The sequence below is a fragment of the Methanobrevibacter sp. genome, from assembly GCF_030539875.1.
Lineage (GTDB): Archaea > Methanobacteriota > Methanobacteria > Methanobacteriales > Methanobacteriaceae > Methanocatella.
Map to the genome: position 1 here is coordinate 1 of NZ_JAUNXI010000011.1, position 57,671 is coordinate 57,671.

The 57,671-nt window shown below is 34.5% G+C and carries 57 protein-coding genes and 1 tRNA gene; 29 read left to right on the top strand and 29 right to left on the bottom strand.

Annotated elements, in window-relative coordinates:
* The first annotated feature begins 78 nt into the window (after positions 1-78).
* The 4 genes from Q4Q16_RS05455 to Q4Q16_RS05470 all read left to right on the top strand — a co-directional run bounded on the left by Q4Q16_RS05455 (position 79) and on the right by Q4Q16_RS05470 (position 5,353).
* On the top strand, positions 79-1,245 hold the full coding sequence (locus tag Q4Q16_RS05455) for an aldo/keto reductase (RefSeq protein WP_303346715.1): 1,167 nt from the start codon (positions 79-81) through the stop codon (positions 1,243-1,245).
* Positions 1,246-1,254: 9 nt separating this feature from the next.
* Positions 1,255-2,007 carry a HesA/MoeB/ThiF family protein gene (locus Q4Q16_RS05460; RefSeq protein WP_303346716.1) on the top strand — a complete coding sequence of 251 codons (753 nt, stop codon included), beginning with the start codon at positions 1,255-1,257 and terminating at the stop codon, positions 2,005-2,007.
* Between the two features lie 249 nt (positions 2,008-2,256).
* Complete coding sequence (gene glnA, locus Q4Q16_RS05465; RefSeq protein WP_303346717.1) at positions 2,257-3,615, top strand: type I glutamate--ammonia ligase; 1,359 nt, start codon at positions 2,257-2,259, stop codon at positions 3,613-3,615.
* Between the two features lie 55 nt (positions 3,616-3,670).
* On the top strand, positions 3,671-5,353 hold the full coding sequence (locus tag Q4Q16_RS05470) for a DUF128 domain-containing protein (RefSeq protein WP_303346718.1): 1,683 nt from the start codon (positions 3,671-3,673) through the stop codon (positions 5,351-5,353).
* On the opposite strand, the gene Q4Q16_RS05475 is transcribed toward Q4Q16_RS05470, so the two are convergent.
* The 9 genes from Q4Q16_RS05475 to Q4Q16_RS05515 form a co-directional block, all read right to left on the bottom strand.
* Positions 5,354-5,644 (bottom strand): DUF2097 domain-containing protein, encoded by a 291-nt coding sequence (locus tag Q4Q16_RS05475; protein WP_303346719.1) that lies wholly within the window; start codon positions 5,642-5,644, stop codon positions 5,354-5,356.
* A 121-nt stretch (positions 5,645-5,765) separates the two neighbouring features.
* A complete protein-coding gene (locus tag Q4Q16_RS05480; RefSeq protein WP_303346720.1) occupies positions 5,766-6,056 on the bottom strand; it encodes a DUF2097 domain-containing protein in 291 nt (96 codons plus the stop codon).
* Between the two features lie 43 nt (positions 6,057-6,099).
* The gene (locus Q4Q16_RS05485) at positions 6,100-6,975 is read right to left on the bottom strand and encodes a formylmethanofuran dehydrogenase subunit C (protein WP_303346721.1); all 876 of its coding nucleotides are present in this window, start codon (positions 6,973-6,975) and stop codon (positions 6,100-6,102) included.
* 2 nt (positions 6,976-6,977) lie between these two features.
* A complete protein-coding gene (locus Q4Q16_RS05490) occupies positions 6,978-8,696 on the bottom strand; it encodes a formylmethanofuran dehydrogenase subunit A (RefSeq protein WP_303346779.1) in 1,719 nt (572 codons plus the stop codon).
* A 7-nt stretch (positions 8,697-8,703) separates the two neighbouring features.
* Positions 8,704-10,080: a formylmethanofuran dehydrogenase subunit B gene (locus Q4Q16_RS05495; protein ID WP_303346722.1), complete on the bottom strand. Its 1,377-nt coding sequence runs from the start codon at positions 10,078-10,080 to the stop codon at positions 8,704-8,706.
* Entirely contained in the window at positions 10,070-10,639 is a 570-nt protein-coding gene (locus Q4Q16_RS05500) for a molybdopterin dinucleotide binding domain-containing protein (RefSeq protein WP_303346723.1), read from the bottom strand. The genes Q4Q16_RS05495 and Q4Q16_RS05500 overlap by 11 nt, the downstream gene beginning before the upstream one ends.
* A 13-nt stretch (positions 10,640-10,652) precedes the next feature.
* Positions 10,653-10,883 carry a 4Fe-4S binding protein gene (locus Q4Q16_RS05505; protein ID WP_303346724.1) on the bottom strand — a complete coding sequence of 77 codons (231 nt, stop codon included), beginning with the start codon at positions 10,881-10,883 and terminating at the stop codon, positions 10,653-10,655.
* An 8-nt stretch (positions 10,884-10,891) separates the two neighbouring features.
* The gene (fwdF, locus tag Q4Q16_RS05510; protein WP_303346725.1) at positions 10,892-11,989 is read right to left on the bottom strand and encodes a tungsten-dependent formylmethanofuran dehydrogenase subunit FwdF; all 1,098 of its coding nucleotides are present in this window, start codon (positions 11,987-11,989) and stop codon (positions 10,892-10,894) included.
* Positions 11,982-12,452: a 4Fe-4S binding protein gene (locus tag Q4Q16_RS05515; protein WP_303346726.1), complete on the bottom strand. Its 471-nt coding sequence runs from the start codon at positions 12,450-12,452 to the stop codon at positions 11,982-11,984. Before Q4Q16_RS05515 ends, fwdF begins: the two co-directional genes overlap by 8 nt.
* 407 nt (positions 12,453-12,859) lie before the next feature.
* On the opposite strand from Q4Q16_RS05515, the gene mobB reads away from it, so the two are divergent.
* A complete protein-coding gene (gene mobB / locus Q4Q16_RS05520) occupies positions 12,860-13,897 on the top strand; it encodes a molybdopterin-guanine dinucleotide biosynthesis protein B (protein ID WP_303346727.1) in 1,038 nt (345 codons plus the stop codon).
* Between the two features lie 4 nt (positions 13,898-13,901).
* A complete protein-coding gene (gene moaA, locus Q4Q16_RS05525; protein ID WP_303346728.1) occupies positions 13,902-14,834 on the top strand; it encodes a GTP 3',8-cyclase MoaA in 933 nt (310 codons plus the stop codon).
* Between the two features lie 88 nt (positions 14,835-14,922).
* Here the strand turns inward: moaA and Q4Q16_RS05530 are convergent, their stop codons facing one another.
* The 4 genes from Q4Q16_RS05530 to Q4Q16_RS05545 all read right to left on the bottom strand — a co-directional run bounded on the left by Q4Q16_RS05530 (position 14,923) and on the right by Q4Q16_RS05545 (position 20,198).
* Positions 14,923-16,128, bottom strand: a complete 1,206-nt coding sequence (locus Q4Q16_RS05530) for a Coenzyme F420 hydrogenase/dehydrogenase, beta subunit C-terminal domain (protein ID WP_303346729.1) — start codon at positions 16,126-16,128, stop codon at positions 14,923-14,925.
* A gap of 17 nt (positions 16,129-16,145) precedes the next feature.
* Entirely contained in the window at positions 16,146-18,311 is a 2,166-nt protein-coding gene (gene fdhF, locus Q4Q16_RS05535) for a formate dehydrogenase subunit alpha (protein WP_303346730.1), read from the bottom strand.
* Positions 18,312-18,395: 84 nt separating this feature from the next.
* On the bottom strand, positions 18,396-19,202 hold the full coding sequence (locus Q4Q16_RS05540) for a formate/nitrite transporter family protein (RefSeq protein ID WP_303346731.1): 807 nt from the start codon (positions 19,200-19,202) through the stop codon (positions 18,396-18,398).
* A 426-nt stretch (positions 19,203-19,628) separates the two neighbouring features.
* Positions 19,629-20,198, bottom strand: coding sequence for an FmdE family protein (locus Q4Q16_RS05545; protein WP_303346732.1), 570 nt, complete (start codon positions 20,196-20,198; stop codon positions 19,629-19,631).
* Positions 20,199-20,284: 86 nt separating this feature from the next.
* Between Q4Q16_RS05545 and fdhD the strand changes: the two genes are divergently transcribed.
* Positions 20,285-21,034, top strand: a complete 750-nt coding sequence (fdhD, locus tag Q4Q16_RS05550; RefSeq protein WP_303346733.1) for a formate dehydrogenase accessory sulfurtransferase FdhD — start codon at positions 20,285-20,287, stop codon at positions 21,032-21,034.
* Between the two features lies 1 nt (position 21,035).
* Here the strand turns inward: fdhD and hxlB are convergent, their stop codons facing one another.
* On the bottom strand, positions 21,036-21,626 hold the full coding sequence (hxlB, locus tag Q4Q16_RS05555) for a 6-phospho-3-hexuloisomerase (RefSeq protein ID WP_303346734.1): 591 nt from the start codon (positions 21,624-21,626) through the stop codon (positions 21,036-21,038).
* A 58-nt stretch (positions 21,627-21,684) separates the two neighbouring features.
* Here hxlB and Q4Q16_RS05560 point away from each other — a divergent pair, with 58 nt between their 5' ends.
* The 4 genes from Q4Q16_RS05560 (at position 21,685) to lysS (ending at position 27,093) form a co-directional block, all read left to right on the top strand.
* Entirely contained in the window at positions 21,685-22,551 is an 867-nt protein-coding gene (locus tag Q4Q16_RS05560; RefSeq protein WP_303346735.1) for a LysR family transcriptional regulator, read from the top strand.
* Between the two features lie 166 nt (positions 22,552-22,717).
* The gene (locus tag Q4Q16_RS05565; protein WP_303346736.1) at positions 22,718-23,632 is read left to right on the top strand and encodes a carbohydrate kinase family protein; all 915 of its coding nucleotides are present in this window, start codon (positions 22,718-22,720) and stop codon (positions 23,630-23,632) included.
* Between the two features lie 242 nt (positions 23,633-23,874).
* Positions 23,875-25,173 carry a phosphomethylpyrimidine synthase gene (gene thiC / locus Q4Q16_RS05570; RefSeq protein ID WP_303346737.1) on the top strand — a complete coding sequence of 433 codons (1,299 nt, stop codon included), beginning with the start codon at positions 23,875-23,877 and terminating at the stop codon, positions 25,171-25,173.
* A 336-nt stretch (positions 25,174-25,509) separates the two neighbouring features.
* A complete protein-coding gene (gene lysS / locus Q4Q16_RS05575; protein ID WP_303346738.1) occupies positions 25,510-27,093 on the top strand; it encodes a lysine--tRNA ligase in 1,584 nt (527 codons plus the stop codon).
* A gap of 30 nt (positions 27,094-27,123) precedes the next feature.
* Here lysS and Q4Q16_RS05580 read toward each other — a convergent pair whose 3' ends face one another.
* The 3 genes from Q4Q16_RS05580 to Q4Q16_RS05590 are packed head-to-tail and all read right to left on the bottom strand — an operon-like array spanning position 27,124 to position 29,062.
* Positions 27,124-27,501, bottom strand: a complete 378-nt coding sequence (locus tag Q4Q16_RS05580) for a hypothetical protein (RefSeq protein WP_303346739.1) — start codon at positions 27,499-27,501, stop codon at positions 27,124-27,126.
* On the bottom strand, positions 27,502-27,972 hold the full coding sequence (locus tag Q4Q16_RS05585; RefSeq protein WP_303346740.1) for a nucleoside deaminase: 471 nt from the start codon (positions 27,970-27,972) through the stop codon (positions 27,502-27,504).
* A 31-nt stretch (positions 27,973-28,003) separates the two neighbouring features.
* Positions 28,004-29,062 (bottom strand): hypothetical protein, encoded by a 1,059-nt coding sequence (locus Q4Q16_RS05590; RefSeq protein WP_303346741.1) that lies wholly within the window; start codon positions 29,060-29,062, stop codon positions 28,004-28,006.
* 190 nt (positions 29,063-29,252) lie between these two features.
* Between Q4Q16_RS05590 and polC the strand changes: the two genes are divergently transcribed.
* From polC to Q4Q16_RS05625, 7 genes are all read left to right on the top strand, one after another.
* The gene (gene polC, locus Q4Q16_RS05595) at positions 29,253-32,549 is read left to right on the top strand and encodes a DNA polymerase II large subunit (RefSeq protein ID WP_303346742.1); all 3,297 of its coding nucleotides are present in this window, start codon (positions 29,253-29,255) and stop codon (positions 32,547-32,549) included.
* Positions 32,550-32,795: 246 nt separating this feature from the next.
* Complete coding sequence (nrdD, locus tag Q4Q16_RS05600) at positions 32,796-35,114, top strand: anaerobic ribonucleoside-triphosphate reductase (protein WP_303346743.1); 2,319 nt, start codon at positions 32,796-32,798, stop codon at positions 35,112-35,114.
* Between the two features lie 741 nt (positions 35,115-35,855).
* Positions 35,856-36,146 (top strand): 50S ribosomal protein L21e, encoded by a 291-nt coding sequence (locus Q4Q16_RS05605; RefSeq protein WP_303346744.1) that lies wholly within the window; start codon positions 35,856-35,858, stop codon positions 36,144-36,146.
* Positions 36,143-36,496 carry an RNA polymerase Rpb4 family protein gene (locus Q4Q16_RS05610; RefSeq protein ID WP_303346745.1) on the top strand — a complete coding sequence of 118 codons (354 nt, stop codon included), beginning with the start codon at positions 36,143-36,145 and terminating at the stop codon, positions 36,494-36,496. Before Q4Q16_RS05605 ends, Q4Q16_RS05610 begins: the two co-directional genes overlap by 4 nt.
* A 226-nt stretch (positions 36,497-36,722) precedes the next feature.
* The gene (locus Q4Q16_RS05615) at positions 36,723-37,355 is read left to right on the top strand and encodes a DUF655 domain-containing protein (RefSeq protein ID WP_303346746.1); all 633 of its coding nucleotides are present in this window, start codon (positions 36,723-36,725) and stop codon (positions 37,353-37,355) included.
* An 8-nt stretch (positions 37,356-37,363) separates the two neighbouring features.
* On the top strand, positions 37,364-38,236 hold the full coding sequence (rsmA, locus tag Q4Q16_RS05620) for a 16S rRNA (adenine(1518)-N(6)/adenine(1519)-N(6))-dimethyltransferase RsmA (protein WP_303346747.1): 873 nt from the start codon (positions 37,364-37,366) through the stop codon (positions 38,234-38,236).
* 5 nt (positions 38,237-38,241) lie between these two features.
* Positions 38,242-38,826 carry a HemK2/MTQ2 family protein methyltransferase gene (locus Q4Q16_RS05625; RefSeq protein WP_303346748.1) on the top strand — a complete coding sequence of 195 codons (585 nt, stop codon included), beginning with the start codon at positions 38,242-38,244 and terminating at the stop codon, positions 38,824-38,826.
* A 9-nt stretch (positions 38,827-38,835) separates the two neighbouring features.
* Here the strand turns inward: Q4Q16_RS05625 and dapF are convergent, their stop codons facing one another.
* Together dapF and lysA are read right to left on the bottom strand one after the other, a co-directional pair.
* A complete protein-coding gene (dapF, locus tag Q4Q16_RS05630) occupies positions 38,836-39,693 on the bottom strand; it encodes a diaminopimelate epimerase (RefSeq protein ID WP_303346780.1) in 858 nt (285 codons plus the stop codon).
* Between the two features lie 12 nt (positions 39,694-39,705).
* A complete protein-coding gene (gene lysA, locus Q4Q16_RS05635; RefSeq protein ID WP_303346749.1) occupies positions 39,706-40,989 on the bottom strand; it encodes a diaminopimelate decarboxylase in 1,284 nt (427 codons plus the stop codon).
* A 133-nt stretch (positions 40,990-41,122) separates the two neighbouring features.
* On the opposite strand from lysA, the gene Q4Q16_RS05640 reads away from it, so the two are divergent.
* Positions 41,123-41,527, top strand: coding sequence for an NUDIX domain-containing protein (locus Q4Q16_RS05640; protein WP_303346750.1), 405 nt, complete (start codon positions 41,123-41,125; stop codon positions 41,525-41,527).
* On the opposite strand, the gene Q4Q16_RS05645 is transcribed toward Q4Q16_RS05640, so the two are convergent.
* Together Q4Q16_RS05645 and Q4Q16_RS05650 are read right to left on the bottom strand one after the other, a co-directional pair.
* On the bottom strand, positions 41,524-42,231 hold the full coding sequence (locus tag Q4Q16_RS05645) for a hypothetical protein (RefSeq protein WP_303346751.1): 708 nt from the start codon (positions 42,229-42,231) through the stop codon (positions 41,524-41,526). The two genes, Q4Q16_RS05640 and Q4Q16_RS05645, sit on opposite strands and share 4 nt — an antisense overlap.
* An 8-nt stretch (positions 42,232-42,239) precedes the next feature.
* Positions 42,240-43,400 (bottom strand): acetylornithine transaminase, encoded by a 1,161-nt coding sequence (locus Q4Q16_RS05650; protein WP_303346752.1) that lies wholly within the window; start codon positions 43,398-43,400, stop codon positions 42,240-42,242.
* 71 nt (positions 43,401-43,471) lie between these two features.
* Here Q4Q16_RS05650 and Q4Q16_RS05655 point away from each other — a divergent pair, with 71 nt between their 5' ends.
* Positions 43,472-43,903 carry a peptidylprolyl isomerase gene (locus Q4Q16_RS05655; RefSeq protein ID WP_303346753.1) on the top strand — a complete coding sequence of 144 codons (432 nt, stop codon included), beginning with the start codon at positions 43,472-43,474 and terminating at the stop codon, positions 43,901-43,903.
* Between the two features lie 311 nt (positions 43,904-44,214).
* On the opposite strand, the gene Q4Q16_RS05660 is transcribed toward Q4Q16_RS05655, so the two are convergent.
* From Q4Q16_RS05660 to Q4Q16_RS05685, 6 genes are all read right to left on the bottom strand, one after another.
* Positions 44,215-45,129, bottom strand: a complete 915-nt coding sequence (locus Q4Q16_RS05660) for a DNA glycosylase (RefSeq protein ID WP_303346754.1) — start codon at positions 45,127-45,129, stop codon at positions 44,215-44,217.
* On the bottom strand, positions 45,126-45,950 hold the full coding sequence (gene hisF, locus Q4Q16_RS05665; protein WP_303346755.1) for an imidazole glycerol phosphate synthase subunit HisF: 825 nt from the start codon (positions 45,948-45,950) through the stop codon (positions 45,126-45,128). Before hisF ends, Q4Q16_RS05660 begins: the two co-directional genes overlap by 4 nt.
* Before the next feature lie 48 nt (positions 45,951-45,998).
* Positions 45,999-46,160, bottom strand: a complete 162-nt coding sequence (locus Q4Q16_RS05670; protein ID WP_303346756.1) for a preprotein translocase subunit Sec61beta — start codon at positions 46,158-46,160, stop codon at positions 45,999-46,001.
* 66 nt (positions 46,161-46,226) lie between these two features.
* Positions 46,227-46,694: a cyclic pyranopterin monophosphate synthase MoaC gene (moaC, locus tag Q4Q16_RS05675; RefSeq protein ID WP_303346757.1), complete on the bottom strand. Its 468-nt coding sequence runs from the start codon at positions 46,692-46,694 to the stop codon at positions 46,227-46,229.
* Positions 46,695-46,699: 5 nt separating this feature from the next.
* Complete coding sequence (locus Q4Q16_RS05680; protein ID WP_303346781.1) at positions 46,700-47,917, bottom strand: tRNA pseudouridine(54/55) synthase Pus10; 1,218 nt, start codon at positions 47,915-47,917, stop codon at positions 46,700-46,702.
* A complete protein-coding gene (locus Q4Q16_RS05685; RefSeq protein ID WP_303346782.1) occupies positions 47,910-49,259 on the bottom strand; it encodes a signal recognition particle protein Srp54 in 1,350 nt (449 codons plus the stop codon). Before Q4Q16_RS05685 ends, Q4Q16_RS05680 begins: the two co-directional genes overlap by 8 nt.
* Before the next feature lie 90 nt (positions 49,260-49,349).
* Here Q4Q16_RS05685 and hpt point away from each other — a divergent pair, with 90 nt between their 5' ends.
* The 8 genes from hpt to Q4Q16_RS05725 all read left to right on the top strand — a co-directional run bounded on the left by hpt (position 49,350) and on the right by Q4Q16_RS05725 (position 53,771).
* On the top strand, positions 49,350-49,919 hold the full coding sequence (gene hpt, locus Q4Q16_RS05690; RefSeq protein ID WP_303346758.1) for a hypoxanthine/guanine phosphoribosyltransferase: 570 nt from the start codon (positions 49,350-49,352) through the stop codon (positions 49,917-49,919).
* 1 nt (position 49,920) lies between these two features.
* A complete protein-coding gene (gene dph2 / locus Q4Q16_RS05695; protein WP_303346759.1) occupies positions 49,921-50,925 on the top strand; it encodes a diphthamide biosynthesis enzyme Dph2 in 1,005 nt (334 codons plus the stop codon).
* A gap of 75 nt (positions 50,926-51,000) precedes the next feature.
* A complete protein-coding gene (locus Q4Q16_RS05700; protein ID WP_303346760.1) occupies positions 51,001-51,570 on the top strand; it encodes an exosome complex RNA-binding protein Csl4 in 570 nt (189 codons plus the stop codon).
* A 14-nt stretch (positions 51,571-51,584) separates the two neighbouring features.
* Positions 51,585-51,866 carry a DNA-directed RNA polymerase subunit L gene (locus Q4Q16_RS05705; protein ID WP_303346761.1) on the top strand — a complete coding sequence of 94 codons (282 nt, stop codon included), beginning with the start codon at positions 51,585-51,587 and terminating at the stop codon, positions 51,864-51,866.
* 29 nt (positions 51,867-51,895) lie between these two features.
* Complete coding sequence (locus tag Q4Q16_RS05710; RefSeq protein ID WP_303346762.1) at positions 51,896-52,318, top strand: NUDIX hydrolase; 423 nt, start codon at positions 51,896-51,898, stop codon at positions 52,316-52,318.
* 75 nt (positions 52,319-52,393) lie between these two features.
* Positions 52,394-52,708 (top strand): transcription factor S, encoded by a 315-nt coding sequence (locus Q4Q16_RS05715; RefSeq protein WP_303346763.1) that lies wholly within the window; start codon positions 52,394-52,396, stop codon positions 52,706-52,708.
* Between the two features lie 13 nt (positions 52,709-52,721).
* A complete protein-coding gene (locus tag Q4Q16_RS05720) occupies positions 52,722-53,681 on the top strand; it encodes a topoisomerase IV (RefSeq protein ID WP_303346764.1) in 960 nt (319 codons plus the stop codon).
* A 16-nt stretch (positions 53,682-53,697) separates the two neighbouring features.
* Positions 53,698-53,771 (top strand) — tRNA-Arg (locus tag Q4Q16_RS05725).
* 6 nt (positions 53,772-53,777) lie between these two features.
* Here Q4Q16_RS05725 and Q4Q16_RS05730 read toward each other — a convergent pair.
* The gene (locus tag Q4Q16_RS05730) at positions 53,778-55,601 is read right to left on the bottom strand and encodes a helicase C-terminal domain-containing protein (RefSeq protein WP_303346765.1); all 1,824 of its coding nucleotides are present in this window, start codon (positions 55,599-55,601) and stop codon (positions 53,778-53,780) included.
* A gap of 96 nt (positions 55,602-55,697) precedes the next feature.
* Between Q4Q16_RS05730 and cobI the strand changes: the two genes are divergently transcribed.
* Positions 55,698-56,402 carry a precorrin-2 C(20)-methyltransferase gene (gene cobI / locus Q4Q16_RS05735; protein WP_303346766.1) on the top strand — a complete coding sequence of 235 codons (705 nt, stop codon included), beginning with the start codon at positions 55,698-55,700 and terminating at the stop codon, positions 56,400-56,402.
* Here cobI and Q4Q16_RS05740 read toward each other — a convergent pair.
* Positions 56,399-57,169, bottom strand: a complete 771-nt coding sequence (locus Q4Q16_RS05740; RefSeq protein ID WP_303346767.1) for a V4R domain-containing protein — start codon at positions 57,167-57,169, stop codon at positions 56,399-56,401. The two genes, cobI and Q4Q16_RS05740, sit on opposite strands and share 4 nt — an antisense overlap.
* Positions 57,170-57,671: the final 502 nt, after the last annotated feature.

Genomic DNA, 57,671 nt, shown 5'->3' on the forward strand with positions numbered 1-57,671 from the left:
TGGTTGCTCCAATAAATTAAGTTTGATCCAAATCACTTAAGTTTTTGAAAGAGCCTTGTTAAATTATTGAGGTTTGAAATGTTATACAATACGCTTGGAAAAACTAATCTTAAAGTTTCAAGACTCGGTTTTGGAACTATGAGACTTCCCACAATTAATTCCAATGCTGACATTGACGAAGTTCAAGCAGCTGAAATGTTAAAGTATGGAATTGAAAATGGAATAAACATAATCGATACGGCATTTCCTTACCACAGCAAGGAGCTTGACGGTAACGGAAACAGTGAAAGGTTTGTCGGTAAATTTTTAAAAGAAAACAGCATGAGAGACGAAATAATACTCCAGACAAAATCCCCCTCCTGGTTAATGGAGGAAAAATCTGACTTTGAGAGATATTTAGACATTCAGCTTGAGAAACTGCAAACTGATTATGTTGATATTTATCTCCTTCACTCATTAACCGTCCCTGATTGGAACAAGGTGGAAAATTTAGGCGTTCTTGACTTTTTGGATGACTGTTTAAGCAGCGGAAAAGTCAGGCACATCGGATTCTCATCACATGTCGAAATAGATTATTTAATTGAGATACTTGACTCCTATCCGAAATGGGAAGTTGCATTAACCCAGATGAATTATCTTGATGAATATTACCAGTCAGGAATAATGGGCCTCAATTATCTAAAGGACATAAATGTTGGAAGCATGATTATGGAACCTCTCCGCGGAGGAAGATTAGTTCAAAATATACCAAGTGAAGTTCAGCAATTATGGAATACCTCAGAAAAGAAAAGAAGTCCTGTCGAATGGGCTCTGCAGTATTTATGGAATAGAGATGACGTTGATTGTGTTTTAAGCGGAATGACCAACTTAAACCAGGTGAAAGAAAATATCAAAATCGCCTCTGCTGAAGACATTATCAGTGAGGGAGATAATGAATTAATCAGAGAAGTTGCAAGAACTTACAGAACATTTCTTGGAAACGACTGTACCAGATGCGGCTATTGCATGCCCTGCCCCCATGGAGTCGACATCATAAACTGCCTAACAGAATATAACATTGCACATATGATGAATGACCCTAAAGCAAGCGCCATGCAATATTTTTCACTGATAGATGAAGATTCAAGAGCAGACAGCTGCATTAACTGTGAAGAGTGCATACCATTTTGTACACAGATGTTGAATATCCCGGAAGAACTTGAAAAGGTGCACGAGTATTTCGGTGAGAAATTTGATCATTTCTGAGGTGTAAATATGTCTAAAAAATTTAAAGATGATGATTACTGGCAGATAGCTTCCCGACAGATGAGCATTGTATGTGAAAGTGAACAGCAACGGTTTAAAGACTGCAAAATCACAGTAATAGGCTGCGGAGGCATTGGTGGAGAGACAATTGAAATGCTTGCAAGAATGGGTGTTGGAGAACTTGTTTTAGTTGATGAAGATTCATTTGACTTATCCAACCTAAACAGACAGAATTTTGCAACAGTTGATGAAATCGGACAGGCAAAAAGTGAAGTTGCAGGTAAAAAGGTCAAGCTGATAAACCCTTTTGTTAAGGTAACCAGCTATAACGAGCACGTTGATGAGACAAACATTGACAATATTATCGGAGACTCAGACATTGTTATTGATGCTCTGGACAATATACTTACAAGAGTAATTGTCTCAAGAAAGGCGAAAGAGAAAGGAATAGCTTATGTTCACGGTGCAATTCATGGAACCTTAGGTCAAATTACAACATTCCTGCCAAATACCGAAAGTTATGAGGAAATGTTCAGCCTCCCCTCTTTTGAAAAGGAGCTTACAGACAGCATCATTGAAGAGCTTAAAAATGTCACATCAGGCATTCCTCCTGTAATAGGGCCGACTCCAAATTTAATAGGTTGTCTTCAGGCATTTGAAGCTTATAAAATCATAACAGGAATCGGAAAAGTTACCGTCGCTCCGAAAATTTTAACATTTGACTTGCTGGATCTGGGTTCATTTTTACTGGATGAATTCTAAACATTAAGTCAAGTTTTCATTCTTTTTTTGTTGTGATTTGAACAAAAATGTGTTAATTTCACAAAATACTATTATAATTTTCACTAAAAAAAATTAAATCTGCACATTAATATACAAAAAAATTGTATAGAACTCCTATTCCAACTATTTTTTCAAAATCTTTATATACTACCAGATTATAAATATAAAAGCATTGGAATGATATTTCCGACGATGCTAATTAATCATATTAACTTGGAGCCTGATTCGATGAGCGATATTCCAGAAGAAAAAATTGAAAAAATAACTGAAAAAATGAGAGAGGATAATATCAAATTTATCCGACTGCAATTTGTTGATATAAACGGTACTGTAAAAAACATCGTTATTCCATTTAAACCTGGCGATGATCTTAATGAATTGTTCAACGAAGGTATGTTGTTTGACGGCTCATCCATTGCAGGATTTGTTGGAGTAAACGACAGTGATTTAGTTTTAAAACCGGACATCAACACCTACTCAAGACTTTCATGGAAACCTGAAGAATCTGCAACCTGCAGATTCATTTGTGATGTTTGGACTCCTGAAAAGAAACCATTTGCAGGAGACCCGAGAGGAGTGCTTAAAAAATCATTGTCCCATATTGCAAAAAGAGGGTTGAAATACAATATCGGTCCTGAACCGGAATTCTTTATTGTGGACATTGATGAAAACGGATATCCTCTGCCTTACGACGAAGCAGGATACTTTGATGTAGAGCCTCTCGATAAAGGACCTGATTTCAGAAGAGAGTTAACCTTAAACCTGGAAGATTTGGACTTTGAAGTTGAAGCTTCCCACCACGAAGTGGCACCAGGTCAGAACGAAATTGCATTTAAATTTAAAGACGCACTAAAAACTGCTGATGCAGTAATTACATTCAAGCAAGCTATCAAGGCCATTGTAGACAATATGGCTACTTTTGACCAGTTGGATTACAGAGTAACATTTATGCCAAAACCCTTCTTCGGAGTAAGCGGAAGTGGAATGCACTGTCACCAGTCTGTTTTTAAAGGAGACAAAAACCTATTTTCAGACCCTGATTCTGAAACAGGACTTTCAAAAGATGCCATTCACTTTATGGGAGGACTTCTAAAACATGCCCCTGCAATTACCGCAATTACCAATCCTATCGTAAATTCATACAAGCGTTTAGTGCCTGGTTATGAAGCGCCGGTTTACAGAGCATACGGTTTTAGAAACAGATCAGCTTTAATCAGAGTTCCTGCAGCGAGAGGTAAAGCAACACGTATTGAGTACAGGTCCCCGGACCCTGCATGTAACCCTTACCTTGCATTTACAGTAATGCTTGAAGCAGGTATCGACGGTATTGTTAATAAGATTGACCCTGGTGAACCTATTGAGCTAGACATTTATAAAATGAGCGAAGAGGAAAGGGAAGCGAGAGGAATTAAAGTTTTACCAACAAGTTTATGGGAAGCTTACCACACCCTTGAAGAGGATCCCCTAATACTTAATGCTTTAGGCCCTCACGTTAGTGAAAAATTCTTGGAACTTAAATATAAAGAATGGGACGAATACCGCGTACAGGTATTCGGATATGAGCAAAGAAAATATTTGGATATCTAATCCAGATATTGATTTTATTTTTTTTAATTGACCTTTAATGTAGGGAGCTTTTTTTATGTCAGAATCCGAGCATAGAATGATTGAAATCTTAAGGATATTAAGTGAACAGGAAAAGCCAACAGGTTCCAAACTGATTGCTGATGAGCTTAAAAATAAAGGATTTAATCTTGGTGAACGTGCAGTCAGATACCATATGCAAATTTTAGATGAAAAGGGATATACCGAAAGAATAGGAAATTCCGGAAGGAACATAACCGCTCTTGGCCGTGAAAAATTAGAAAAGGGACTGATTTATGACCAGGTAGATTTTATTCATTCAAAATTTGAGGAAATGATTTATTTAACTGACTTTAACTATATGACACAGGAAGGAAACGTGGTTGTAAATACATCGACCATTTATAATGAAGAATCAGTCGATATAATTAAAAGAGTTATTGAAAATGGTCTTTCTGTTAGCCCTTACATCAATTTAAATGATGCCGGCAAGGATGGGAAAATGGAAGTAACAACATTGTGCGGAACCACAATCGACGGGGTACTTCTCAATAAAGGAATCCCTTCACAGCCGCAATATGGAGGGCTTTTAAAAATCGAAGATTCTCAGCCCGTCAGATTCACCGAACTGATATCCTACAAAAAAACATCTGTAACTCCCCTTGATGCATTTTCAGCCAAGGGATTCACATCTGTAATGGATGTTGTTGAAAATGGCGAGGGAATCATACCTGCAAATTTCAGACTGATACCTGGAATAGGACGGCAAAAAGCTATAGAAATCATCAACAGACTGGACAAGATAGGAATCGGAGGAGCATTGGCCATTTCACAGGAAGGAAAAGACATACTAGGAATACCAGTACCTGAAGGAATGGTTGGAATAGCCGTTGTTGGAGGAATTACTCCATTTTGCGCAGTTCAGGAAGAAAACAAATACATTGAAATAAAAATTGCTGAAGAAATCAGGGATTTCAAAACATTATCCCCAATATCCACTAAAATCAGCCCTCTTTTAAAGGAAGCAAAAGCGATTCCCCAACCGAAAATATCATTTTTGCTTTCAAAAACATGGAATCTAATCCAGCAGGTTAATTTTGACATCGAAAAAAGAAAAGGAGACATAATATCCAATGTTTCATACATCAACAGGGATAAAATAGACATTGCCCTAAATATAATGGAAGAAACTTACAACAACAATCCAAAATATATTAATCCATATTATAAACTCATAAATCATCCAACAGATGATTCAAAAATAGGGCTGGCGACAATCTGCAGTTTAAGCATCGACGGAATTTTAATAGACAATGGAATAATGAGCACACCGAAATACGGAGGTTTGCTCGAACTAACAGAACCTCCATTGTTCATTGATTTAATCTCATATAACGGATCAACAGAAGATCCGCATAAAATCTTTTTGGCTAAAAATAGAACAGCAATAAGTGCAAACAATCATCCGAACAAGATTTTAGCCAGCTTTAAGGAAATTCCGTATATATCCCGCGAATATTGTGTCCATCTTTTAGATGTCCTAAACAATATAGGATTTTCAATATATAAAATTGGAAAGCCAAGAGAACTGACATACAATGCAAAAGCAGACAATTATAACTTTGGTATTGTGACAGGCAGCGGTTTAAACACAATCGGTGCAATCAAAGAAAAAGGAATAGACGTTGAAGTTAAAGCCATTGAAAAACTACTGCCTTTTGAAAAAATGGACAGGTTGTAACTAAAGTACAGTTACTTCCACTTTTTCACCATCACCAGGATAATGTATAAATTCGATTATGTCATCTTCAACTTCATAAACATCAATTTCAACTGTAGAACCTAAACTGCTTTCATCAAGAGAAATCAACATTTTAAAGCCGGGTTTTCCAAAATACTCGGAAAAATCCATATTTAGGATTTCTCCTTCGGCAAAAATCCTGTTATATGAAATTTCAAGCCTATCATGAATTTTTACATTTTCTTTTAAATAATTTACAGCTTCACTAACAGTTAATTTTAATACTTTCATGATAATCAACCTCGAAATATAATATTAAACTACTAGTATATAAACTTGTTTGCATATTTACGAACAAAATTATTTTTCAATGAAGCATCATCAAAAAAATAAACATTGAAAAAAGAGAAAATTATAAAACTTCAATAATAAGTTCCTTATCGCCACAGATATGGCGCATTTCAAGCAACTCGTCTTCAATTTCACTGAAATCGATTTCAACTGCCTGATTTAAAATTTCACCATTTAATTGAAGACTAACCCTATAACCTTCACCGGTTTGTTCATCTTCTTCAGTAAAACCTAAAACTTCACCAGGAGCAAAAATACGGTTGTAAGAAATTTCTAAAGTGTCGCCAACTTCAACATTATTTTTAACATAATCCAATGCGTCATCAAAACTCATTTCAACTTCTTCTACCATTTTATCAACCTATAGTCATTAAAAAAAAAAGAAAAGAGAGGAATTATAAATTCCTGTATTCTCTAATTGAAGTATATTCGTCGTCGAGTTCGCCGTAAGATGCTAATTTTTCTTTATTAGCTTCAGCGTCTAAGTAAAGGTTACCTTTACCGTTAAGACCAATATCTCCAGTATATTTAATATATTTACCTTCGAATGTGATTCCGTCAACTTCAGGATTTACAACGATACCATCGAGAACGAATCCTTCGAGTAATCTTCCAAGGAATCCGTGAATAATGATGTTACCGTTTTTCATTTGGCCTCCAGGCCAACGGTTAACGTCACCGTCAATTTCGATAATACCTTTGGTCATGTGAATACCGGCCAAGATATCACAGTTACCTTTAACGTGAATTCTTCCACCAGTTAAACATTCACCACATTGTTTACCGGCATTACCACCGACAACAATTTGTCCACCAGTCATACCTCTCCATTCACCGATGTAGGAAGCACCAGTGAATTCTTTGGTATTACCTTCAATTTCAAGGTATCCGCCAGACATTTCTCTTCCAGCGTGAGCAGCAGCATCCCCTTTAACAAGAATGGATCCGCCAGACATTTCAGCACCTACGTGTAAATCTACACTGCTGTTACAGACGATTTTTCCACCGCTCATTTTACAACCAATGTATTTTACTCTGTTTAAATCACCGTTGAGAATCATTTCAACTTCATCAGGTCCATTAGCTTCTCCTTCAATGGTAATGTCGAAGAAATCGGTGATTGGGAATCTTGAATTTCCAATAGGAACTCCATATTTTGCGAAATCAGCTTCAGTCCAGGAGTAAATTTCATCAGGAATTAACTCATCAAATTCTAAAGCGATTGAAGAAGTTTTGATTTGATCAAAAGTTATTGTTTTCAAATTAAACACCCCTATTTACCATCAACATCTATTCTAATTGGGTTAGATACGTAGTGGTCGTGTACTGGGTAGTTATCCCATTTAACTGAGTAGTATTGAGTAAAGAACGGCATAATGTTGTCGATAACTTTTTGTTCGTTTTGTTCCCATCCGTTTACGTTAACCCAAATGTTTTGACTTTCTTTAACTTTTACAATTTCTTTATCTTTTACTAAGATTTGACCATCTTTAATAGTGTAGTCAGCTACATTGAAACCTTGTTCAATTTCAGCATATTGTCTGGACGGATCAATATCATTAGGATTTATGTCATATACAGCAATGTCTGCTCTGTAACCAGGAGTGAGTGCACCTCTGTCAGTGAATCCGTAGATTTTAGCAGGAGCAGATCTGGAAATAGTTGCAATATCGTAGAAATCGTATTCTCTGTCGAGAGTTGGAAGAGTAGTTCTTTTTTCTACCCATTTGTGAACTTCTCTGTTTTCAATCATTTCCATTCTTCTGGTATTACTCATTAACCAAGAGATAATTCTAGGATATCTAGTGAACGGACCTGCATTAGGGTGGTCAGTAGTTAAACATACTTTCCATGGGTCATCAATGTGTAAGAACAATTCAAGACCAATAGCCCATTGTAAAGAGTTAACAGGGTTTTTACCTGAGTAAATACATGGGATAATACCTGCTGCGGTTTCACATTCAATATCTTTGTTGGTCCATTTTAAACCAGATAATTTGAATAAGTCATATTCCATAGGAGCATCAGCAGTCATGGTTGTGGTTTCGTCTAAAGTAACTTGACCTACGTCACAGGTGACATGGTCGTGTTTGTTAATGTATTTAGCGATTTCTTCTGCACCGGACGCTGCATCTTTCCAGCTGTTTCCAGTGTAAGCGTGGAATTGTAAGTGACAAAGGTGCATAACTTGATCTCTGATTTCAGCTGCTTTGGAACCTTTTTTAACGTTTTTAACAGCATCCATAGTTTCTATGGTGGTTGGCACGTTACCAGGGTGTCCTAAGTCGTTAGGGTGAATGTGAATAGAGTGAGGCAAGTTTAACATTTCGTTAGCTTTAGCTAAAGCTTGAATAACTTCTTTGGAAGTTACGTCAAAGTAAGGTGCTTTATCATTTACACCATGTACGTTCATACCCCATCCCCATGCTTCACTTCCACATGGGTTTACGATTTTAATACCGTAACCTTTGGAGATTTTTAACCATGAAGAAACAAATGCTGCGATGTCTTCAATATTGTTATCTTTTGCATATTCCAATACAAACCAGTTGTTACCGAATAATGGTAAAGCTGGAATATCGAGTTGAGGAATAGTTGCAATTTCTTCGTGAGTGTGTTTTGCTTCAAGAGGAGGCATAGCTGCTTCAACAACAGTACCATAACCTAATCTTGAATATCTGTAACCGGTTGCAGGACAACTTGGAATAGAGAAACCAGATTCGGATCTTAAAACTTTAGTTTTTTGAGTAACACCCCTTCTGGAATCTTCAGGTCTGTATAACCTTCCAACTACTAATTTAGGACCTGCAACGTGTGCGTGAGGGTCAATACCTGCTGGCATAACTATTTTATCAGTAACGTCTAAGACTTTAGCATCAGCAGATACATCATCTACAATAATACCATCTTTAAACATAACGTCCTTTTTTTCACCGTTAATCTCATTAGCTGGGTCGTAGACAATACCGTTTTTAAGAATATATTCCATTATATCACCTTTAAAGTGCGTTTGGATTTGGCACATATTTTGGAGCTACGTTAGGCTCTTCTCTGAGTTTCATTACTCTTTCTTTTAATTCACGGACAATCCATTCGTCGTCACGACAGGTTTCAGGTTTGTCGATTGCTTTTCTCATGAAAATAGGAACTCCGTCCATACGGTAACTGGTACCGCCACATTCTACGCCTATGAATGAACCAGGCAATACAACATCAGCGAGTTCAGTTGATGGTCCCCAGTGAATATCGATTTGGATAACTGGAATGTCAGCTAAGTGTTGGTTTGCTCCATTAGGGAAGTGAGCACCAGGGTCAGCTGCAATAACCATGAAACAGTCAGGTTCTTTTCTGACCAATAAATCGATAGTGTTGGTTTCACCCATCATATATCTTGGGTAACCTCTACAGTAGTCAACACCGAAAGCAAATCCACATTCGAATGCCATGAAAATGTTGAATCCGTTTACGTTAAAGTGACCTCTCATTGGAGTAAGACCCCATTTACTGTATTTGTTTAAGTCTTGAACCATTTTAATCGCAATATCAATGTTTCTTTGTTTTGATAAAGTGTGGGTTAAACCTAAACCGAAGAAGAGAACACCGAATTCTGCATTTTTCATTTCTTCAGCTAATTCGTAAATGTCTTCTTTAGGAATTCCGGAAATTACATCTTGATATAATTCTTTTCCTCTGAGTACAGCTCTAATAGCATTGTAGAAACCGTAGTCTCCGTTTTGTTCGAATCCAATCCATTTGTCGGAACATTTTGCAGTATCTGAGAATTTTGGATCCATAGTTACGACAGTTCTGTCGAATCTTCCTCTTTGTCTGAAGTATCCACGACAGAAAGCAGCGTATCTTGCTAAGTGTCTAGGGTGAGAGTTCATAGCGTTACTTCCAGAGTAAACAAGCATGTCTGCTCTGTTTTGAACTTCCCCTAAGGTTTGAATAGGGTATCCAGCGTTTTGTACAGCTTGGAGAGAAGGTCCGTGACAGATAGTAGCTTGGTTATCTAATACTGCACCAATGTATTCACCTAATGCTACTCCTTCTTTCATACATTCGGTTGAGGTTTCAGACCAACCGTAGAATACTGGTCTGATGGAATTAGCAATGTATTCAGCAGCTTTATCTAAAGCAGTATCCCAGTCAACTTCAGTGAGTTCTCCGTTTTCATCCCTAATCATTGGAACAAGTAATCTTTGATCCATATCTTCCATGATTTTACTTGCTCCTAATCTGCATGCGTGTCTTACAGCAACTACGTGATTATCTTTAACTAAGTAATCTAAATCATCACAGTTACAACCACAGAATGCACAGGTACAATCTTCAACAATGTAATCATAATCAGTTACAGGTGGTTCATAAGTCATGATCAATCAACTCCTTCCATTTACGTCCATGATAAACAGGCAATTCGCCTAAAGAATCCATGTCTTCAACAACATCGTCTTCTTCTTCATCAACATATTTTTTGTATACCCATCTCATTAAGTCAGCCATGAGTAAAACTTTTCTGTCAGTTTTTTCAACAGTACAGTGGATACCTTTGTAAGTAGGGTCAGAACAGCAGTAAGTATCATGACTTACAATAGTGTTAGCCCATGGACCTTTACAAATGAATACTGTACCTTCGTGAGGTGCGTCTCTTGATACTGCGCAGTTTACAACTACTTCACCAAAATCGGTTTTAACAAGAACAGTATCCCAGTTATTTACACCTAATTTTGCCATGTCTCTTGGGTCCATGTAACAAGTACCGGAAGCATTTTTATATTCTTCTTTTAAAGTGGATCCTCTTTTTTTACAAGCACCTTGGTAGATGTCTGATCCTGTGTTTAACATACATTTAAGAACATCTGTACTTCCTTCACCAGTAATTTTTACATCAGGCACGACAGGTTTTTCTAAATAAGTATTAGCATAATGCATTATATAATCCCCCTTATTCTAACCATATTGCGTTTACTGGGCAAAACATTTGACATGTTCCACACTTTTCACATTTTTCAGCACTGAAAAGTTTGATAAATCCATTTTCAACCATCATAATAACTTCTTCAGTCTTTGCACCATTACCACCAGCATTTTCAGGACTGATAGCTGCGTTAACAGGACATGCAATTACACAAATTCCACATCCTAAACAATTATCTTGATTAACTTTAAGTTCCATCCAATCACCTAGTCTTTAATAGCATCTAAAGCTTCTTTCCAAGTAGTAGAGTTAATAGGAGTGTGATCAACTTCAGTTCTTTTTACAGTAATAGCACCGTTAGGACATGCTTTTGCACATGCTTTACAACGTACACAGAATTCGTCGAAAGCAGTTACATGTTCCATTCTAGAACCAGGACCAGCAGATACAGGGAATGCTAAAGCATTACATTGACAGACATCTACACAAGCACCACAAGCTTGACATTTTTCATCGTCAACTTCAATACTACCTTCAAATGGTTTTTTAACTTTTGCTGCATCAGTAGGACATACTCCTTCACACCATCCGCAGTAAACACAGAGTTCTGAGTCAATGACAGAATTTCCAGTAACAACAGCATCTGAAGGATTTAAGTCATATTCACCATAGTTACATGCTCTACAAATTGCTTTGATAGCATTGGTAGGACAAGATTTTTTACATACAAGACAGTATACACATGCATCTTTGTCAATAACAATGGATTCCTTGCCGGTTTCGTGATCTACGATAATAGCTTCTGCAGGACATAATTCTTCACATACGCCACAGTAGATACATTCATCTTCATCAACATCAATTTCACCAGTTACTAAATCAGCACGGTTTGGTAATATTCTGTCGATGACGATTGCATCACGAGGACATGCAATTTCACATCTTTTACAGTAAACACATTCATCGTCATCAATTTCTGAGAAAGCAATATAGTGAGGATATGCTTCAATTTCTTTAATCGGTACGTCGTCAATAGTTAATACTAATGCATCAACAGGACATAATCCGCTGCACATACCACATAATACACATTTACTTTCGTCAATGCTTATTCTTTGAACATCAAAGTCTTCTTTGAAGTTTTGTGCAATTTTTTCATGTCCACTGAAGTAAACGTCATTTGAAATTCTGTGACGAGCATCGACAGCAATCGCGTTTAATGTAATTGCTTCAACAGGACAAGTAGATTCACAAATCCCACAACCTAAACAGACATGGTCGTTGAATGACAAGTTTCTAACTTCGTCTGCAGACCTTGTGATGTCAAAGTTATTGTCTTTAACCTCTTTTAAATTTCTAATCATATTTAATCTCCAAAATTTTTATAGAATTAGTTGGGCATTCATCTTCACAAAGCTGACAACCACAACATTGTATGGAGTCTGCATGCGCTTTTAATGACTCTAATTTAATAGCATTCATCGTACATGCATTTACACATAAGCCGCAACCAATACAAGAATCTTCCACCATTGCTTCAAAATCTCTTTCTCGGCAAATATTCACAATTTTACGACTCTTTTCCGGTTCATTAAATATAGCTTCAGTCATTTTTAAAAAATCTTTGGGAGACAAGTCGATGATTGTTCTTGCAACATCAATAGAGTTCCAAGACAGATTTCTACCATTTAAATAATGAGAAATAGTAGAACGATCAACACCCAGCTCATCAGCAATTTCTTGATGACTTTTTCCAGCATCTTTTAATTTGACGGCTGCCAAATATTTTAAACCAGATGCAATATGTTTCGGCATTTGAACCACCATGTGTAATGATTACACATATGTTTACTTATATAAATATAGTTACCTACTAGAATAAAGACACAATATTTATATATAACTGTGGTAAAGCTACACAATTTTTTTTTAAAAAATCAATTAAAAAAGTTAAAACAGCAAAATAAGAAAGTAAGACAGTATATTATGAAAAATAGAAAATAATTGAATTCAAATATCATAATAAAATTACATCATTCCTTTATTTGTGAAAAAAATAGAAAATATAATCATGATTAGTAATAAAAATTTAGGTAAAAAGTATTAAAGATTTGCTGAAAAATAAGAAAATGCATTTGGCGGAAATATGATGTGTAGTAACTACACATAACTCTTTTAGAAATTATTAATTAATAAAAAAAATAAATATATAATAATACTATAGGGGGAGAATAATGAAAATAGTATCTATTGTTGGAAAGAAAAATACAGGCAAAACATCACTAACTGTAAAAGTTATTGAAGAGCTCAAAAAAAGAGGCTATAACGTAGCATCCATTAAACATTCCCATCACACGATGGAAATGGATAAAGAGAATACGGATACCTGGAAACACAAGCAAGCCGGATCCAGTGTTGTGGTAGGTATTGGTTCTACAACCTTCTTTAACGTGAGAAAAGAAATGGATTTGAACAGACTGCTATTCTTAATAAAACATATGGACACTGTTGATTTTGTTGTAATTGAAGGATTTAAAAGATACAACTATCCGAAAGTCGCAACATCACCTGATGTAGTTGATGAATACACAATTAAAGAAGTTGATTCATTTTCAATTGATAATGAAGGAATAAAAGACCTGGCAGACATTATTGAAGAGAGATCCCATGATATTGTAGACACATTATTTGCAAACAACTGCGGTTTCAATAACGGTGAAGCCATTGCATCAGAGATTCGCTGTGGAAATCTAAGTGCTGAAGATTTGGATAATGTATCAAGTTATCTTTCAATTGATGGTAATGTAGTTGGCCTAAACAGGTTTGTCAGCGATTATCTAAAGCAGAATGTCCTTGGCGTTATCAATACATTGAATTTGGATGAATATAATGTTGAAGATATTTCAAACATTGAATTAATAATTCCGGGTGAACCCCTTAAACAAACCCCTATTGATGCAAAATGCACCATTCTAGTTAACAACAGGAATCTTGAAATCAATATGTTTGCAAACAACATAATTGCAAACTCCATAAAAGGAATGATTAACTCGATTAAAACAGAACCTGACGTGAAAAAAATCAATGTTGACATCACCAACATCAAAGGAGATGATTTGGAAAATGCCGACATTGAACTCAAAACAAATGGCCATGATGTGGAAATCAACAAATTCACTCAGGGAATATTGAAAGAAACTATTTTTGCAGTTGTAAACTCCCTAAAAATCGATGAAGAAATTGAAGAATTGAAAATAAAAGTGGAAGAATGATTATATGCTTGAAGATGTAGTTAAAGACAAATATAAAAGGCCAATTCTTTCACTTAGAATCACAATAACAAATAGATGTAATGAAAACTGCATATACTGCCATCATGACGGAATGGTTTCGTCAAAAGATGAAATGACCCCGGATGAATTATATCTGATAACTAAAATAGCTAAAAAAATTGGAGTTAGAAAAATCAGACTTTCCGGCGGAGACCCGTTGGTTAGAAAGGACATTGTGGAAATTGTTGAAAAGATTGCAAGTCTTGATTTTAAAGATATTTCCCTCACAACAAACGGAGTGCTGCTTGAAAAATATGCTGAAGATTTAAAAAAAGCTGGATTGGACAGAGTCAATGTCAGTTTAGATACTCTAAAAAGAGATACATATAAATTTGTAACCAATATGGATTATTTAAATGAAGCAAAAGCAGGGATACTAAAAGCTGTTGAAGTGGGATTGTATCCTGTTAAAATAAACATGGTAATAATGAAAGATATTAACGTTGATGAAATAAAAGACATGTTTATGTTCTGCAGACAGCACGGCATCATTCTTCAGCTGATTGAATTGATTGAAAGCGAAAATTGTGAGGATGATAAATTCAGCGATGAATATCACTATCCTTTAGACCCTATTGAAAAAACGTTAGCAGATATGGCTGATGATGTTTATGAACGCAAGTTTATGCAGGGCCGTAAAAAATATTACATTAACGATGGTGAAATCGAAATAGTCAGACCGGTAGATAACTCTAAATTCTGTGCAAACTGTTCCAGATTAAGGATTACACCAGACGGTAAAATAAAACCTTGTTTGCTTAGAAATGATAATCTTGTAGAATTGATTAATCATGTCAGAAATGGTAAAAGTGAAGAAGAACTTGAAGAAATCTTCATAAAGGGCATCAACAAGCGCGAACCATTTAACAAGGATTAATTCAATTATATTATTATTTTTTTGAAAAAATATATAACAATGTTATTTCAAACATTAAAAAAATAAAACGGATGAAAGGGAAGAACCCTTAAATCCATTTAGCTTTGGATACGTGATCAGTGAATGGAAGTGGATCATCACTGCCCATTCCTGGGATGTATCCGTAGATGTCTCTTACTTTGTTGTTTATAGTACTCCATACTTTAGCAACAGGGATTTCAGATGGACATACTTCGGAACATTGACCGCAGTTTGTACATGCATCAACCATGTGTACTAAACGAGTTAAGTGGAAGAATGGAGCTGCAGGAGTGTATCCACCAGGTACCCATTCAGGTCCTTCTGCTTCAAGACAGCAGTCTTCACAGAAACATAATGGACATGCTTCACGACAACCGTAACATTTCATACATTTGGAGAATTCTTCTTCGTACATGTGGAATACATCAATAATATCTCCAGTAGTACCTGCATAATCAACTTCTTTCTTCTCGGTGGACTCTTTGAGCATGAAGTTATTAATGTTTTCCCTAATTTTGATACCTTTTTCTTCAGGCGCGGTAGTTTCAATTAAACCAGCTTCAATAACTTTGTCTAATACTTCTGCACCTTTGTCGGAAAATACTTCTACGAAGGTAGCTTTTCCGGTTAAAGGACCAATAACTCCCCAGTTACCTAAAGCTAAGTCAGCGTTTGAAGGAATTTTAAGATTACATCTTTGACAGTTTTCTCTTCTACCCATACCTTGTTCTTCTAACTCACTGATAGCAATACCTTTTTCACCGTCAGCAGTTTCCATAATGAGTTTACCTTTAGAAATTTCCTCTTTGACAACATCTTTAGGATCTAATTCATATACATCTCTAATCATGTTCATGGTAGGAACAGGTGACATTGTTCCTCCACAATTTACACCAATCATAATCACGTTATCTTCGATGATTTTTCCTTTTTTCATTAATTCTCTGATGGTCATTGCATCACAAGGTTTACATGCAACTGCAAGTTTCATGTCTCTTGCACCATCTAAGTATTTGGATACGAATTTAGCAATGTTTAAAGTACCACAGTGAATTGATCCAGCAGTTTTAATAACATCTGCAGGGTCAGTTACGAGAATTGGAACACCGTCATAAATATCGTAACCTTCAGTTACACCTACTACACCGTCAACGATACCTTCTTCTAATAAGTATTTCATGATGGTAGTTACTACACCACCGTACTCTCCTTTTTCTTTGATATCTTCGATAGCGGAGTATGCGTAGTACATATCGTTAATTTTTGCGCTCATTTAAATCTACTCCTCGTTTATTTACCTACTTTAATGGATGTAGTAGCCATGTTTTCAGCTTTAATTTCAGTGTCTGTACCATCTTTGTAGACTTCTCCTTTCATTATACGTTTTTCAGGGAGTTTTTCTACGTTAATAGCACAAGCTTTTAATTCAACCATTTTAGATTTAGGGTCGAAAGAATCGGAGTTAGTTAATACGTTTGCAGCACATTCTACAAAGTGCATTGGGATGTTTACAATACCTTCTTTAATAATATCAGTTACACGTGCAGGAATTGCAATTTCTCCTCTTCTTGAGTAAGCTCTTACAACTTCACCATCGATAATTCCTCTTTCTTTAGCATCTTTAGAGTTAATTTCGATGAATCCGGTTTTTACCTCATTACTTAAGGTTTCACATCTTCTGGTCATAGCAGCGTGATAGTGGAACAATACTCTGGTAGTGGTTAAGAGTAATGGATATTCTTCATCAGGAGTTTCAACAGGTCCTTTGTGTTCTAATGCTTGGAAAATACCTAATCCGTCAGGGTGTGCGAATTTTTCTTTGTGCATTAATGGTTGACATGGATCATCTTCAGAAGGACAAGGCCAGTGAAGTGCTTCAGGAGTGTCTAATCTTTCACGGTTCATACCTGCCATGATAGGAGCACATTCTCTGATTTCTTCAAAGATTTCTTCAGCAGATTCATAGTGGAATAATGGTCTTGGTACGCCCATTCTAACTGCGATTTCTTCCATAATTTTCCAATCTACCCATGCGCCTTCAGGAGGTTCTTGAGCTTTGTGTAAGCATTGTACTCTTCTTTCACCGCTTGTGAAAGTACCTTCTTGTTCACCCCAACCTGCTGCAGGCAATACAACATCAGCACATTGTGCAGTATCGGTTAAGAAACATTCTTGTACGACTAACATGTCTAAGTTTGCAAGTGCTTCTTTGGTGTGTTGTACATCTGCATCAGAGAGAACTGGGTCTTCCCCGTGGATGTATAATACTTTTAAGTCACCAGCGTGAGCTGCATTCATCATTTCAACTAAAGTTAAACCAGGAGTTGCAGGTAAGTTTACTTCATAACCTTCACCGCTGTAGTAGTCGTTGAACCATGCGGTAGTTTCTGGGTCTGCAACTTTTCTGTATCCTACATAATCAGAAGGCAATGCTCCCATATCACAAGCACCTTGTACGTTGTTTTGTCCTCTTAATGGGTTTACACCAGTACCCATTTTACCAATGTTACCGGTTAACATTGCAAGGTTTGCAGTAGACATTACGTTGTCAGCACCGTGGGAGTGTTCGGTAATACCTAATGAGTATACAATAGCTGCTCTTTCAGCGGATGCATATTCAACAGCTAAGTGTTCAATAGTTTCAGGTTTGATGCCGGTAATTTCAGAAGCCATATCCAAAGTGTATTTTTGAACAACTTCTTTCATTTCTTCATAACCTTTTGTTCTGTTAGCGATGAATTCGTCATCTTGCAAGTCTTTGTCGATGATGACTTTAATCATAGCGTTCATTAAAGCTACGTCAGTACCGGTTTCAAATTGAACATATTCGTCTGCGAGTTTAGCAGTAGGAGTGAATCTTGGGTCCAATACTACTAATTTTGCACCGTTCTTTTTAGCTTGAATAATTTTACGACCGAATAATGGATGAGCTTCCATGTTGTTGGATCCGATACAGAAGATGTAATCAGCTTCTTTAATACTGTCGAATCCGTTGGTCATAGCACCTGATCCGAAGGTGGTTGCTAAACCTGCTACGGTAGGACCGTGACAGATACGAGCACAGTGGTCTACGTTTTGAGTACCACAAGCTACTCTTGCTAATTTTTGAGTGATGTAAATGTTTTCGTTAGGAGAACGAGCACATGCGTAGAATCCAACTTTGTTTGGATCTTCATCTGATACTTCTTTAAGTTTGTTAGCAACTAAGTCTAATGCTTCGTCCCAGGAAGCTTCTCTAAATTCCCCATTTTCTTTTATTAAAGGAGTAGATAATCTGTCTTCCCTATTAATAAATTGATATCCAAAGTTTCCTTTTGGACATACTTTACCCTCGTTTACAGGGCTTCTTTTTAAAGGTTCTACACCAACAATTTTTTCGTCTTTTACAACGAAATTGAGTCCACATCCGGTACCACAGTATGGACAGATTGTTGGAACATATTTTATTTCAACCATTTTATAATCTCCAAAATGTATTTTATTATAAATAATTTAAAAAAGAAGCTTAAAAAAAAGCTTCTAAAAGTTCATTATACTATTTTATTCTTTGAGATAGGTGTACCAATAGATACAAGCTACAAAGAGTCCCCCACCAATAATGTTACCGATAGTAACTGGTATTAAGTTGTTAATGATAATAGTACTCCAGGTTACACCATTAGCACCTAAGAACATACCTAATGGGATGAAGAACATGTTTGCTACACTGTGCTCAAATCCAATACATACAAACGCCATGATTGGGAACCAAATACCAACGATTTTACCGATGATATCATCAGATGCATTAGCTAACCATACAGCTAAACATACAAGCCAGTTACATCCAATAGCTTTAATCATAGCAGTTAGGAATGGCATAGTAACTTTACCTTCAGCTACTGCAATAGCTTTAGCAGAAATAGCATATGCTGGTGCTGCGGTATCAACAGGAGTAATTCCTCCCATGAAAGCAAGAACGTAAGCTACAAATAAAGCACCTACGAAGTTAAATATCCAACTAATTACCCAATTTTTAGCAAGACCTCCAACGGAAGCACTACCATCTAAAACACCAACAGTCATGAACATTACATTTCCAGTGAAGAGTTCAGATCCTGCAAGAACAACAATGATCAAACCTACAGGGAACACTGCACCAAATACAAATTTTTCTAAACCAATAGGAGCGCCTGCGTTTAACATGCCTGCGCTTGCAACAACCGCTAATAAACCACCAAATGCAATATATGCACCTGCTAAGAAGGAAAGCAATATTACATTAACAATATTTGCGGATTCTTTTACACCAGCAGTATTTGATATTGCTTTCGCAGTATCAACTGGACTTTTAAATGATGAACTCATTATATCAACCTCTTTATTCCCTTAATATTAAATTTTAATAATACTAATGAATTCCACATGACAAATAGGTTTTCAAAGTATTATGATAATATGTATACTGTATCTATATATAAAGGATTTACCATTAGAAAATAAAAGAAATATTTAAATATGACCTATAATTTAAATTAAATGTAATGATAAAACATGATGAATTAAGTAATATCATGAAAAAAAACTTATTTTTATTAAATTCCATTTCAAATGAACTTCAATTATTAAATCATATTGATTAAATCGATGAAAAGTATTAATGGACATTTTATAAAAACCATATCAGAATATAAACAACTTAAAAGCAGGTTAATATAAATATTAAACAATCTAAACATAAAAAAAGAAAAGAAATAGCTGTTAAAAATATATTCTAACAGACATCAATCGAATTTATTCAACGGTTTCATAATATGATTCATCAGCACATGACTTGCAAATTGATTTTCCCGCTCTAAGCAGATGATAATTATCAGTTATTTTTTCACAACACTCACTGCACCATGAAGTAGTATGGTCTCCTCCAGGTTGTTGAGCTTCATTAAAAGGCTTTACTTTAACTTTTTCAACATTGAATAATTCTTCAGGAGGAGTTATTCTAAATCTCTCAACCATTTCTTCCCTGGTTTCTTTTGTTTTATTTTTTTTATTGGCATCTGCATCAGAAACCCTGTATGCTTCACCAGTATCCATATTATAAAAAGTGGCTGCAAATCTTCCGTAATATACCAGTTTTAAAGATCTCTTACCAATTGTGCATTTAGTTACAGACTGAATCCCGTCAGCTGTGCATCTCTCATTTTCCAAAATTACAATTAAATTCTTATGTCTTTTATTTAGCTCCATTCCCAACAATTCAAGACCGTACATACCTAACTTGGTTCCAATAGCAATGCCTCCACAAAGTTCACCATGAAACTCAACTGCTTTTTTCAACTGTTCGTCATAATCTTCAATATTCATAACATGACCTCCTTTAAATTAATATAGATATCAGACATTATATAATATTATTATATGATTCGAAAATATCAGTTGAGGATGAAAGTATGAAAATTGAAGAAATCGATGCAATTCAATATAAAAATAATCAACATCATGAAGTTAAAGAAAAAGTTGTAAAAGATGAAACTATTACTTTAACCATTAATAAAAGCATTTCACGCAGTCTTTCAGCAATTGAAGAATCCCTTAAAGAATTTGCAGCCGGATATTTAATTAATGAAAATATGATTAAATCAATGGACGATATTAAAAACCTGGAAATTGACGGCCCCCAAATTAATGTGGAAATTGATGACAGGCTGCTTAAAACAAACGAAACAGTCCTGTGTTCGGATTCTGCAGGAGGATGGAGAAGTAAAATTAAAGAAGTAATTCCTGTTGAATCAGATTTTAAAGTCAGCGTTAATGAACTGATTGAGAGAATTAACGAATTAAAAGAAAATGCTGAAATCTGGCAGGCAACAGGAGGAACACATGTGGCAGGGATTGTGCATAACGGCAAATTTGTTGTAAAAGAAGATGTGAGCCGCCATGTAGCAGTTGACAAGGTAATTGGGTACGGAATACTAAACGGTTTTGATTTAAAAAATTCCTATGTGATTTACAGTGGAAGAATGCCTGCAGACATGGTAATAAAAATGACCCGAGCAGGAGTTCCTGTTTTAGCATCAAACGCAGCTCCCGCTAATTCGGGATATAACATTGCAAAAAAAGGAAATATTACATTAGTCGGATTTTTAAGAGGGCAGCGCTGTAATATATATAATAATCAGAATAGAGTAATTTTTGACTGAATTACTCTAAAACAGTATGTCTTGCTTTTAAATCACTTTCTGTCTGGTGCATTTTTTCCATTAGTTCAGAAACAATTGCATCCAAGAACACCAAAGTTGTTAATTCAAATGCAGTACCTAAAGGAGTTAAAGAAGTGTAGTTTCCATGAATTTGACGTTTCATATAATTTTCATCATCGACTTCTTTTTTAGTCCTTCCTTTAACAAGAATATAAGCATCAGCCAACTGCCCCAAAGTGGATTCGGGATAAGATGTTAAAGCTAAAACTTTTGAACCTCTATTTTTAGCTATTTTTGCCGCTGATACAATAGTGTTTGTTTCACCGGAACCGGAAATCGCTATAATACAGTCATCTTCATAAATAGCCGGAGAAATGGTTTCCCCTACAACATATGCACTTAAACCTAAATGCATCAATCTCATTGCAAATGCTTTAGCCGCAAGCCCTGACCTTCCAGCACCTGTAACAAAGATATTTTTAGATTCAATAATAATATTTTCAAATTCATCAATCGCCTGTTCATCCAAAAGTTCTTCAGCCTTTTTAATGTTGTTCAATATTGTCTCAATAGAAGATTTCATTATGTCCATTTTTATCTATTCCAAAAATCGATATTATTAATTATGATTAAAATTTTATTTATAATTGATGGAATTCAATAGTAAAGGATTGATAAGTTTAGAGATAAATGGCAATGTCTACGGATATAAATTATATGAAAGTTTAGAATCCCTATCCAAAACCAAATCCCAGAGAAGATCTGCAAAAGAGTTAAACATATCCCATACAGTATTTAATAGAAGGATGCTTAAAGCAGAAGAAAAATTAGGCTTTAAAATTACTCAAAAAATAGGAAACGGCACTGCACTTACTCCGGAAGGATTGGAATTATTGAATGAGTTTAGAAAATATGCACTTCAAATCGAAAAAACTTCTTTTATCAGCATAGTTGGAGGACATATAAGTGCGGGCCTTTTGGAAAGTATTGACCTGCCATTTAAAACAAGCATATACAGCAGCAATGATAAAGACGCTTTTGAGTTAGCTAAAAGAGGAGTTGTTGACATATTGGCATTGGACGATCCGCTAATAGCTTTTGAAAAAGATTTGAATTTTTTCCCGATAGCTTACGATTATCTGGTTCTTATTTCAAGCCAGGGGACAGAAAAAATAGAAAGCATTTCCGATTTGGAGGGACTTGATTTTATAGAAGTGTCTGGGTCAGCTCAAAGGCTTGCCTGGAATAGTTTAAAACATTATGATATAAAGTTCAACATTAAAGAAAAGGTAAACTCACAATTTGATGCTTATAAACGGGTCAGAAGCTCTAAAAATCTACATACATTTTTAAATGCCAGTTATTTTAAAGGAAATGAACTGCTGAAATTTGACACTCAGCATGTAATCAGTTTAGTTAAAGTTAACGAAGATAACTCCGAAATCGATGAACTTATAAGATATTTAACAAAAGAGGGTCAGAAGGACATTGAAAAGCAGGGTTTTGCACCTATGTAACATTACTTTTCAGATGCTCTTAGAAAAATAAAATTACTATTATATAATATTATATAAGTAACAGGATACGACAAAATTTTTTCGTGATTTAACGTTTAGATGAATTTTCAAAACATTAAATAACGATAAAGAACAATATTTAAATGAAAAATTTAAAGGAGATACTATGGCAAAAAACAGAGATTTACTAGCGATTGGCCACTCTGCTCATGATTACATTATTAGAGTGCCTGAATTTCCAAAGGCGAACTTTTCAGCTCCAATTACAAATATGGAAACATTCAATGGAGGAGCAGCTGCAAATGTTGCCTGTGTTGGAGCTAAATTAGGATTAAGAACTTCACTGGTTTCAGCTGTTGGAGGAGATTTCAAAAAGACTGAATATTATGAACATATGCAGAATTTAGGTATTGACACAGATTCACTGATTATTGTTCCCGGCGAGGCAACACCTACCGCATTTGTTTTAACCGATGATAATGAAGACCAGATCAGCTACTTCTATTGGGGAGCTGCCCGTGAATTTGCAGAAAGCAAAGTGCCTACATCTGCAATTAAAAACACAGAAGCAATACATTTAGCAACAGGAGACCCTAATTTCAATTGGAAATGCTCTGAAGAAGCAAAAAATGAAGATTTGCTTGTTTCATTCGATCCTGGCCAAGACCTTGGCATGTACACCACCAAAAAACTAAAAGAAGTTATTGAAAATACAACAATTCTTTTTGGAAATCATCATGAAATCGAAAGGATTTTAGAATCATTGGAAGTGGATTTAAACGGACTGCTCGAAATAGGACCAAAAATAGTTGTTAAAACCTGCGGCGCTAACGGTAGTGAAATTTACTCAACTGAAGAAAAAATAAAAATTGACTCTGTTAAAAGGGAAGCTATTGACCCAACAGGTGCTGGAGATTCCTATAGAGCAGGATTTTTATCAAGATTCCTAAATGGCGAGTCATTAGAAGAATCTGCCAAATTTGCTTCATCAGTATCATCTTTTATTGTTGAGCATAAGGGTTGCCAAACCAATATGCCTACTTTTGATGAGGCATTTGAAAGAATGAATGGATTTTACTAAATCTATTCTTCGTTACTTTTTTTTAAACTACACTTTATTTTTATCAAAACAACTTTATTTTCCCAATACAAATCTGAAAATACTATTTTTTCAAAAATAATTGAAATATATCAATATTATTTTAATTAGAAAATAACCAACTAATTTAAATACTAATAAGTAAATATAAAAAATTATCAAATTGATATGAGAAAAAATTAAACTTGATTGTTATAAATCTCATTTGAACATAAAGTGATAACATGACCCAAATTAGTGATGCAAAAAAAGGAATTTTGACAGAAGAAATGAAACATGTTGCAAAAATAGAAAATGTTTCAGAAGATTTTATTTTAAAATCAGTAGCCCAAGGGACTATAGTAATACCAAGCAATGTAAACAGAGACATTGAAGCTTCCGGTATCGGTGCAGGACTTAGAACAAAAGTAAACGCAACCGTCGGAACCTCAACAGATATTGTTGACTTTGATGAAGAGGTATTGAAAGCTCAAATTGCAATTGACCATGGCGCAGACTGTTTAATGGAATTAAGTATTGGCGGAGATTTAGACGTAATTAGAAGAAGAGTTCTTGACATGTCTCCATTGCCTGTAGGTTCAGTACCGGTTTATCAGGCAGCTATCGAAAGAATTAGAAAAGACGGTTCTGTAATTTACATGGAAGAAGAAGATTTGTTTAAAACCATCGAAAAACAGGCAAAAGACGGTATTGACTTCATGGCAGTTCACAGCAGTATCAACATTGAAACTTTAACCAGACTCAAAAGGCAAGGCCGTGTAACCGGACTCGTATCCCGTGGAGGATCATTTATGTCCGGATGGATTGTTGAAAACGAAAAAGAAAATCCGTTATACTCAAACTTTGACTATGTTTTAGAAATCGCTAAAGAACATGACGTTGTTCTTTCACTTGCAAACGGTATGAGAGCAGGATCAATTGCCGATTCAACTGACAGAGCCCAAATACAAGAATTGATCATTTTAGGAGAATTAATCGACAGGTCCCGTGAAGCAGGAGTGCAATGTATGATTGAAGGACCTGGACACATCCCAATTAACGAAATCCCAACAAACGTCATGATTCAAAAGAAAATGTGTTCCAACGCTCCTTTCTATATGCTCGGACCTATTGTATGTGATGTGGCACCTGGTTATGACCACATCGTATCTGCAATCGGTGCGGCATCTTCTGCAAAAGCAGGAGCTGATTTCATATGTTATGTGACTCCTGCAGAACACCTTGCCCTTCCAAACCCTGACGATGTAAGGGAAGGAGTAATTGCAACAAAGATTGGAGCTTATGCAGGTGACCTTGCAACCGGTACAGTAGACGGATCACAAGATTTGGCTATGGCTGAAGCCCGTAAAAAACTTGATTGGGAAGCACAATACTCATGTGCAATGTTTCCTGAAGCTGCACGTGCAAAAAGAAACCAAAGACCTCCTGAAGAAGAAGACACATGTACAATGTGCGGAAATTACTGTGCAGTGAAAATCGTAAACGAATGGTTGGACAAATCCGATTCCGACTTAATCAAATAGATAGATTCCTATCTATTTTATTCTTTTTTTAATTTTAATTTTACCATTACCGCAAAACTATTTTATATTTAATTAAATAACCGTAATTAAAAGGCATGACTATAAAAGCATCATCTCCGATAAAATCAGACAAAAGAATATCATGAGAAATAAATGAAAATGCTTAAACATAACTCGGATAATGATGCACCGTTTCTAAAAATCAGTGAATTTGAGTCATGCAAATACAAACTTCACAACATGACATTTTACTTAATCTTTTTATATAAATAACAACAGATAGTATTATAATATAACTTATTTTATGATAATTTTTTTATTGAATGGTGAATTTAAATGACACATTGGATTGAAAATGTAGCTAATGAACTAGCAAAAAGAGATGTAGAAGAACATGTTATTGCAAGTGGAACCTCTATTTCAGGTTCAATTCACATTGGAAACTCTTGCGACATATTTATCGCTAACGCAATTGGAAAAAAAATAAGAGAACTTGGAAAAGAAGCAAAAACAATATGGATTGCAGATGACCACGACCCCTTAAGAAAAGTTCCGTTCCCTCTTCCTGAAGATTATGATAAATACTTAGGTATGCCGTACTCAATTATTCCATGTCCTGACGGCTGCTGTGCCAACTTTGTAGAACACTTTGAAAAGCCTTTACTTTCAGTGATGGACGATTATGGAATTGAAATGGAAACAAAATCCGGTTTTGAAATGTATAAAAACGGAGATTATGATGAGTACATCAGAACTTCCCTTGAAAAAGTTGAAGAAATCAAAGAAATCTTCAATGAATACAGAAGAGAACCTTTAGCAGATGACTGGTTACCATACAATCCGATTTGTGACGAATGTGGACGTGTAAATACAACTTATGCTTATGACTACGACGGAGACATCATCAAATATAGATGTGAATGTGGACATGAAGGTGAAATGGACATTAAAACTGGTAACGGTAAACTTACATGGAGAGTGGAATGGGCTGCAAGATGGAAAATCTTTGGAACCACATGCGAACCGTTCGGAAAAGACCATGCAGCCAGCGGAGGATCATATGATGTGAGCAGCATCATTTCAGAAAAAATATTTGATTATCCTGCACCTTTCCCAGTGCCATATGAATGGATTACACTTGACGGCGAAGCAATGAGTAAATCTCACGGAGTATTCTTTGCTCCTGAAGAATGGTTAAAAATTGGACCTGCAGAAAGTCTCAACTATTATTTATTTAGATCCAAACCAATGAAAGCAAAAGATTTCTCACCAAAAATGCCTTTCCTGGACTTTATTGACCAATTCGATACTGTTGAAAAAGTATTCTACGGTGAAGAAGAAGCTCCATCTGAAAAAGAAGGTAAAAAATTCAAAGAAATCTATGAAATCAGTCAAATTAATGAAGGAAGCCCATTACCTTTCAGACCTCCATTTAGATTCTTAGTTAATGCTTATCAAATTGCAGGAGACGATTTGGAAAAAATCTTTGCAATTTTAAAAAGAAATTCCCAATTAACTAAAAGTTTTAAAGACAAGGAATTCGGCGACTTAACCGAAGCGGAATTAGCACAGTACCGCGAAAGGGTTGACAATGTAATTTACTGGTTAGACACTTACGCACCTAAATTTGTGAAATTCCAAGTGCAGGAGAAAAATATTCCTAAATTGCCATTAACTGATGAACAAACTAAATTCTTAACAGATTTGGCCGATTTAATGGAAAATAATGAATTCGGTGATGCAACTGAATTGCACGATGCAATGTATGAAATCTTAGAAGGTCAGGAACTGAAACCTCAAAAAGGATTCCAGGCTATTTATAAAATGATTCTTGGTCAAAAACAAGGTCCTAGAGCTGCATCATTCCTGTTAAGCTTAGATAAAGATTTCGTGGTAAAAAGATTAAGACAAGAAGCTTAATCTTTTAATTTTTCTTTTTATTTTAAATAATCACAATAAAGTCTTAAATTCTTTTTTCATCAAAGTGCCGTCAACAAATTTATAATCCAATTTTTCAAATATTTCAACTAAAATATCTTCACGGCTATCAAAACTGACAACAATGCTTTTGAATTCATAATCAATAGCTATTTTTTCAAGCTGCCTGATTAATTTATAGGCTATTTTTTCTCGGTTATCACGGGAATTTAAAAATAATGTGGTAATTTCAGCAGAGTCACAGCCATATACTTTAAAGCTAGTGCATCCCACAGTTTTTTTAGAATTCATCAAAAGCAAGACTACCTGCGGTTCTTCCAAAATAGCTCCAAAAGATTTGCAAAAATCAATGAATCTTTCATCTCTCTCATCTGTTACAATAATCTCCATTTATACTGCCTCAGTAGTAAATCCAACTTTTTTAAGTTCTTCTTCCCACATTTCAGGATTATCTGATATGAATTTTAAAAATAAGTCCCTGCACTTTAAATTATTCAATACAACAACATCAACACCATTGCACTGAAGAAAATTTTCAGCACCAATAAGAGTAGTGTTCTCACCGATAACGACACGGGAGATATTATACAGTATTACAGCTCCGGAACACATCGGGCAGGGAGATAATGTGGTATAAAGTGTGCATTTGGTATAATCCTCATAGTTTAGGCGACCTGCGTTTTCAAGCACATCCATTTCTGCATGTAAAACTACAGAATTGTTTTGAATTAACCTGTTATGTCCTCTGGATATGATTTCATCATCTTTAACCAGAACTGCCCCAATAGGAAGCCCTCCTTCATCTAAAGATTTTTCAGCCTCCCTAATAGCTTCTTGCATAAAATAGTTGTCTTTTGTCATTTTAAAAAAAAGATTAGATGAAATTAATCATCTATTTAAATCTTTTAAATAATCCCTTGTTGGATTCTTTTTCCAATGCGTCTTCAAGTTTTACAATCTGCTTTTTCAAATCAGAAATTGTTTTGGTGGAATCGTTGGATAATTTATTAAGGCTACTTTCTTTAAGCTTAAGCTGGGTGGTAAGTGATGAGATTTCTTTTTTAAGCCCATCAATTTCATTTTTGAATTTTTGGTCAACTTCATCCTTGTAGTTGCCGATTTCAATTATTTCCTCCCTTAGCTTGCCAAGTTCTTCAGAAAGGCTTTTATTTTCTTTTAAAACATTATCCAATTCTGATTTTGCATCAGCTAATTTGCTAGATAAATCATTATTTTCCTTTTTCAAATCGTCGATATTTACTGAATTGAGTTTTTCCCTATATTCATCAATTTTAGCTTCCAACTCTTCTTTAATATTGTTTATTTCCGCTTCAAATTTATCTGCCCTTACTTTATTAACTGCACCTTCAGCACCAATTTTTCCAATTTGGCTGCTTAAATCTGCATTAATATCTAACTGATCAAAGTATTTCCTAGTGCTTTTTTCAAGCGCATCGGTTAATTCATCCTTAAGACCTTTTAATTTAGTGTTTTCTTTTTTAAGGTTAGGAATTACTTTGTTAGTCAAATAGTTGAGTTCACTAGATTGATTAGACAATTTCTTTTCTTTTTCACTTAATTTATTTTTCAAATTATCTAAAATAGTGGAATCGGTTTCTGATGTTTTATCTTCTGCAAGTTCTTCTTCGGAGCCATCAGCAGTTTCCTCTTCAGAACCTTCATCAACAACCTCTTCTTCAGCCGGTTTCTCTTCAGAATCTTCAACAGTTTCCTCCTGAGAATCCTCATCAACTACTTCTTTAGAATGTTCTTCAACTGGTTCCTCAGGAGTTTCTTCAATTTTTTCAGCAACAGGTTCTTCAACTACCGGCTTTTCAACAACTTCCTGAGTCTGTTCTTCAGCGGCTTTTTTACTTTCACGTTTAATTTTGTCCAAGTCTAATTTCATTTTGCTACCGTACATAGCATTAAGTGGTTTTTTTTCTGACATTAAAATCACCAAAATAGCAATATTAATTAAAAGTTCGACTACAAATTACACTTAAAAATTTAGATTTTGCAATATTTAAGTATTATTAAATTTGAAATTCAATTTTGATTTTTGAATAATTACAAACATTATTAAATCAGTAAAAACAATAGATTACATGTGAATTAATTTTATAAATTGTGGCGATACCATGGATTATTTTGATAGATTAGAAGCTGATACCCATCACCTATACGACATTGCCAATAAAGCCAGATCCAGAGGATTAGATGTTGAATTGGAAACAGAAGTGCCTCTTGCAAAGGATTTAGCTGAAAGAGTAGAAGGGCTTGTAGGTCCTAAAGGTGTAGCTCAAAGAATTAAAGAATTAGAACAGAATATTACAAGAGAGGAAGTTGCTTTTGAAATTGCTGCTGAAATTGCATCAGGTGAGTTTGAGCTTACCGGTGAAAAGGCAGATTGGGACACAGAACAAAGATGTGATCAGGGCTTGAGAACAGCATTAGCCATTCTTACAGAAGGAGTTGTGGCAGCACCCCTTGAAGGAATTTCTCAAGTGAAAATTAAAGAGAATTTTGATGGAACAAAATATATTGGAGTATATTTCGCAGGACCTATCAGAAGTGCCGGAGGTACAGCAGCAGCGCTGGCTGTACTTTTAGGAGATAAAATCAGACAAGCAATAGGCATTGATGCATTCAAACCTATTGATGATGAAATTGAAAGGTATGTTGAAGAAGTTGAATTATATGAATCTGAAGTTACTAATCTCCAGTACTCACCAACACCAGAAGAAGTGAGATTTGCTGCAACCCATATTCCTGTTGAAGTTTCAGGAGAACAAACTGACCAAGTAGAAGTATCGCATAGAGATTTGGAACGTGTTGAAACAAATAACATCCGTGGTGGAGCATTACTTGCGATGGTTGAAGGAGTGATTCAAAAATCCAAAAAGATTAAAAAGATCTCCAATAAATTAGGTCTTAATTGGGACTGGCTTGAAGAATACTCAAAACCTAAAAAAGACGATTCAAAAAAGGATGACATCGATTCCGATATTGTAAGTGAACCCAAATATATTCAGGATATTATTGGCGGAAGGCCTATTCTCGGATATCCCTCTGAAAAAGGGGCGTTCAGATTAAGATATGGAAGGTCAAGAAACACCGGCCTTGCAACTATGGGAGTTCACCCTGCAACAATGACATTGCTTGAATTTTTAGCTGTCGGAACACAGCTTAAAATTGAATACCCCGGAAAAGGAAACTGTGTAGTGCCGGTAGATTCGATTGAAGGACCTACTGTTAAACTTAAAAACGGAGATGTCCTAATTCTGGATTCCATAAAACAGGCACGTGAAGTTAAAAAGGATGTTGTTGAAATATTGTTCCTGGGAGACATGCTTGTTGCATTTGGAGAATTTTTAAGAAACAACCAGCCACTGTATCCCTCAGGATGGTGTGAAGAATGGTGGATTCAGTTATTAATGAAAAGTGAAAATTTCGATGGGGAAAATAACGATTTGGATTTGCATAAACTAGAATATGATTATCTCACCTCAATCGAGGCGTTTACCTTATCTAAAAACTATAACATTCCACTTCATCCAAAATACACTTACTGTTATAATGATGTTACTATTGACGATTTAAATTCATTAATTGATTTGATTGAAAAATGCAAATCAACATATAAACAGGATGAAGGAATCAAACTTGATTTGTCATATCAAAAAAGAGTTCTAGAAGCAATTGGCGTTCCACATCTTGTGCGCGACAATAAAATTATCATTGATAAAGACCATTCTTATGCTCTTTTAGTAACATTATCTAAAAAACTGCCAAAAAGAGAAACCACACTTGAAGCTTTAAATGAGGTTTCACCGGTTGAAATTAAAAATAAAGCTCCGGCATATATCGGCACTCGTGTAGGTCGTCCTGAAAAATCGAAAGAAAGATTGATGAGACCTGCACCCCATGGTTTAATTCCGATTGGAAATAATGGAGGTGCCAGACGTCTTGTAGCAACTGCCGCTAAAAAAGGAAATATTAAAGTGGATATTTCTAGAAGAAAATGTACAAACCCCGAATGTGGAATAAGTTCCTTTGGAGCCCTTTGCCCTAAATGCGGCAGCCCAACCGAAATGGGAAAACCGTCTCAGAAAAATATCCCACTTGGAGCGATGCTTAAAAAGGCATCAGACAACGTTAAAGTGAGACGTGTCGATGAAGTTAAAGGCGTAATCGGCATGATTTCAGAATCTAAATTGCCAGAACCTATTGAGAAGGGGATACTCAGATCAAAACATGAAGTATTCACTTTTAAAGATGGAACAATAAGACACGACTCAACAGATTTGCCGCTTACCCATTTTATTCCAAAAGAAATCGGAGTCAGTGTTGAAAAGCTGTTGGAAATGGGTTATGAAAAAGACTGTTATGGAAATCCGATTGAAAATGAAGAGCAAATTATCGAGCTTAGAGTTCAGGATATTGTTATTTCAGACAACTGCGGAGAATATTTACTGCGCACTGCACAATTCATTGACGACGAGCTTAAAAGATATTATCATATGGATCCGTTTTATAATGTTAAAGAAAAAAGCGATTTAATCGGACATTTAGTAGCAGGACTTGCACCTCACACCTCAGCAGGAGTTCTTGGAAGAATTGTAGGATTTACAAAAGCATTAGGTTGCTATGCCCATCCATACTTCCATTCAGCCAAACGTAGGAACTGTGACAGTGATGAGGATGCAGTAATGTTGTTATTAGATGCATTAATCAACTTTTCAAAATCATATTTACCAAACACTAGAGGAGGAAGTATGGATGCTCCTTTAGTTTTATCTTCAAGAATCGACCCGGAAGAGATAGATGACGAATCTCACAACCTAGATATTTTTGAAAGATTCCCTGTTGAGTTTTATGAAGAAACATATACTCCACACAAACCTGCGGATGTTTTAAAATACATTGACAATGTAGAAATGCATTTAGGAACACCTGAACAGTATGAAGGATTAATGTTTTCCCACCATACATCAAACATCCATGCAGGACCGACAGTTTGTCTTTATAAAAGATTGCCTTCAATGAGAGAGAAAGTTGAAGCTCAGATTGCCCTTGCTGAAAGTATTAGGGCGGTGGACCAAAGAGGAGTAGTGGAAAAAGTATTATCTTCACATTTCTTGCCCGACATTATGGGCAACTCAAGAGCGTTTTCAAAACAGAAAGTAAGATGCACAAAATGTGGTGCCAAATACAGAAGAATGCCCCTTACTGGAAAATGCAGGTGCGGAGGCAATTTGATTCTATCTGTTTCAAAAGGGTCAGTTACCAAATATCTTGAGATATCACAAGAGCTTGTTAATAGATATCCTGTTTCCCATTACCTAAAACAGCGTTTAGAAATCCAGGAATATGGTATTAATTCGTTGTTTGAAAGTGACAAGTCAAAACAGAGCTCTTTAGACATATTTTTCTAAAGAGTTACTTTTCAAATGCTCTTGGAATTTTATTTTTTAATATAAGAAAGATAATAAAATTTAGAATAAAGAATAATATTGTTCGAATAAAGACGAACATTTTATATACAATTAAATCCAATGTATCTATAGAAGTTCGCAATAGTACGAACGATTATTATACATGATTGACAAATATAATAGTACTTACAGAGCATGGCTCCTGTTTATGATTATATTTAATAAAATATGAAAATGGTGTGTTAAATGGAAAAACTTTCAGAATTAGGAAACAACTTAAATGAATCCGTCAAAATCAACGTTGAAAAGAATAACGGAATCAAAGAGAGATTCAGTTATGAAAAATTAGTAAAATCATTAGTAATGGTAGAAACTCCTTTTTTTGAATCCGATAAAATCGTAGCAACCGTCGTATCCCAATTATACGATGGAATTAAAACAAAAGAAATTAAAAAAATTGTTTACGAATGTCTAGAAGATATCGATTCAGAAATTGCAAATAAATATTTGGCAAGTACAAGATTAAAAGTACGTACTTCAAGAGACACAATTGAAGCATTTGACTTGTCAAAAATTGCCAATACCCTAATTGAAGAGACAGGAGCAAGCCAAGAAACAGCTTTTGAAATTGCAACAGAAACCTGGAAAGAACTCAAAAAATTAAACGTGGAATACTTAACTGCCCCAATGATTAGGGAAATTGTTAACACAAAATTAGTAGAATACGGATTAGAAGACTTGAGAAGCCGTTACACCCGTTTAGGTATTCCAGTATACAACATTACCAACTTAATCGAAAATGGTAACAGAGATAACGCAAATATGATTCACAACCCTGAAAGTATTCACAAACATGTAGCAGACGAAGCATTGAAGCAATACGCTCTTTTAAAAATGCTTCCGGCACACTTAGCAGATGCACACATGTCCGGGGACATTCACATTCACGACTTGGAATTCTTTGCAGGAAGACCTCTAAACTGTATGCAACATGATATTAGAACTTTCATCAAATACGGACTTAAAGTGGACGGTACCGGTGACCACACCTCCATTGCAGGAGCGCCAAACCACATGGAAACTTTAATGAACCATACCGGTGAAATTATGCTTGCAGCACAACAAAACATGTCCGGAGGACAAGGAATGTCTCTTTGGAACGTATTTGTAGCACCATTTGCAAGAGGCAGAACCTACGAAGAAATCAAACAATCAGTACAAATGCTTGTTTACAACTTAAATATGGCATACGCTGCAAGAGGATCACAAGTTCCATTTACAAGTATGGCATTAGAATTTGGTGTGCCGGATTTCTTAAAAGAAGAAACCGCATACGGACCGAAAGGTGAAGTAGTTGGAACCTATGCTGACTTTGAAGAAGAAACCAGATTAATTCAAAGAGCATTCACTGAAACTTTACTTGAAGGAGATAATGAAGGAAAACCTCATTTATTCCCAAATACCATTTATACCCTCCGTAAAGAAACAATGACCAGTGAATACGAAGAAGACATCCGATTAGTTCACGAATTATCTGCAAAATATGGTTCCTCCTACTTTGTAAACATGTTCCCTAAATACAGAGGACAAATGGCTAACTACATGGGTTGTAGAACCTGTTTACAGGATACCTGGACTGGTGACTGGGACCAGGATTGTTTAAGAACCGGTAACCTTGCATACGTTACATTAAACTTACCTAGAATTGGATATCAGTCCAAGGATGAAAGTCAAGTATTTGAATACTTAGATGAATACATGGATTTAGCTGTTGAAACATTAATGCTTAGAAGAGAACAAGGATTAAAATGTTTAAATGATTTCCACATTTTACCATTCCTAAAGCAAAAAGTAGCTGAAGACTCATACTACAGAATCCAAAATTCAACTTTATCATTCGGTTTTGTTGGACTTAATGAAATGTTATCCTCCCTATTCGGCGAAGGTATTGAAAACAGTGATTCAAACAAATTTGGTGTAAAATGTATTGACTACATTAATGATAGAGCTAACCAATTGAAAGATGAAACCGGACTCAGATGGTCTGTTCTTCAAACTCCTGCTGAATCTACTGCTTATAGATTCGCTACTCTTGATAAAAAACAATATGGAGACCAAGCTATTATACAAGGTGATGGAAATGCGAATTACTACACCAACTCCTCACATGTGCCTGTAGATACAGGCCTTTCACTTATTGAAAAAATCAAAATCGAAGAACAGTACCACAGCATCACTCCTGGAGGACACATTTTCCATGCATTCATGGGAGAATCTTACTCTGATCCGGATTCATTAATGAGTTTAACTAATAAAATTGCTAAAAAATCAGATATCGGATTCTGGGCTTACAGCTCAGCACTAAGTTTCTGTCTTAAATGTAAAACCTTAATGAAAGGATTGAACAATTCTTGCCCTACCTGTCATGAACAAGAGGACGTGGAATGGTATGACAGAATTACCGGATATGTACAGCAAGTTGGGCGTGCAAAATCTGCATCCGGCGGATGGAATCCGGGTAAACGCCAAGAACTTATTGACAGAAGAAGATTTGAAGATAACTAAACCGTTATCTTCACACACCATTTTTAAAACACCATACCTCCATGACAATTTTAAAGAGCCGATTTTTTGTTTAATGAATAATGTTTTTCTTAAATTGTTGTTTAGTTATAGTAAATACTCTTACTGAAACCAATGAATAACAATGCATCTCACAATCATTTAAAGAACTAAATATAATGTTATATAGTTTAAAATCATAAAAGGCATTATATATTTTCTCTACAGTTTTTAACCGGAGATTCCGCTTATGGATACAGCCCATATAGGCGTTATATTATTATCGGAGTTTTTTTATCAATAACAACAATTTTTTACAATAAACTCAAAAATCTTTTAAAATTTTAAATGTTGAACGTCATGCAACATGAGTTATTATATCCAAACTCCCCATTAATAATAAAATAGCGAGTAAAATAATTAGCCTGCAATGTTTCATGCCGATTCGGCAAGCAATGTCAAGGAAACAAATAGCAGTTATGTTCTTATGTTTCCGGAGAAAATAAAACAATAAAAATGACAATTCAAATCAGTAAAATTTCAAGAAGATTTTCATCAGGGCTGAAAAACTAAAAGTATATTAATAGCATTAAACTAAAATTATAATATTATCATATTACTGAGTGATAATGCTATTATTTTCACATTCTATGTTACTAGTATTTATGGGCAATTTTAATACTAGGCAGCTGATAACATAGATTAATTAATTTAATACCCAGACAGTTAATAAGAGGTAATATAATGCAAAGATCAAGAGGATTAAAAAGTAGATCAAGAAAAAAAATGACTAAAACCCAAAGACCGGGTAGAACAAACCCAATTACTAATAGAATGCAAAGATTCGAAGAAGGAGACTTAGTCCACGTTACCATTAATCCAAGTATCCAAAAAGGACAGCCTGCTCCTAGATTCCATGGTAAAACTGGAAAAATCACTGGTCAAAAAGGTAAAGCTTACATCGTATCCTTAAAAGAAGGAAATAAAGCAAAAGAATTGATTGTAAGACCTGACCACCTAAAATTACAAAAATGATTTCTATGATTGGAAAAGAAATTATTGAAAGTGAACCGATTCATGGTGCCGAAGTAAAAAAAGTTCTTGAAGATTATTCACAAGACAATGAATTAACTTACGAACAGAACATTGCTTTAAATCACATTTCAAGATTTAAAAGATACTCACTTGAAGATTCACAGGAAATCTTTGAAAAGCTTCAAAGTGAATTTGATTTAAGAAGCAAGGTTGCAGCCCACATTGTTGACTTAGCACCAAAAGATTTAGCAGATTTAAGATTAATTTTTGCTAAAGAACCGGTGAAAATTGAAAATGAAACAATGGAAAAAATTCTTGAGTTCTTAGAACAATACAGTCTTGAAGAATAGTTTTTTACTATTCACTCTTTTTTTATTATTTTGACTATTCACCAAAGAAGCATTACAGGTATTTTTCAAAAGTTGCTTTTTGAGTTTTGCCAAAGGCCTTTTTTTATAATTTTATTATTAAAAACAGTTTTTTTAGATATCTTTATTATACTTAAAAAATAAAGTTATTAAATAGTTTACATTATATAGCTAATATAGCTTATAAAAACAATAGTGAGTGATAATGATGGTTGATAATAAAAAAAGAAATGAAAGAAAACCAACTATAAAAAAAGAACAATATGCAGTTGTTCTTGATTATCTAAGTCGTGGATATGTTAAGTCAGATATGTCTAAATTTGGCGGCAAACCTATTGCTCAAGCTATTGGTACAGAACAATTCACTTTACTCGAATTAACTCCTAAAAAAGGTGTCGATTTAGAAATACAAGACACTGTATACATCGGAAAAGGAGAAAGAGATAAAATATCAAGAGTACTTGGGAAATTAGATTTTGAAAGATTAACCGCAACAAGTAGAATCGAATTGGACTATGCGATTCGAGATATTGTTGAAGCAAATGAAGCTAAATATGTTGAATTTTTCAATACAACAGAGTCAGTTAGTACAAGGCTCCATACACTTGAATTGATTCCAGGAATCGGTAAAAAATACATGTGGGACATTATCAATGCTAGAGAAGAAAAACCTTTCGAAAGCTTTAAAGATATAACAGAAAGACTCCCGACATTAACTGATCCTGCAGGGATGATTGCAAATAGAGTTAAACAGGAACTAGATAGGAATGTTAGCAGAAGAGGTAAAAGTAAGTATTATATTTTTACACAAGCCCCAAGAGAACATAAAAATTCAAGATAAGTGATAAATTGAATAATGAACCTTCCCAATCCCTGTCTAAGGTGACTAAAAATATTTTAAACAAACATGGGATAAAGTTAAACAAAAATCTTGGTCAGAATTATTTAATTGATAAAAATAAACGAGACCAGATAATTAACTTTGGAAACATTAATAAAAATGATGTGGTCTTAGAAATTGGAACCGGGATAGGAACATTAACAATTGAACTTGCCAAAAAAGCTAAAAAGGTAATAGCTATCGAACAAGATGAAAATATCTCTAAAATATTAGCTAAACGACTTAAAGACGAAAAAATAGATAATGTAGAATTGATTAATGATGATGCCTTAAATGTTGAATTTCCGGAATTCAACAAAATCATATCTAATCTACCTTATCAAATTTCATCACCGATTACTTTTAAATTTTTAAATTATGATTTTGATCTGGCCATTCTTATGTATCAAAAAGAATTTGCCAGCCGTATGAATGGAAAGATAGGAACTAAAGACTACTCAAGACTTTCTGCAATGCTATATTTCAAATGCAATGTTGAAAAGCTAACAGACGTAAGTTCCGAAAGTTTTATTCCAAAACCAAAAATTGACTCGACCGTTGTTAAATTAACACCAAAAGAAAATAAAATTTCAGATGAGGATTTTGAAATTTACTCTAATTTCACAAAAGCACTATTCCAACATAGAAACAAAAAAATACGCAATGCTTTAATCGATTCCAGACACATTATAACAAGTCTTGATAAAAAAGAAATGAAAAAACTGATAAATGATGTTGAATCTGAAAAAATAAATGAATATCTCAAAAAAAGAGTGGTTGCAATTACTCCTGAAGAGATACTGTTTTTATCAAAAGAATTAAACTCAATCTTTATGAATTGATTACTATGAGCGATTTTATAATTAATATTGATGAAAATGTTTACATTCCAGCTGAAGACAGCTATTTATTAGCTGATAATCTAGAAATTAAGGAAGGACAAAGCGTTTTAGAAATCGGAACAGGATCGGGCATTGTTGCAATGTATGCTTCAAGACTGACAGATAAAATTACAGTGACAGATATTAATTTTGACGCTTGTGAACTTGCACGGAAAAACTTCAGGGAAAACAATATCAAGAATATTGAGATTTTGTTTGGAAATCTCTTTGAGCCTGTCAAAAATAGAAAGTTTGATGTAATTTTATTTAATACTCCATATCTGCCTACCGAAGATGGTGAAGTTTTTGATGACACTATAAATTATGCATTCGATGGTGGATTAGACGGCAGGAAAGTGATAGATGTTTTTTTAAATGAAGTGGGAAATCATTTAAATGATGGAGGAATTGTCCAGTTGATTCAGTCTTCACTATCTGGCAATGAAGAAACTTTGGAAAAATTAGACAGATTGGGTTTTGTTGCAGAAATCGCGAAAAAAGAGCACTTCTTTTTTGAAGACATTACATTAATCAATGCATATAAAATTTAAAAAGGAGAATTAAAATTCTCCGTCATAAACAAGCTCTGCCGGACCTTCCATGAAAGCTCCAAGAGCATCATCTTTTTCATATACTCCGAACTTCAAGTCTCCGCCAGGTAAATGAAGTAACACATCACTGCCAAATAAACCCAGTTTATAACCGGAAATTGCTGTAGAGGTTGCTCCGGTACCGCAAGCAAGTGTTACGCCTGCACCCCTCTCCCATGTAATCATTTTGCCTTCGTTTTTAGAGATTACTTCTACAAAATGCACATTGATTTTTTCGGGAAACACCTCATGTGCTTCAATAGCCGGACCGTATCTGTTAATGTCAATTTCATCCACATCATCAACAAAAATAATTGCATGAGGATTTCCAACGCTGATGGCTGTCAGGTTAAATGTTGTATCTAAAACTTCCAACTTGCCGTCTAAAAATTCATCCTCATCACTATCCATCGGAATTTCAGGAGTTTTAAATGTTGACAATCCCATGTCCACCTTAAATAAAACCGGTTCATCACCATCAAGGGTAATTTCGATTGTTTTAATTCCCGCTCTTGTTTCAACAGTCATTTTTTCCTGTTTTAAAATGCCTTTTCTGTAAACAAAATCTCCAAAACATCTTATGCCGTTTCCGCACATTTCAGCTTCGCTTCCATCTGGATTAAACATCCTATATCCGATATCCGCAACTTCAGAAGGTTCTACAAATAAAACACCATCCCCTCCTACACCGAAGTTTCTGTGGCATAACATCCTGCATGCTTCAGGCTTGTCCTCCTCAGAGATAACTTTTCCTTTTGTCTCATCAATTATTGGAAAGTCATTGCCTATTCCATGCATTTTTGAAAATTTTAATCCCTTTAATTCCATCATGTTATCAGCTTATTTTAAGTGTGGAGGAATTCTTTGTTTTGCGTATAAATCTTCAAAGGTTTCCCTTTCACGAACAAGAGAACATTTTCCATCAGTTACAAGGACTTCAGAAGCTAAAGGTCTTGAATTATAGTTTGAAGACATGGTAAAACCATATGCTCCCGCATTTAAAATACCCAATACATCCCCTTCTTTAACTTCAGGCATTAATCTGTCACGTGCAAACAGATCCCCAGACTCACAAACATTTCCTGCAATATCCACTTCCTGAGTGTTTTCAAGATCCATTCTGCTTGCATCAACAATATGGTGGTATGAATCATACATTGCAGGCCTTAAAAGTGTGTGGAAACCTGCATCCACACCGATGAATTTTCTGTAACTTTGTTTAATGCTGTTAACAGTTACTAAAAGAACGCTTGCATCCCCAACCAGATATCTGCCAGGTTCAAGATACATTGTAGGATTTCCCATGTCATATTGTTCTAATTTTTCCTTAAATAATCCGATATTGACCTGTGCAAATTTATCCAAATCAAGAAGGTTTTCTTCAGGAGTGTAAGGAATACCTACTCCTCCACCAAAATCAACAAATTCAAAATCGATTCCTGCTTCCTGATGAACTTTACCTGCAATATCCATAGTAGATTCAATAGCCAGTTTAAATGGTTCCGGATCTAAAATACCTGATCCGATATGAGAATGCATACCGATAGGGTTAAATCCTAATTCTTTTGCCATTTCATATACTTCAACAGCTTCGGATTCCATAATTCCAAATTTACTCATTACCCCTCCGGTAATACAGTGGTCGTGGTGCCCCGCACCTACCATCGGATTTACTCTAAATGATATTTTTAATCCTTCAGGATCAACAACACCCGCCAATCTTTTAAGTGCAGATACAGAGTCAATATTTAAAACTGCACCTTCATCATGGACAAATTTCAATTCATCATCGGTGATGTTATTGCCTGTAAATAATATCCTGTCTCCTGAAAATCCGAGCATTTTTGAAATATGGACTTCACCCGGAGAAACTGCGTCAACACAACAGCCTTCACTTTCTAAAATTTTCATTACTGCAAGGTTGGTGTTGGCTTTGCATGCATAGAATACTTTAAAATCAGAGTAATATTTTGAAAAAGTTGAGTAAAATCTATTATAGTTATCCCTTATTCTATTTTCATCGATTACATAAGTTGGAGTTCCAAATTCATCTGCAATGTCAATTGCATCTGCTCCACCAATATCCAAATGATTTTTATCATTGACTTTAATATTTAAATCCATAGTAAAAAAACTCCTAAAAAAGTTACATTATAGATTTAGTTATCTTTTTTAAGCTATTTAAAACTAATGAAGGAAATTTGTTTTCCGTTTAAATTAATTAATAGGAAATTAAAAATAAATACCAGGTGAGAAAATGAACAAATTTTTTGGTCTTACAGTCAGAGCCGTAATTAAAAATAATGACGGTGAAATTTTAATCCTCAAAAGACATCCCATGTCTAAGACAGACCCTGAAATGTGGGAACTTCCAGGAGGAAAAGTGGAAAATGGAGAAGAATTCACTACTGCACTAATTCGTGAAATAAAAGAAGAAACCAATCTTGATTGCAAAATAGGAGATTTTTATGAAGCTGTGCAGAACAATTACTCCCATAAAAGAACATTGCAGCTGGTGATGTATTTAGACAATGTAGAAGGCAACATCAAAATAAGTGAGGAGCACACAGAGTTTATGTGGGCAAACACAGATAAAATAAGAACACTTGAAATATCCAGTTCATTGAAAAAAACATTGGCAAAAAGGAATTGGGAAATCTAATCAACCATTTTTGCATCAGTTGCAATTAGATAACCTTCCCTGCATTTTGGACATAAGAAATACTCTTCATCAAATGAATGAAGATTTCCCCGGCAGCCGGGACAATTGTAATTGTAGTCAAACAGCAGAACTGTTAGGTCATGAGTATGCTGCTTAAGAATATATCTTATTGAATCCTCATCAATGTCATCCTGATTTTGCATTACAACGAATTTATTGATTTGTTTTTTACAGTCCTCACAGTAATAACCATAATACCGACCCCAAAAACTATATTCATTATTATTTACAAAATCATGAGCGTATGAATCTTCAATTATAAAATTACCTTGTTTATCAAATGCAAATTCTTTTTGTGATTTTAATTTCAGATTTTTTGAGCAATAAATGCAATTCTGAAACTTGTTGTCAAATTTGATAATCTTAAGACCGCAGCCATAATCTTCAATTATATTAATAATTTCTTCATTGCTCAATTTTGATGAATTTTCTGAAATTGAAAATTCCCTAACAGTGCTTTGACAGTCATAACAATAATATTCATAATAATAACCGCTGACCAATGCTTTTGACATCTCCCTAGAAGTCATCAGCACCAACATTGAAACACTGATTTCAAGATTTTTATCAATCCAGAATACTTCCAGATCATGAATATGTTCATAGCCGCAGACATCACATTCATATCTGATAAACTGACCCATACTAAAACCTATAATATTTCATCTAAAGCCTTGACAAAAACATCGATGTCTTCTTTAGTAATTATTAATGGAGGAACAAATCTTAAAACATTTCCGGCAGTGCAGTTAATTAAAAATCCTGCTTCCCTTAGTTTATCAACATATTCCGCACCAGGTTTAGTTAATTCCAAACCGATAATTAATCCTTTGCCCCTTACTTCAGAAATAATTTCTTTATCTAATTTTTTCAGTTCACCGATAAAGTAATCGCCGACTTCATTAACATTATCCAATATGCCATTATCAATGATTTCATCTAAAACAGCGTTTGCCGCCGCACACACAAGCGGTCCGCCACCAAATGTAGTTCCATGATCTCCAGGTACAAATGCACCAGCCACTTTTTCGGTTGCAAGAATTCCTCCCATAGGAACTCCTCCTCCGATACCTTTAGCCATTGTCATAATATCCGGCTTAACGCCGAATAATTCATGTGCAAATAATGTTCCGCATCTTCCAAATCCTGTTTGAACTTCATCTACAATAAAAACAATATCCTTCTCATTGCAGATTTTTTCAATTTCTTTTAAATAATCTGCATCCGGAACATTGACTCCTCCTTCACCCTGAATCGGTTCTACAATAATGGCTGCAGTATTTTCGGTTATTGCTTCTTTGATAGCTTCAATATCATTATACGGAACATTAATAAATCCTTTTGGCATTACCGCTTTAAATGGTTCGTGATATTCTTCATGTCCTGTTGCTGCAAGAGTCATTAATGTTCTTCCGTGGAACGAATCGACAGTAGAAATAATTTCACTTTTGCCTGTGTATTTTACGGCTAATTTTATAGCTCCCTCATTAGCCTCAGCACCGCTGTTTGCATAAAATATTCTATCAAATGCAGTTAAATCAATTAATTTTTTAGCATATAACAATGCAGGCTCATTATAATAAATACTTGAAATGTGAATGAGTTTTTCAGCTTGATCTTGTATGGCTTTTACAAGTTTTGGATGATTATGGCCTAATGCATTTACAGCAATCCCTGCAAACATGTCCAAATATTCATTTCCGTCAATGTCGGTAACTTTAACACCTTCACCATGGTCAAGAACGAGAGGTTGTCTTGTGAAAGTGTTTATGAAATAATCATCTTCAATTTTAATTAATTCGTGAGTATTCATTTTATCCTTCCATAAACTATTTAATCATTAATATTTATAGTATTAATGTTATTTAAAAATTAGGTGATAAAATGAAAGTCGCAATAATCAAAACCGATAAAGGGGATATTGAACTTGAATTATTCCCAAATGAAGCACCTGGAACTGTAGCAAACTTTGAAAAACTAATCAAAGAAGGATTTTATGACGGATTAACTTTCCACAGAGTCATCCCCAACTTTGTAATTCAAGGAGGATGTCCTGTTGGAAACGGTACTGGCGGACCTGGTTACACTATCAAATGTGAAACTGAAGGAAACCCTCACAGACACGGAACCGGTGCATTATCCATGGCACACGCTGGAAAAGATACTGGTGGAAGCCAATTCTTTATTACCCACTGCCCACAACCACACTTAGACGGAGTACACACCGTATTCGGTCAAGTTATCAAAGGTCAGGATGTTGTTGACGCCATTAAACAAGGCGATAAAATGAACAAAGTGACCGTAGAAGAAAGATAAACTTATCTTTCTCATTTTTATTTTACCAACATATTTTCAAAAAAGTTATTTCAAGAATTTAGAAAAATTTAATGCTGATTTTCACTACTTTTGATTTAATCCTTAAAGTTTTTAAAAACAGATTTGCAGACCTCACCTCAGAATTATAAAAACAGTTCCACCTATGATGAATATAATATGATAACGGTGCTGCCAAATAATACTTTCAGATATCAGATGTGAAAGGGATTAACATCAAATCAGAGTTTTCACTAAAACATAACCTCCTGCATCAACAATCATTGTAGGATATCGATATTCTGCAGTTATCCTTATTTTAGCTTATCCATTAAGCCCGATTTTCTTGCATAATGAAACATGTATAATTGAACATAACCTGCATTATTGCCAAATTCTTCCATTCCAAATTCCCTTACCTTAGAAACACTAATATCTGCACCGTCAAAGTACAAATATGATACAATACGTTTTATCCATACATCTGATGGAAACGCTTCCCTAAAGTTAAATCCATAAAGCAATATGCAATCGGCTACCTTTGGGCCTACACCCGGAACTTTTATGATGGTTTCAAATGCCTCGTCATAACTCATTTTCGGAATTTCTGAAAGGTCAATTTCAAGTGTAAAAAGTTCAGTTGCTTTTCTGATATATGGTGCCCTATATCCAACACCGCACTCTTTTAAATTGTTTTTACACTTGCAAATATCATCTGCATCTGTCAAGCCATATTCTTCATCATCATCTAAGAAGACCTTTTGAAGAGTTGAAATATCTGGAAACGTGTAAAATCCATTATATTCGCAACCCCATTTCTGTTTAATATCTGAAATTGACTTTGTCCAGCGTTTTATAGAATTATTTGCAGAACAAATCGAAGAAATAACACATTCAAATGGATTCGGGGCTAAAAATAGTCTTAAACCATTGCAAAACTCAGACATTTCAGCCAGTTCTGCATGATTTGATAAATATTTATAAAATTTATTTAAGTCAAAATTTAAATCATATACATGATTCAAACAGGAGATGGCGTCTTTTTGGGATATATCTCCAGCATAGTTAAAATCTAGAAATTCATCTGATTGTTTAACATCAAAAATAACAGGTTCGTTATTAACTAAAATAACTTCACTGTAGGAATCGTTCACTTTCTTCCAGGCAGGCTGTGATGTTTGGCCCGAAATTTGGGTTAATTCTAAATCGATTGGAGAATTTATTATCATAAACGAACAGCAACATTATTTTCTTTTAAGTATTCTTTTACTTCGCCGATGGAATACTGATTAAAGTGGAATATACTGGCTGCAAGTGCTGCACTAACATCAGTTTTTTCAAATACTTCAAGAATATCTTTTGGTTCACCAACACCGCCACTTGCAATAATCGGAATATCAACAGCGTCGTTAATAGCTTTATTTAAGTCTATATCATATCCATTTTGAGTTCCATCCCCATCCATACTTGTCAAAAGGATTTCACCAGCACCTAACTCCTGACATCTCTGTGCCCACTGAATTGCGTCAATGCCTGTAAACTCACGTCCGCCATAAATGCTTGAATCAAACCAGCAAAAACCCTTATCGGTTTCGACAACAGTTTTGTCAGGCACATCATCCGGATGTGAAACATATCTTCTTTTTGCATCAATTCCAATAACAACTGCCTGTGATCCGACAACTTTTGAAGCTTCTGTTAACAGTTCAGGATTTTTGATAGCTGCAGTGTTGGTGGAGCATTTATCGGCTCCTGCCCTAAGCATTTTAATATAATCTTCAACGCGTCTGATTCCACCGCCTACACAAATAGGCATGAATACATTTTCAGTCAATCTGTCAATAACATCCGCCATTGTAGCGCGCCTTTCATGTGATGCTGTAATGTCCAATACAACAATTTCATCAGCACCTTCCTCATAGTATCTTGTTGCAAGATCTACCGGGTTTCCGGCATATTTAATCTCTTTAAACTCAACGCCTTTTACAACCCTGCCTTCCGGAACTTGCAGGTCACAATCCAGACAGGGAATAATTCTTTTAGTTAACATTTTATCAAAAAAAAAAAAGATGTATTGTTTTTAAAAAAAAAAACAATATTAAGCTGAATATCTTAAAACGAAACATAAAATAGCTATAATAACTGTAGCTACAACAACATGTTCAGGAGAAAGTTTTGGTCCGAGACTTTCTTCATCAAAGTATCTTACTAAACCTGCACCTGTTTGAGGCATAGAAATCTTATCATTTTTTTTACCCATAATAATCTCCCATAATAATTAATAAATAATAATGCTTATACTTATTTTCTTTATAGTATATAAGTTTTAAATTTTTTCTTTCTTTATTACTTGAATATCACTGATTTTCGTATCAGGATATTGTCCATTTTCATCTTTTTCAACTGCTTTAACCATATCCCATACAGTGAGTAATGCCACACTTACACCAGTAATGGCTTCCATTTCAACACCGGTTTTGCCCAATGTGTTTACTGCACATGTAGCAATGATTTCATCATCTTTTACTTCAAAATCCAGTTCAATACCTGTTAATGCCAATGGATGGCAGAGGGGGATTATTGAAGAGGTATTTTTAACTGCTTGAATTCCTGCAATTTGAGCAGTTGTTAAAACATTTCCCTTTTTAATTTCTTCGTTTTGAATTAAATCAATTGTAGTTTTATCTAAGAATATGCTGCCCTTTGCAATAGCTCTTCTTTTTTGATCAGGTTTTTCACCTACTTCAACCATGTGCACTCCAGTTTCTGTTAAATGTGTAAATTTTTCTGCCATATTATCTATTTCTCACTTACTTCCATTACATCCAATTGCTGACAAATTGTCCCAACACCCAATATTTCACTTACATTTGGCTTGCTTCTTCCTTCATCGCCGGAAATCAATTCCTTAATATATAATCCTCCTTCTGTTTTAATAGTCAGACTAAAATGTTTATCGTCGATTATTTCATAAGATAAATCTAAAACATGTTTGATACGTGTTTTATCAGCACGTCTTCTCATTACTCTTAAAGGAGTTTGTTGATGAATTTCATCTAATTTTAGCAATTCATCAAGTTTTGATTCATCGAAGTTTTCATCACATTCGACTATTGCATTATAAATTTTATAAGCGTCGGGTGAAGACTGTTTGATTTCCGCTTTCCTGCTTCTTTTACATAAATGCAGGTTATGATAAGCGGTTTTACCTTCATTAATTTTATTTACATCCTCTTCTATTTTAGGCAAATCAATATTTCTTATTATAGGTTCCTTAATTTCCAATACAAATGGCCTTCCGGAACCCAGCATCAAAACATCAATGTCTTCACGACCCGCACCATGGAATTTAGCTTCCCTTCCTTTAGTTAAAGTCAATACATGCTCGGAAATTAGTTCTTCAACTGAATTAGGATATTGCTTTCCTGTGAAGTTGCACACTTCACATCCCCTTCCCTTACATTTGGTACATGGCCACTTAGTTTGCGGAATTCCTCTTTGGAATTTATTATATTTGCCTTCAATATATAACGGATTAATCTGAATTTTAACTTTCACATCACCTGTCAGGTTAATATTAAAAACAATGTCCTGATTTTCAAATCCTGCTTCTTTATCATAAATTTCCCAGATTCCAAGACCAATTAATCTGTTTATTTCTTTTTTTATGGTCTCAACTGTTAAATTGAATTTTTCAGACAGCGCATCATCACGCTCCTGGATGTCTTTAGGAATCTTTGAACCAACTAAAAATGTTTCAAATTCAATGCCTAGGTGATTGATTTTATCATCGATTTTCTTATATAGCTCATCATTAATTTTATCAAAGATATTATTGCAAATCACACAATCAACATCATCTAAATTAATATTTAGTTCATTGCAGACTTTATCTGCTCTTTCAATGTTATTGTTGCCTTCTATTGTTTTAGATAATTTGCGCCCAAGACAACTTTTACAGATTTTGCCGTCAGTTTCATCTAAAATTTGTTTTGCAAGCTCATACATGTTATCTATTCATAAATTGTCCCATCATACGGTTCATAGCACCGCCGCTTAAACGGCCGCCACGTTTTCCGATTCCTTTCATGGTCTTTTTAGTGTTATTATAATATTTTAAAAGTTCTTTTACATCACTTTCATCAACACCGGAACCTCTGGCGATTCTCTGAATGCGGGATTGTTTGATTATTTTTGGATTTAGCATCTCTTCTTCGGTCATGGAAGACATCATAATCTTGTAGGACTCAAGTTTTTCCTCAGTCATTTTAGAAGCTTCTTTTGGGATTTTATTTCCCATTCCCGGAATCATGTTTAAAACCTGTTGCATTGGCCCCATCTTATTCATCATTTCGAATTGGTTTTTCATATCCATCAATGTGAATTTACCGGTAAGCATATTGGTCATTGTTTTTTCTGCAATATCCTCATCAATATTTTCTTCAGCTTTTTCAATAAGGGATTTTATATCTCCCATACCAAGCAGTCTTGAAATAAATCTTTCAGGGTCAAATAATTCAAAGTCGTCAATTCTCTCACCAGTACCTATGAATTTAATTGGAGCACCGGTTTCTGCAACAGCAGACATTGCACCCCCACCTTTTGCAGAACCGTCTAATTTTGTAATAATGATTGACCCAATATCGGTGGCTTGTGAGAATGCTTTTGCCTGTTCGCCTGCTTGCTGACCTATTGTTCCATCAATGACTAAAATGGCTTCGTTCGGATTAATGATATCATCTAATTCATCCATCTCAGCAATTAAATCTTCTTCCTGTTTGTGCCTACCTGCAGTATCGAAAATAATGACTTTCCTATTTTTAAATTCCTGCAAACCTTTTCTAGCCAAATCAAGAGCATCCTTATTGTCAGGATCCCCATATAAAGGAACATCCATCTCTTCGGTTAATTGCTTTAATTGAACATAAGCTGCAGGCCTCCATGTGTCGGTACAGACTACAGCAGGGTTGAAACCTTTTTTTTGTAAGTATCTGCATAATTTACCGATGGTGGTTGTTTTACCACTACCCTGAAGACCCAAGAATAAAATTTTGTAAGGCCTTTCATTGATATCCAAACCAACAGTTTCACTGCCTAAAAGATTTACCATTTCCTCATAGATAATTGTTATAACATGTTCCCTTGGAGTAATTCCCTTTGGCGGTTCTTCTTCAAGAGACCTCTTTTCAATTTTTTTTGATAAATCTTGGACCAATTTAATATTAACGTCAGATTGAATTAAAGCACGTTGTATGTCTCTTACTATTTCTTTAATAGTTTTTTTATCAATAACAGACATCCCTACTAACTTTTTCATCGTATTAGTAAGATTTTCTCCTAAATTTCCAAGCATATTAATCACTTATAATAATTCTTAATTAACAAAACTATATAATAATATTAGGTTATATTTATAATTAATATGTTTTAATAATTTGTGTGTGAGATTATGTTAGAAGAAATAAAAAAATCTTTAGAAGCATCCCCAATTGTAAAAAAAGGTGATTATAACTATTTTGTAAATCCTATAAGCGATGGTATTCCAGCTATGGACCCAAAAATGCTTAGAGAATTAACATTATCAATTTATAAACATGCTGACTTAAATGTTGATAAAATTGTTGCTGTTGAATCTATGGGAATACATTTGGCTACTGCATTATCCCTTGCAACCGACATCCCATTTGTTATTGTCCGAAAGAGAGAATATGGTCTTGAAGGAGAAAGAAAGGTTAAGCAGAAAACCGGATACGGTTCATCAAACCTTTACATAAACGATATACACCCCGGTGAAAGGATTTTGCTCATTGACGATGTTGTAAGTACTGGTGGAACATTAATGGCTTTGTTAGAGACTTTGAAAGAATTAGACATAGAAATTAAAACTACTGTTGCCGTTATCGAAAAAGGCGAAGGCAAACACATCGTGGAAGAAAAAACAGGCATGAAAGTCCTATCCCTCGTTACATTAGATGTTATTGATGGAAAAGTAGTTATTCAAAAAACAATCGAAGATTAAAATGTCAATGTATGAAATGGATTTGGACAAGGCAATCCGTAAAATAAATTCAATTGATGCTCAAACTGTTGGACTTCAGTTTCCGGAAGGTTTAAAGATTCAGGCCATAAAAATAGCTAAGGAAATTGAAGAGGAAACCGATGCTACAGTCATCATATCAGGAGACCCGTGTTTTGGAGCTTGTGATGTTAGTGACTATAAAATGAAAGGTTCTGTCGATTTAATCATTCATTACGGACACACCCCACTTCCATTAAAATACAGCGTTCCAACATTGTTTATCGAAGCATTTTCAAATATAGATATTAAAAAAGACCTTGAAAAATCTTTAGAATACCTGAAAAACGATAATAGAATAGGACTTGTAACGACAACACAACACCTGCATCTTTTAAATGAAATAAAAGACTTCCTAGAAGATAATGGAAAAGAAGTGGTTCTGGGATCATCCAAATCAACCAGAAAGGGTCAGGTATTGGGATGTAACTTTTCATCCATAAAAGACTTGGATGTTGATGTTATCCTATTTATCGGCAGCGGAAATTTCCACCCTTTGGGGATTAAACTGTTTTCAAATACCCCAGTACTTGCTTTAGACCCATACAATAGTGAAATCAGAAGTATGGATGAATATGCAGATAAGATTTTAAGAATTAGATTTGCAAGAATTGTTAAGGCCCGCAGCGCTGAAAAATGGGGAATTCTAGTATCTACAAAAGAAGGCCAATACAGGATGGCATTGGCAAAGGAAATTAAAAAAATTCTAGAAGATGCAGATATGGAAGCTTACATCATTTTAGTGGATAATGTCTCACCAGATATTTTACTTCCATATTTAGAATTGGATGCTTTTGTTGTAAGCGCCTGTCCGAGAATTGCAATTGACGATTCGCAAATGTATAAAAAACCATTATTAACACCGCAGGAATTGGAAATTGTGTTAAACAAGCGTGAATGGGAAAATTATCAACTGGATGAAATCCTATTCCATGAACGTTATAAATAATATTTAAATATTAATATCAATATAATTATTATATTAAAGAAAGTTTTATAAACTCTTTATTTTGGTGATTTTAATATGAGTATAGAAAAAAAAACAATTGTAATGCCTGGAGATAAACTAGGAATTATCGAACAGTATCTTCCGGGAGTGGGTACTTATGATGACAATGGTGAAATCAAATCATCAGTACTTGGAAATGTTAAAATTAATCAAAAAATGAAGGTTATTTCTGTTGTGTCAGATGCCAAACCTGCTCTTTTAAAAGTTGGAGATATAGTATACGGCCAAATAACTGATTTAAAACCACAAAGAGCAAGCGTTAAAATCGAATGTATTAAAGATAATGGAAGGCCGTTAGCATTGCCTTACATGGGCGCAATACATATTTCACAAGCTAAAAAAGATTATTTGGAAAAATTATCCGATGCTTTTAGAATAGGAGACATTATTCAGGGAAAAGTTGTTAAAATTACTGGAGATAATGTCGATTTAGGTAGTATAGATGATGATTGTGGCGTGATAAAAGCTATGTGCACCCGTTGTAGAGATTTCATGCATACTACACAAAAAGAAAATGAACTTCAATGCAATACTTGTAATAAAAAAGAAAAACGTAAAGTATCTACAAACTACATTAATGGTTAATTAAGGTTGATAAAATGGAAAACTTTGAAATTATTGAAGATAAAACTTTAGAATTGACTTTTGTTGTAAAAGATGAAAGTCACGGAGTTTGCAACGCATTAAGACACATTTTAATGCAAAATCCTGATGTTGAATATGCTGTTTATAATATTGATCACCCTCTTACTGGAAAACCAGAAATGACTATTAAAACAAAAAGAGGCAAAAGACCAAGAAACGCATTGCAAAAGGCAGCAAAAGAACTCCAAAAAGAAAGTGCTGAATTTAAAAAACTTATTGATGAAGCTTTCGAGTAAGCTTCCAATATTACTTTTTTAGTGGTTTGATGGCAAAATACAAGATTCCATCCATAACAACCGATATTTTTATTTTTGATGAAAATTTTAATTTTATTTTAATTAAAAGAAAAAATAATCCTTATAAAAATCATTGGGCGTTACCTGGAGGATTTGTTGAGTACGGTGAATGTGTAGAAACTGCCGCAATAAGGGAAGCAAAAGAAGAAACAAACATTGACGTTGAACTAAAAGATTTAGTTAATGTTTACTCAAATCCCGACAGAGACCCAAGAGGACATACAATAACAATAGCATATACTGCAAAAGGGGATTTTAGTACTGGAAAAGCTGATAGTGATGCTTGTGATATTCATATATTTTCACCAGCCAAACTTGATGAAATCAATCTTGCTTTCGACCATGCGAAAATAATAAAAGACTGCTTAAATAAAGTTAAAAGTGAAAAATAATGGCATATATTTAAATAATTTAAAGAAAAAATTATTGTAATATATAAACTATAAGATTTAAAAGGGGGAAATTAAATGGATTTCTGTCCTAAATGTGGAGCAATGATGGGTCCTGTTGACGGAGTTTTGAAATGCAATAGTTGCGGATATTCAGAGGAAAAAACTATTGATGATGATAAATATAAAGTTTCAAAGAAAATTGAAGCAAAGGAAACTGTTAAAATGATGGGTGAAGATGTAGACGTCAACCCTAGAACAGAAGAAACCTGTCCTGAATGTGGAAACAACACTGCTACCTACAAATTATTACAAACTCGTAGTGCTGATGAAGCACCTACCCGTATTTTCAAATGTACAAAATGTAAGCATACCTGGAGAGCGTATGACTAATTGAGGGTTTTTTATGAAAGATTCTAAAGAAAAGGAACATAGAATTTCTAATTTAAAAGACTTGATAAACAACATTAAAGACGATAATGTTAAGTCTGATTTGCAGGAAGAGGATACTGAATTGATTAATTATTTTAATGAAGATCCTGTGGATTTTGATGCATTGGAAATAGATGACGAATTTATTTACCATCCTGATGAGGATAAAGATGATTCTGTGAATTTAGAAGAAATTCCTATCGATGAAGATTTCATAATAAAAACTCCAAAAGAAGAATTAGAAGAATCAGTCGAAATATCTGATTTTGAAGAAACAGAAGACGTTATGGGTGACTTAAGCGAAAACTTCGATTACTTTGTTAACGCCAAAATAGGAAAAACACCTATTTTGGCAATTATTAGTTCAATATTGGGCGTTATATTCGTAATAACCTCCATTTTCATTTTCGAATCCAGAAGTGATAGAGTAATAGATAATGTGGCCTCCGGTGAAACAAACGTTGCTTTTGTTATAGTCCTTGCAATGGGAATTTTATTGTTACTCTACGGAATATACAGAATATTCAATATGAAAAATCCAATCGCTTCAATAACAAACAGCATCAATGATGTTGATTTAAAAGACGAAAAAGAAAAAGACACAGTTTTAAAGGAAGAAACTGAAAAAATCATTCCTAAAAGCAATATCCCCCTAGATAAAGAATCCTACAAAATAGGGGAATTTAACATAGGTGATTTGAAAAATAAATTTAAAAAACCAACTCCTTCTAAAGAATCTCCCCTCGAAGAAGAAGAAATTGATGACATTCCTCCGGCTAAAAAGAAAGATGAAGACAAAAAAGAATTGACTGCTGAAGAAATTGAAGATATTGAATACAAACAAACACAGCTCGATTCTGAAAGTATCGACGATATTTTTGCTGAAGTAGAAGATATTGATGAGATATCCGCTGATTCTAAAAAAGATAAATAATAATATTTTGTTTTTTGGGCCTGTAGTCTAGTCAGGAATGACGCAGGACTTCGGATCCTGAGATCGGGGGTTCAAATCCCTCCAGGTCCGTTAATTTTAAAGTCTTACAATAGCTTCCTTGAAAAAGTCAGGAATTAAAGATCTATACATCGGACTTTTGAATAACATGTTAATATCGCTGTCAATAATGTAAGTGTAGCAGGAATCATCTTCTGCCCTCATTCCACGACCATATGCCTGCATTAAAGTCATTACAGTTTTATATGCATACCATTTCTTATCACGTTTCATCCTCATATTAACCTGCTTATCTCCAAGATATGGGAAAGGCATTTTATAAATAACTTGAAATCTACACTTATCATATGGCAAATCCACACCTTCACCCATAGATGGTGAAACCAAAACCAAAGGATTTTCATCTTTTTCAAAGAAATCCAAAATCTGTTCCCTGTTTTTTGATGTATGGGAAATTAGCCTTGAATTGTATAGATTGTTAGTAATATATTGTTGACATTTGTAACTGTGCGTGTGAATTAGACCCTTATCCCCCTCATGTTTTTTTAATATCTCCTGCAAAATAGGGATTGTTTTTGGAGCGGTGTTTTTAATCCTGTTTGCAGACATTTTTCCGGCTAAATTAAGAATAATAGGTCTTTTTTCCTTTGTAAAAGGACTGTCAACTTTTATATGATAAACCTCATTTGGATTTAATCCCAGCCATTTGGAAAACATTTTATGAGACAAAATAGTTGCACTCATAAAAATGACAACATCCCCATATTTCAACAAGTTATTTTTGGCGTAATGATGAACTCTTAATGGTTTAAATGTGACGCCTGACTCTTCTGCATCGATTACCCAGTTTCCAGGTTCTTTGTCAAGGCTATTTTTAAGAGATTTTAATCTGGAAATAGTTGACCTGATTCTGTCGGCTTTATTTTTACTTACATCCTTTAAATCGATATCTTCATAAGAATCCCTGATTGCTTCAATTTCCATTTTCCAGTCTTCAAGTTCACCATCCTTTAAGGTTTCAGGTGAAATTCTCTTGTTAATATCATTTTCAAGAGTCCTATTATACAATGTAACCTCCATTGTAGACATTAATTTATTTTCAATATTGTGGGCCTCATCTAAAATGAGCAAGGAACGGGTTCCGAAATGTTTAACATAATTAAGCTCAACGATTGCATAATCATAATTCATTAAAGTAATTGGGGAATTGACAGCATTGGCTTTCTGATTCCAATAATGGCAATGTCCGCTAGACTGATAAAATACTGTTCCACCAGATGAGTCTTCAAAAGCCAATTCTGCATCCAATGTTGGGTTTTTGGCAACGCCGTACGGGCAGAAAAACTTACTTGAGGTAGGTGTTGTTTTACAAGCGCCCATATCACAACTTGACTCCAGATTATCCTGCAGGCAGGCAAAATTGCCCCTTCCCTTAACCAATGGGAATTGAAATTCGTTGGAATACTGTGACTGCAACTGTTTTGTCATGGTTAAAATGTAGGCAGATTCATACATTTTAGCAAGTGTTGTAGCTATTGCAGATTTGCCGATACCTGTTCCTGCTTCCAGTATTATGTATTTATAACCTTTCTTTATTGCATCATTAATATTTTGAATAATCTCAAGTTGACCCTCTCTAGGCTCATCAAATGGAAAGTTTTCAATTATCTCATCATCAATATTAGGATGTAGCTCTTTTATATAAGCTGCAGTTCCTTCATCAAGTTTATAATCATCTACCGAATACACTTCAGGAATCTCATCATCCAGAATTGACGAGCTGCGAGGTTTTGAAAAACTGAATAAATTTGTTGAAGCTTTTGATTCCTTTCTAGGATATTTTCCGCAAGTACAATTACTTTTTAACATTCCGCAATTTGGACAAAACATAGAATTTGACATTAAACATATATTAGATAGGTATAATATAAATAAATTATAGAAAGAGCATTTGCAAAATAACAAACAAAACAAAGAATTGTAAATTAAAGTGATTATATGGTAAAAAAAGGAAAATTAATAGGAATTGGTGTTGGACCTGGAGATACTGAATTATTAACTTTAAAAGCTGCAAAGGTTTTAAAGACTGTCCCTGTGGTTTTTTCACCAAAATCATCTAAAGAAAAAGAAAGTATTGCATTGTCTATTGTTAGACCTGTCCTTAAAGAAAGAAAAGATTATAAAAAAGTAATGATTGTTGAACCTATTTTTCCTATGATTGAAAATAAAGAAGAACTTAAAAAAGTATGGAAAAGTGCATCTGAACTGATTGCACAATATCTCAACACAGGAAGAGATGTTGCATTTATTACACTTGGAGATACTTCAATATTCAGCACTTATTCTTATGTTCAAAAAATATTAAAAGATGAATACGAAATAGAAACTATTCCTGGAATCACATCATTTACTGCATGTGCCGCTACTAAAAATGAAGCATTGGTGGAGCAAAATGAAATATTGACTATTGTTCCGAAAATCGATGACAGACTAAAACAGGTTTTAGAATACAGTGATTCCGTTGTTCTTATGAAAGCATCAAGAAACACTTCCAAACTTGAATCAAAAATTGAAAACGACAAAAGGAAAAAAGAGATTTATTCAGTGCAGAACTGCACCCGTGAAAATGAAAAAATAATTGAAGGATTTTCTCACGAAAAACCCTACCTTACAACAACCGTCATAAAATTTAGAGATGATTAATAAGTTTTTATGCTTTGAGGCTCTATCTCAAACATACACTTCTGATCACCCATTGTATAACATTGAGTTTCAATAACCCTTACAGGTAGATTGAAGAATAGTGTGAATAAACCTTCAAAAATCCCTGTGTCTAAAAAACAGGCAGGTTTTCCTGTTTTTGGAAGTAATTCACATTCAAAGCAGTCATAGGTTGTGACTTTAATTGTTTGACCTATCTCAAAGGTCAGTCTACCTAAACCTTTATTTTCCCAAAAATTAGCTAAATTATTCATAAACACTTCCAAATCATCATCATATAGTTTATAAAAAAGGGATTTGCCGATTTGATTTCCTGTTGATTGTAAAATCGGATCAATATTGATTCCTTCTTGAATAAGCATTGCTTTTAAGGTGTGGAACAGTAAAGTTGAAAATTGAGCCTCTTCATCAACAATGTGTTTTATCAAATAATCCGATTGAGTCTCTTCAATTTTTTTAGGTTCGGTAATGTTTACAGAACCTATAAATTTAGAATTTAGGTAGAATATTTTTTTTCTATTATCAGCAGGATTGACCCTATAAGAAATGATTCCAGTTTCTCTTAAACTTTTCAAGTGAACTGAAACTGTAGATTTGGATTTTCCGACATTACTAACAATTTCATCGAATTCCATGTCTCTGTCCCTAAGCATTTCAAGAATTATGAGTTTTACCGGACTTTTTATAACATTAATACCAAATTTTTCATTTAAGTCTGAAAATATTTGAATAGGTTTTTGTTCGTTCATAGCTGCCCCCCAGAATGTATAGATATATATGATAAGTATTAGTTAATAAATATAACTATTTCATATAAATTAAACAAAATTATAAAAAATGTATAAAATAATTATACAAAAACAAAAAATAAAAATAAAAATAATACGAACTGTTCGTTTAAATCATAAAAAAAATTTCCGATGATAATAATTTTCAGGTGCTAAAAACACAGATGCATAATTTATTTTTTGATAAATGAATCTTTGAATTTTAGTGGATTTGCCAAATAATGCTTTGAATTCACGTTGGGCTAAAATGTTTAATAAATACACAGATGTTTTTTTAAATTCAACCATAGTTACTTGTCATCTTTTTTTCTTCAACTACTGTAAGCTAAGATTTACAGACAATATGGAATTCTAACTGAATATACATATACCTACGGTTTTCATCACTAAAAATTCGATTAAAGGTTTTTCTTTAAATAATAAAATTCATATAAATACGAACAATAGTATAAAACTTATAAAA

What these genes read in the sequence shown, in the direction of transcription:
- Q4Q16_RS05455 (WP_303346715.1), top strand. Translation starts at nt 79, where the DNA reads ATGTTATACAATACGCTTGGAAAAACTAATCTTAAAGTTTCAAGACTC.
- Q4Q16_RS05460 (WP_303346716.1), top strand. Translation starts at nt 1,255, where the DNA reads ATGTCTAAAAAATTTAAAGATGATGATTACTGGCAGATAGCTTCCCGA.
- glnA (WP_303346717.1), top strand. Translation starts at nt 2,257, where the DNA reads ATGAGCGATATTCCAGAAGAAAAAATTGAAAAAATAACTGAAAAAATG.
- Q4Q16_RS05470 (WP_303346718.1), top strand. Translation starts at nt 3,671, where the DNA reads ATGTCAGAATCCGAGCATAGAATGATTGAAATCTTAAGGATATTAAGT.
- Q4Q16_RS05475 (WP_303346719.1), bottom strand. Translation starts at nt 5,644, where the DNA reads ATGAAAGTATTAAAATTAACTGTTAGTGAAGCTGTAAATTATTTAAAA.
- Q4Q16_RS05480 (WP_303346720.1), bottom strand. Translation starts at nt 6,056, where the DNA reads ATGGTAGAAGAAGTTGAAATGAGTTTTGATGACGCATTGGATTATGTT.
- Q4Q16_RS05495 (WP_303346722.1), bottom strand. Translation starts at nt 10,080, where the DNA reads ATGACTTATGAACCACCTGTAACTGATTATGATTACATTGTTGAAGAT.
- Q4Q16_RS05500 (WP_303346723.1), bottom strand. Translation starts at nt 10,639, where the DNA reads ATGCATTATGCTAATACTTATTTAGAAAAACCTGTCGTGCCTGATGTA.
- Q4Q16_RS05505 (WP_303346724.1), bottom strand. Translation starts at nt 10,883, where the DNA reads ATGGAACTTAAAGTTAATCAAGATAATTGTTTAGGATGTGGAATTTGT.
- fwdF (WP_303346725.1), bottom strand. Translation starts at nt 11,989, where the DNA reads ATGATTAGAAATTTAAAAGAGGTTAAAGACAATAACTTTGACATCACA.
- Q4Q16_RS05515 (WP_303346726.1), bottom strand. Translation starts at nt 12,452, where the DNA reads ATGGTGGTTCAAATGCCGAAACATATTGCATCTGGTTTAAAATATTTG.
- mobB (WP_303346727.1), top strand. Translation starts at nt 12,860, where the DNA reads ATGAAAATAGTATCTATTGTTGGAAAGAAAAATACAGGCAAAACATCA.
- moaA (WP_303346728.1), top strand. Translation starts at nt 13,902, where the DNA reads ATGCTTGAAGATGTAGTTAAAGACAAATATAAAAGGCCAATTCTTTCA.
- Q4Q16_RS05530 (WP_303346729.1), bottom strand. Translation starts at nt 16,128, where the DNA reads ATGAGCGCAAAAATTAACGATATGTACTACGCATACTCCGCTATCGAA.
- fdhF (WP_303346730.1), bottom strand. Translation starts at nt 18,311, where the DNA reads ATGGTTGAAATAAAATATGTTCCAACAATCTGTCCATACTGTGGTACC.
- Q4Q16_RS05540 (WP_303346731.1), bottom strand. Translation starts at nt 19,202, where the DNA reads ATGAGTTCATCATTTAAAAGTCCAGTTGATACTGCGAAAGCAATATCA.
- Q4Q16_RS05545 (WP_303346732.1), bottom strand. Translation starts at nt 20,198, where the DNA reads ATGAATATTGAAGATTATGACGAACAGTTGAAAAAAGCAGTTGAGTTT.
- fdhD (WP_303346733.1), top strand. Translation starts at nt 20,285, where the DNA reads ATGAAAATTGAAGAAATCGATGCAATTCAATATAAAAATAATCAACAT.
- hxlB (WP_303346734.1), bottom strand. Translation starts at nt 21,626, where the DNA reads ATGGACATAATGAAATCTTCTATTGAGACAATATTGAACAACATTAAA.
- Q4Q16_RS05560 (WP_303346735.1), top strand. Translation starts at nt 21,685, where the DNA reads ATGGAATTCAATAGTAAAGGATTGATAAGTTTAGAGATAAATGGCAAT.
- Q4Q16_RS05565 (WP_303346736.1), top strand. Translation starts at nt 22,718, where the DNA reads ATGGCAAAAAACAGAGATTTACTAGCGATTGGCCACTCTGCTCATGAT.
- thiC (WP_303346737.1), top strand. Translation starts at nt 23,875, where the DNA reads ATGACCCAAATTAGTGATGCAAAAAAAGGAATTTTGACAGAAGAAATG.
- lysS (WP_303346738.1), top strand. Translation starts at nt 25,510, where the DNA reads ATGACACATTGGATTGAAAATGTAGCTAATGAACTAGCAAAAAGAGAT.
- Q4Q16_RS05580 (WP_303346739.1), bottom strand. Translation starts at nt 27,501, where the DNA reads ATGGAGATTATTGTAACAGATGAGAGAGATGAAAGATTCATTGATTTT.
- Q4Q16_RS05585 (WP_303346740.1), bottom strand. Translation starts at nt 27,972, where the DNA reads ATGACAAAAGACAACTATTTTATGCAAGAAGCTATTAGGGAGGCTGAA.
- Q4Q16_RS05590 (WP_303346741.1), bottom strand. Translation starts at nt 29,062, where the DNA reads ATGTCAGAAAAAAAACCACTTAATGCTATGTACGGTAGCAAAATGAAA.
- polC (WP_303346742.1), top strand. Translation starts at nt 29,253, where the DNA reads ATGGATTATTTTGATAGATTAGAAGCTGATACCCATCACCTATACGAC.
- nrdD (WP_303346743.1), top strand. Translation starts at nt 32,796, where the DNA reads ATGGAAAAACTTTCAGAATTAGGAAACAACTTAAATGAATCCGTCAAA.
- Q4Q16_RS05605 (WP_303346744.1), top strand. Translation starts at nt 35,856, where the DNA reads ATGCAAAGATCAAGAGGATTAAAAAGTAGATCAAGAAAAAAAATGACT.
- Q4Q16_RS05610 (WP_303346745.1), top strand. Translation starts at nt 36,143, where the DNA reads ATGATTTCTATGATTGGAAAAGAAATTATTGAAAGTGAACCGATTCAT.
- Q4Q16_RS05615 (WP_303346746.1), top strand. Translation starts at nt 36,723, where the DNA reads ATGGTTGATAATAAAAAAAGAAATGAAAGAAAACCAACTATAAAAAAA.
- Q4Q16_RS05625 (WP_303346748.1), top strand. Translation starts at nt 38,242, where the DNA reads ATGAGCGATTTTATAATTAATATTGATGAAAATGTTTACATTCCAGCT.
- dapF (WP_303346780.1), bottom strand. Translation starts at nt 39,693, where the DNA reads ATGGAATTAAAGGGATTAAAATTTTCAAAAATGCATGGAATAGGCAAT.
- lysA (WP_303346749.1), bottom strand. Translation starts at nt 40,989, where the DNA reads ATGGATTTAAATATTAAAGTCAATGATAAAAATCATTTGGATATTGGT.
- Q4Q16_RS05640 (WP_303346750.1), top strand. Translation starts at nt 41,123, where the DNA reads ATGAACAAATTTTTTGGTCTTACAGTCAGAGCCGTAATTAAAAATAAT.
- Q4Q16_RS05645 (WP_303346751.1), bottom strand. Translation starts at nt 42,231, where the DNA reads ATGGGTCAGTTTATCAGATATGAATGTGATGTCTGCGGCTATGAACAT.
- Q4Q16_RS05650 (WP_303346752.1), bottom strand. Translation starts at nt 43,400, where the DNA reads ATGAATACTCACGAATTAATTAAAATTGAAGATGATTATTTCATAAAC.
- Q4Q16_RS05655 (WP_303346753.1), top strand. Translation starts at nt 43,472, where the DNA reads ATGAAAGTCGCAATAATCAAAACCGATAAAGGGGATATTGAACTTGAA.
- Q4Q16_RS05660 (WP_303346754.1), bottom strand. Translation starts at nt 45,129, where the DNA reads ATGATAATAAATTCTCCAATCGATTTAGAATTAACCCAAATTTCGGGC.
- hisF (WP_303346755.1), bottom strand. Translation starts at nt 45,950, where the DNA reads ATGTTAACTAAAAGAATTATTCCCTGTCTGGATTGTGACCTGCAAGTT.
- Q4Q16_RS05670 (WP_303346756.1), bottom strand. Translation starts at nt 46,160, where the DNA reads ATGGGTAAAAAAAATGATAAGATTTCTATGCCTCAAACAGGTGCAGGT.
- moaC (WP_303346757.1), bottom strand. Translation starts at nt 46,694, where the DNA reads ATGGCAGAAAAATTTACACATTTAACAGAAACTGGAGTGCACATGGTT.
- hpt (WP_303346758.1), top strand. Translation starts at nt 49,350, where the DNA reads ATGTTAGAAGAAATAAAAAAATCTTTAGAAGCATCCCCAATTGTAAAA.
- dph2 (WP_303346759.1), top strand. Translation starts at nt 49,921, where the DNA reads ATGTCAATGTATGAAATGGATTTGGACAAGGCAATCCGTAAAATAAAT.
- Q4Q16_RS05700 (WP_303346760.1), top strand. Translation starts at nt 51,001, where the DNA reads ATGAGTATAGAAAAAAAAACAATTGTAATGCCTGGAGATAAACTAGGA.
- Q4Q16_RS05705 (WP_303346761.1), top strand. Translation starts at nt 51,585, where the DNA reads ATGGAAAACTTTGAAATTATTGAAGATAAAACTTTAGAATTGACTTTT.
- Q4Q16_RS05710 (WP_303346762.1), top strand. Translation starts at nt 51,896, where the DNA reads ATGGCAAAATACAAGATTCCATCCATAACAACCGATATTTTTATTTTT.
- Q4Q16_RS05715 (WP_303346763.1), top strand. Translation starts at nt 52,394, where the DNA reads ATGGATTTCTGTCCTAAATGTGGAGCAATGATGGGTCCTGTTGACGGA.
- Q4Q16_RS05720 (WP_303346764.1), top strand. Translation starts at nt 52,722, where the DNA reads ATGAAAGATTCTAAAGAAAAGGAACATAGAATTTCTAATTTAAAAGAC.
- Q4Q16_RS05730 (WP_303346765.1), bottom strand. Translation starts at nt 55,601, where the DNA reads ATGTCAAATTCTATGTTTTGTCCAAATTGCGGAATGTTAAAAAGTAAT.
- cobI (WP_303346766.1), top strand. Translation starts at nt 55,698, where the DNA reads ATGGTAAAAAAAGGAAAATTAATAGGAATTGGTGTTGGACCTGGAGAT.
- Q4Q16_RS05740 (WP_303346767.1), bottom strand. Translation starts at nt 57,169, where the DNA reads ATGAACGAACAAAAACCTATTCAAATATTTTCAGACTTAAATGAAAAA.